Source organism: Streptomyces similanensis (assembly GCF_039543625.1).
Taxonomy (GTDB): Bacteria; Actinomycetota; Actinomycetes; order Streptomycetales; family Streptomycetaceae; genus Streptomyces; species Streptomyces similanensis.
Genome location: NZ_BAABKC010000018.1, coordinates 56,100 through 112,671, shown reverse-complemented (window position 1 = coordinate 112,671; position 56,572 = coordinate 56,100). Strand labels below are relative to the sequence as shown.

The 56,572-nt window shown below is 73.2% G+C and carries 49 protein-coding genes, 1 pseudogene and 1 riboswitch (1 of these 51 running past the window's edge); of the genes and pseudogenes, 9 read left to right on the top strand and 41 right to left on the bottom strand.

Annotation, left to right across the window (positions count from 1 at the left end; genetic code table 11):
- Window positions 1-67: 67 nt before the first annotated feature.
- Entirely contained in the window at window positions 68-1,522 is a 1,455-nt protein-coding gene (locus ABEB07_RS06820; protein WP_203634836.1) for an amino acid permease, read from the bottom strand.
- A gap of 268 nt (window positions 1,523-1,790) precedes the next feature.
- Complete coding sequence (locus ABEB07_RS06815; RefSeq protein ID WP_345667439.1) at window positions 1,791-2,741, bottom strand: hypothetical protein; 951 nt, start codon at window positions 2,739-2,741, stop codon at window positions 1,791-1,793.
- 275 nt (window positions 2,742-3,016) lie between these two features.
- Here ABEB07_RS06815 and ABEB07_RS06810 point away from each other — a divergent pair.
- Both ABEB07_RS06810 and ABEB07_RS06805 read left to right on the top strand, forming a co-directional pair.
- A pseudogene (locus ABEB07_RS06810) lies at window positions 3,017-3,626 on the top strand (uridine kinase family protein).
- Window positions 3,627-4,057: 431 nt separating this feature from the next.
- Complete coding sequence (locus tag ABEB07_RS06805) at window positions 4,058-5,932, top strand: AAA family ATPase (RefSeq protein WP_345667438.1); 1,875 nt, start codon at window positions 4,058-4,060, stop codon at window positions 5,930-5,932.
- Window positions 5,933-5,968: 36 nt separating this feature from the next.
- Here ABEB07_RS06805 and ABEB07_RS06800 read toward each other — a convergent pair whose 3' ends face one another.
- The 9 genes from ABEB07_RS06800 to ABEB07_RS06760 form a co-directional block, all read right to left on the bottom strand.
- Window positions 5,969-7,054: a hemolysin family protein gene (locus tag ABEB07_RS06800; RefSeq protein WP_345667437.1), complete on the bottom strand. Its 1,086-nt coding sequence runs from the start codon at window positions 7,052-7,054 to the stop codon at window positions 5,969-5,971.
- Complete coding sequence (locus ABEB07_RS06795) at window positions 7,051-8,397, bottom strand: hemolysin family protein (RefSeq protein WP_176148207.1); 1,347 nt, start codon at window positions 8,395-8,397, stop codon at window positions 7,051-7,053. Before ABEB07_RS06795 ends, ABEB07_RS06800 begins: the two co-directional genes overlap by 4 nt.
- A gap of 231 nt (window positions 8,398-8,628) precedes the next feature.
- Window positions 8,629-9,096, bottom strand: coding sequence for a PH domain-containing protein (locus tag ABEB07_RS06790; protein ID WP_345667436.1), 468 nt, complete (start codon window positions 9,094-9,096; stop codon window positions 8,629-8,631).
- A 13-nt stretch (window positions 9,097-9,109) separates the two neighbouring features.
- The gene (gene hisG, locus ABEB07_RS06785) at window positions 9,110-9,958 is read right to left on the bottom strand and encodes an ATP phosphoribosyltransferase (protein ID WP_345667435.1); all 849 of its coding nucleotides are present in this window, start codon (window positions 9,956-9,958) and stop codon (window positions 9,110-9,112) included.
- Window positions 9,959-10,020: 62 nt separating this feature from the next.
- On the bottom strand, window positions 10,021-10,293 hold the full coding sequence (locus ABEB07_RS06780; protein ID WP_019983911.1) for a phosphoribosyl-ATP diphosphatase: 273 nt from the start codon (window positions 10,291-10,293) through the stop codon (window positions 10,021-10,023).
- Between the two features lie 34 nt (window positions 10,294-10,327).
- On the bottom strand, window positions 10,328-10,813 hold the full coding sequence (gene ribH / locus ABEB07_RS06775; protein ID WP_164586166.1) for a 6,7-dimethyl-8-ribityllumazine synthase: 486 nt from the start codon (window positions 10,811-10,813) through the stop codon (window positions 10,328-10,330).
- 40 nt (window positions 10,814-10,853) lie between these two features.
- Window positions 10,854-12,194 carry a bifunctional 3,4-dihydroxy-2-butanone-4-phosphate synthase/GTP cyclohydrolase II gene (locus tag ABEB07_RS06770; protein ID WP_345667434.1) on the bottom strand — a complete coding sequence of 447 codons (1,341 nt, stop codon included), beginning with the start codon at window positions 12,192-12,194 and terminating at the stop codon, window positions 10,854-10,856.
- Window positions 12,191-12,835, bottom strand: a complete 645-nt coding sequence (locus tag ABEB07_RS06765; protein WP_345667433.1) for a nicotinamide mononucleotide transporter family protein — start codon at window positions 12,833-12,835, stop codon at window positions 12,191-12,193. Before ABEB07_RS06765 ends, ABEB07_RS06770 begins: the two co-directional genes overlap by 4 nt.
- Window positions 12,832-13,461 carry a riboflavin synthase gene (locus tag ABEB07_RS06760; protein ID WP_345667432.1) on the bottom strand — a complete coding sequence of 210 codons (630 nt, stop codon included), beginning with the start codon at window positions 13,459-13,461 and terminating at the stop codon, window positions 12,832-12,834. Before ABEB07_RS06760 ends, ABEB07_RS06765 begins: the two co-directional genes overlap by 4 nt.
- Window positions 13,462-13,615: 154 nt before the next feature.
- Window positions 13,616-13,746: riboswitch (FMN riboswitch) on the bottom strand.
- A gap of 364 nt (window positions 13,747-14,110) precedes the next feature.
- Between ABEB07_RS06760 and ABEB07_RS06755 the strand changes: the two genes are divergently transcribed.
- Complete coding sequence (locus tag ABEB07_RS06755; protein WP_345667431.1) at window positions 14,111-14,866, top strand: SDR family oxidoreductase; 756 nt, start codon at window positions 14,111-14,113, stop codon at window positions 14,864-14,866.
- A 161-nt stretch (window positions 14,867-15,027) separates the two neighbouring features.
- On the opposite strand, the gene ABEB07_RS06750 is transcribed toward ABEB07_RS06755, so the two are convergent.
- A complete protein-coding gene (locus ABEB07_RS06750; protein WP_176148212.1) occupies window positions 15,028-16,221 on the bottom strand; it encodes an ROK family transcriptional regulator in 1,194 nt (397 codons plus the stop codon).
- Window positions 16,222-16,367: 146 nt separating this feature from the next.
- Between ABEB07_RS06750 and ABEB07_RS06745 the strand changes: the two genes are divergently transcribed.
- Window positions 16,368-17,579: an MFS transporter gene (locus ABEB07_RS06745; protein ID WP_345667429.1), complete on the top strand. Its 1,212-nt coding sequence runs from the start codon at window positions 16,368-16,370 to the stop codon at window positions 17,577-17,579.
- Here the strand turns inward: ABEB07_RS06745 and ABEB07_RS06740 are convergent.
- Window positions 17,539-17,997: an acyl-CoA thioesterase gene (locus ABEB07_RS06740; RefSeq protein WP_345667428.1), complete on the bottom strand. Its 459-nt coding sequence runs from the start codon at window positions 17,995-17,997 to the stop codon at window positions 17,539-17,541. The genes ABEB07_RS06745 and ABEB07_RS06740 overlap by 41 nt on opposite strands.
- Window positions 17,998-18,150: 153 nt before the next feature.
- Here ABEB07_RS06740 and ABEB07_RS06735 point away from each other — a divergent pair, with 153 nt between their 5' ends.
- The 3 genes from ABEB07_RS06735 (at window position 18,151) to ABEB07_RS06725 (ending at window position 21,379) form a co-directional block, all read left to right on the top strand.
- The gene (locus ABEB07_RS06735) at window positions 18,151-19,536 is read left to right on the top strand and encodes a uracil-xanthine permease family protein (protein WP_345667426.1); all 1,386 of its coding nucleotides are present in this window, start codon (window positions 18,151-18,153) and stop codon (window positions 19,534-19,536) included.
- A gap of 99 nt (window positions 19,537-19,635) precedes the next feature.
- On the top strand, window positions 19,636-20,331 hold the full coding sequence (locus tag ABEB07_RS06730; RefSeq protein ID WP_176148216.1) for a DUF5995 family protein: 696 nt from the start codon (window positions 19,636-19,638) through the stop codon (window positions 20,329-20,331).
- A 121-nt stretch (window positions 20,332-20,452) separates the two neighbouring features.
- Entirely contained in the window at window positions 20,453-21,379 is a 927-nt protein-coding gene (locus tag ABEB07_RS06725; protein ID WP_345667425.1) for an LLM class F420-dependent oxidoreductase, read from the top strand.
- 16 nt (window positions 21,380-21,395) lie between these two features.
- Here ABEB07_RS06725 and ABEB07_RS06720 read toward each other — a convergent pair whose 3' ends face one another.
- The 9 genes from ABEB07_RS06720 to fmt all read right to left on the bottom strand — a co-directional run bounded on the left by ABEB07_RS06720 (window position 21,396) and on the right by fmt (window position 32,933).
- Window positions 21,396-23,093 carry a flavin monoamine oxidase family protein gene (locus tag ABEB07_RS06720; RefSeq protein WP_345667424.1) on the bottom strand — a complete coding sequence of 566 codons (1,698 nt, stop codon included), beginning with the start codon at window positions 23,091-23,093 and terminating at the stop codon, window positions 21,396-21,398.
- A 59-nt stretch (window positions 23,094-23,152) separates the two neighbouring features.
- Window positions 23,153-23,941, bottom strand: a complete 789-nt coding sequence (locus ABEB07_RS06715; protein WP_345667423.1) for a carbon-nitrogen hydrolase family protein — start codon at window positions 23,939-23,941, stop codon at window positions 23,153-23,155.
- Window positions 23,942-24,296: 355 nt separating this feature from the next.
- On the bottom strand, window positions 24,297-24,749 hold the full coding sequence (locus ABEB07_RS06710) for an Lrp/AsnC family transcriptional regulator (RefSeq protein ID WP_019983898.1): 453 nt from the start codon (window positions 24,747-24,749) through the stop codon (window positions 24,297-24,299).
- A gap of 10 nt (window positions 24,750-24,759) precedes the next feature.
- Window positions 24,760-26,232 carry an amino acid permease gene (locus ABEB07_RS06705; protein WP_345667422.1) on the bottom strand — a complete coding sequence of 491 codons (1,473 nt, stop codon included), beginning with the start codon at window positions 26,230-26,232 and terminating at the stop codon, window positions 24,760-24,762.
- Window positions 26,233-26,617: 385 nt separating this feature from the next.
- The gene (locus ABEB07_RS06700; protein ID WP_345667421.1) at window positions 26,618-28,069 is read right to left on the bottom strand and encodes a GuaB1 family IMP dehydrogenase-related protein; all 1,452 of its coding nucleotides are present in this window, start codon (window positions 28,067-28,069) and stop codon (window positions 26,618-26,620) included.
- Between the two features lie 284 nt (window positions 28,070-28,353).
- Window positions 28,354-29,397: a sugar-binding transcriptional regulator gene (locus ABEB07_RS06695; RefSeq protein WP_164585561.1), complete on the bottom strand. Its 1,044-nt coding sequence runs from the start codon at window positions 29,395-29,397 to the stop codon at window positions 28,354-28,356.
- Between the two features lie 78 nt (window positions 29,398-29,475).
- Complete coding sequence (gene rpe / locus ABEB07_RS06690; protein ID WP_176148222.1) at window positions 29,476-30,162, bottom strand: ribulose-phosphate 3-epimerase; 687 nt, start codon at window positions 30,160-30,162, stop codon at window positions 29,476-29,478.
- Between the two features lie 228 nt (window positions 30,163-30,390).
- The gene (locus tag ABEB07_RS06685; protein ID WP_345667420.1) at window positions 30,391-31,809 is read right to left on the bottom strand and encodes an RsmB/NOP family class I SAM-dependent RNA methyltransferase; all 1,419 of its coding nucleotides are present in this window, start codon (window positions 31,807-31,809) and stop codon (window positions 30,391-30,393) included.
- A gap of 191 nt (window positions 31,810-32,000) precedes the next feature.
- Window positions 32,001-32,933, bottom strand: a complete 933-nt coding sequence (fmt, locus tag ABEB07_RS06680) for a methionyl-tRNA formyltransferase (RefSeq protein ID WP_176148224.1) — start codon at window positions 32,931-32,933, stop codon at window positions 32,001-32,003.
- 317 nt (window positions 32,934-33,250) lie between these two features.
- Between fmt and ABEB07_RS06675 the strand changes: the two genes are divergently transcribed.
- The gene (locus ABEB07_RS06675; RefSeq protein ID WP_176148225.1) at window positions 33,251-33,817 is read left to right on the top strand and encodes a hypothetical protein; all 567 of its coding nucleotides are present in this window, start codon (window positions 33,251-33,253) and stop codon (window positions 33,815-33,817) included.
- A 155-nt stretch (window positions 33,818-33,972) separates the two neighbouring features.
- Here the strand turns inward: ABEB07_RS06675 and ABEB07_RS06670 are convergent, their stop codons facing one another.
- The 14 genes from ABEB07_RS06670 to pyrR all read right to left on the bottom strand — a co-directional run bounded on the left by ABEB07_RS06670 (window position 33,973) and on the right by pyrR (window position 50,815).
- Window positions 33,973-36,111, bottom strand: coding sequence for a primosomal protein N' (locus ABEB07_RS06670; protein ID WP_345667417.1), 2,139 nt, complete (start codon window positions 36,109-36,111; stop codon window positions 33,973-33,975).
- A 181-nt stretch (window positions 36,112-36,292) separates the two neighbouring features.
- Complete coding sequence (gene metK, locus ABEB07_RS06665; protein ID WP_345667416.1) at window positions 36,293-37,501, bottom strand: methionine adenosyltransferase; 1,209 nt, start codon at window positions 37,499-37,501, stop codon at window positions 36,293-36,295.
- Between the two features lie 237 nt (window positions 37,502-37,738).
- Window positions 37,739-38,941, bottom strand: a complete 1,203-nt coding sequence (gene coaBC / locus ABEB07_RS06660) for a bifunctional phosphopantothenoylcysteine decarboxylase/phosphopantothenate--cysteine ligase CoaBC (protein ID WP_345667414.1) — start codon at window positions 38,939-38,941, stop codon at window positions 37,739-37,741.
- Between the two features lie 126 nt (window positions 38,942-39,067).
- Window positions 39,068-39,340: a DNA-directed RNA polymerase subunit omega gene (rpoZ, locus tag ABEB07_RS06655; RefSeq protein WP_009187588.1), complete on the bottom strand. Its 273-nt coding sequence runs from the start codon at window positions 39,338-39,340 to the stop codon at window positions 39,068-39,070.
- Between the two features lie 51 nt (window positions 39,341-39,391).
- Window positions 39,392-39,985, bottom strand: a complete 594-nt coding sequence (gene gmk / locus ABEB07_RS06650) for a guanylate kinase (protein WP_176148229.1) — start codon at window positions 39,983-39,985, stop codon at window positions 39,392-39,394.
- 83 nt (window positions 39,986-40,068) lie between these two features.
- Window positions 40,069-40,392 (bottom strand): integration host factor, encoded by a 324-nt coding sequence (locus ABEB07_RS06645; RefSeq protein WP_003977346.1) that lies wholly within the window; start codon window positions 40,390-40,392, stop codon window positions 40,069-40,071.
- A 255-nt stretch (window positions 40,393-40,647) separates the two neighbouring features.
- Complete coding sequence (gene pyrF / locus ABEB07_RS06640; protein WP_176148230.1) at window positions 40,648-41,493, bottom strand: orotidine-5'-phosphate decarboxylase; 846 nt, start codon at window positions 41,491-41,493, stop codon at window positions 40,648-40,650.
- The gene (locus ABEB07_RS06635) at window positions 41,490-42,605 is read right to left on the bottom strand and encodes a quinone-dependent dihydroorotate dehydrogenase (protein WP_345667413.1); all 1,116 of its coding nucleotides are present in this window, start codon (window positions 42,603-42,605) and stop codon (window positions 41,490-41,492) included. The genes pyrF and ABEB07_RS06635 overlap by 4 nt, the downstream gene beginning before the upstream one ends.
- Window positions 42,606-42,689: 84 nt before the next feature.
- The gene (carB, locus tag ABEB07_RS06630; RefSeq protein ID WP_345667412.1) at window positions 42,690-45,998 is read right to left on the bottom strand and encodes a carbamoyl-phosphate synthase large subunit; all 3,309 of its coding nucleotides are present in this window, start codon (window positions 45,996-45,998) and stop codon (window positions 42,690-42,692) included.
- Window positions 45,991-47,133 (bottom strand): glutamine-hydrolyzing carbamoyl-phosphate synthase small subunit, encoded by a 1,143-nt coding sequence (gene carA, locus ABEB07_RS06625; RefSeq protein ID WP_176148233.1) that lies wholly within the window; start codon window positions 47,131-47,133, stop codon window positions 45,991-45,993. The genes carB and carA overlap by 8 nt, the downstream gene beginning before the upstream one ends.
- Window positions 47,130-47,723 (bottom strand): PH-like domain-containing protein, encoded by a 594-nt coding sequence (locus ABEB07_RS06620; RefSeq protein ID WP_176148234.1) that lies wholly within the window; start codon window positions 47,721-47,723, stop codon window positions 47,130-47,132. Before ABEB07_RS06620 ends, carA begins: the two co-directional genes overlap by 4 nt.
- Complete coding sequence (locus ABEB07_RS06615) at window positions 47,720-49,033, bottom strand: dihydroorotase (RefSeq protein ID WP_176148235.1); 1,314 nt, start codon at window positions 49,031-49,033, stop codon at window positions 47,720-47,722. Before ABEB07_RS06615 ends, ABEB07_RS06620 begins: the two co-directional genes overlap by 4 nt.
- A 5-nt stretch (window positions 49,034-49,038) precedes the next feature.
- Window positions 49,039-50,016, bottom strand: coding sequence for an aspartate carbamoyltransferase catalytic subunit (locus ABEB07_RS06610; RefSeq protein ID WP_164582997.1), 978 nt, complete (start codon window positions 50,014-50,016; stop codon window positions 49,039-49,041).
- Between the two features lie 148 nt (window positions 50,017-50,164).
- Window positions 50,165-50,815: a bifunctional pyr operon transcriptional regulator/uracil phosphoribosyltransferase PyrR gene (pyrR, locus tag ABEB07_RS06605; protein WP_345667411.1), complete on the bottom strand. Its 651-nt coding sequence runs from the start codon at window positions 50,813-50,815 to the stop codon at window positions 50,165-50,167.
- Between the two features lie 299 nt (window positions 50,816-51,114).
- Between pyrR and bldD the strand changes: the two genes are divergently transcribed.
- Window positions 51,115-51,618, top strand: a complete 504-nt coding sequence (gene bldD / locus ABEB07_RS06600) for a transcriptional regulator BldD (protein ID WP_164589126.1) — start codon at window positions 51,115-51,117, stop codon at window positions 51,616-51,618.
- Window positions 51,619-51,855: 237 nt separating this feature from the next.
- On the opposite strand, the gene nusB is transcribed toward bldD, so the two are convergent.
- From nusB to aroB, 5 genes are all read right to left on the bottom strand, one after another.
- On the bottom strand, window positions 51,856-52,299 hold the full coding sequence (gene nusB / locus ABEB07_RS06595) for a transcription antitermination factor NusB (RefSeq protein ID WP_345667410.1): 444 nt from the start codon (window positions 52,297-52,299) through the stop codon (window positions 51,856-51,858).
- 2 nt (window positions 52,300-52,301) lie between these two features.
- On the bottom strand, window positions 52,302-52,868 hold the full coding sequence (efp, locus tag ABEB07_RS06590) for an elongation factor P (RefSeq protein ID WP_037742222.1): 567 nt from the start codon (window positions 52,866-52,868) through the stop codon (window positions 52,302-52,304).
- 52 nt (window positions 52,869-52,920) lie between these two features.
- Window positions 52,921-54,027 (bottom strand): aminopeptidase P family protein, encoded by a 1,107-nt coding sequence (locus ABEB07_RS06585; protein WP_164589124.1) that lies wholly within the window; start codon window positions 54,025-54,027, stop codon window positions 52,921-52,923.
- Between the two features lie 146 nt (window positions 54,028-54,173).
- Entirely contained in the window at window positions 54,174-55,184 is a 1,011-nt protein-coding gene (locus tag ABEB07_RS06580) for an AAA family ATPase (protein WP_345667409.1), read from the bottom strand.
- 387 nt (window positions 55,185-55,571) lie between these two features.
- On the bottom strand, window positions 55,572-56,572 hold the 3' portion of the coding sequence (gene aroB, locus ABEB07_RS06575; RefSeq protein ID WP_176148238.1) for a 3-dehydroquinate synthase. Its footprint extends 91 nt past the window's final position; the window shows 1,001 of its 1,092 coding nt (coding positions 92-1,092); its start codon lies off the right edge, out of view; its stop codon occupies window positions 55,572-55,574.

Below are 56,572 nucleotides of genomic sequence, written 5' to 3'. Positions count from 1 at the left end.
CGGGTTCGGGGGCCGGGCCGGGACGGCTCCGTCCGGCCCCCGGGGTCGGACGGAGCCGTCCGGTGTGTCAGATGAGGTCCATCGCGGCGACCTCGTCCGGGCGGCCGTAGCTCACCGGCCCCTGGAAGCGGCGGCGGGCGGTGGCGAACCACCAGACGGTGGCCACCAGCAGGACGGCGGCGAGGGCGATGGGGGCGTAGTTGAACGAGTCGGCGGTGAGCGGGGCGGCCTGCGGCAGCATGAACAGCACGCTGCTGAGCGCGATCCAGGTCACCGCGACCACGCCGACCGGACGGCCCCAGCGGCCCAGGTTCCACGGCCCTGGCCGGAACTCGTCGCCGAGCCGCAGCCGCAGCAGGATCGGGACGGCGTAGGCGAGGAAGAGTCCGACGACGTTGACGCTGACGATGGCGGTGAACGCCGTGTGCGACCACCAGCCGGGCAGGACCAGGGCGAGCGAGCAGGCCACCGCGAGCCAGACCGCCTTGACCGGGGTGCGGGTGTGCGGGGAGACCGAGTGCCACCAGCGCGAGCCCGGCATGGCGCCGTCCCGGGAGAAGGCGAAGATCTGCCGGGTGTTGCTGGTCAGGTTGGCCAGGCCGCAGAAGAGCATCGCCCCGATGACGATCAGCAGCAGCGCCTTCGCGGTGGCCTGGCCGAGGGCGTCGATGAGGATCTGGACGGGGGGCGCGGCCGAACCCGCCTGGCTGTCGTAGTCGCCGATGCCGGTGACGAGGGCGAGCATCAGGACCAGTCCGGTGAGCGCGGACCAGCCGATGGCGCGGATGATGCCCCTGGGGGCGTTGACGGTGGCGTGGACCGTTTCCTCGGACATGTGGAAGCTGCCGTCGAAGCCGGTGAACGTCCAGCTGGTGACCAGCAGGCCGAGCATGCCGCCGTAAAGGCCGCTCGTGAAGCCGGTGTTGTTCGCGAAATGGGTGACGAAGGAGACCGGCCGGTGCTGGTCGGGCACGGCGACCAGGGCGGTCACGATCACCACAAGACCGATGAGCAGCCACCACACGGAGATCCGGTTCAGGACGGCGACCAGCTGGACGGCGCGGGTGTTGGCCAGGCCCTGGAGCACGATGATCAGCGCGGTGATCAGGACCGTCTGGTGGGCGGTGGGCACGTAGGAGGGCCACTGGAGGGCGAGGAAGGCCTGGATGAAGGTGGCGGCCGCGTAGCCGGTGGCGGCGGTGCCGCCGATCTGGCCGACGAAGTTCAGCCAGCCGGTGAACCAGGACCAGGCGCCCTTGTGCCGCTTGGCGAGTTTCCCGGCCGAGAAATACAGCGCGCCGCTCGTCGGATAGGCGGAGGCGACTTCCGCCATGGCCGCGCCGACGAACAGCACCATCACGGAGACGCCTATCCAGCCGAAGACGAGAACGCGCGGGCCGCCCGCGTTCATGCCGAATCCGAAGGACGAGAAAATACCCGATAAGACATTGATGATGGTGAAGGAGATCGCGAAATTGTCGAACGCCTTGAAACGCCGGGTGAGTTTTCTCGGGTAGCCCATGGCGTGCAGGGTCGCGTCGTCGTCGAGCGCGTTCGTCTCCGCCCGGCCGCGGGCCCGGTGGGCTCCGGTGGTCCTGACGCGCTGGGCCGGTGTGCGTGGCGACACGGTGGGGCCTTTCTCTTGGGGCGGTGGGGGGGCGGGGTCGGGGCGGTGGGGTCGGGGCTCACGGCGGGCGTCGGACCGGGCCCCACGGCGGGCGGTTCCCGGCGGGCGGTCCGGTGAACGGCCCGGTGGGCGGTCCGGTGGGCCGCCCGGTGGGCCGCCCGGTTCAGGGCGGCACCGGAAGTCCGCAGGCGCGCCGGGCCCGGGAGAGCTGTCCGGCGGGGTCGCCGAAGACGCACCAGGGCATCCGTGAGGCGTAGGGGCCCATGGCGGTGAGGGCGGCGCGGGCCTCGGCCTCGCGGCGGGCCAGGATCAGGGCGTGGGCGAGATAGGCCAGGTCGAGCACCGGGGTGAAGCGGTAACCGGCCACGGTCGGCAGCCAGTCGCGGTGGACGGCGAGGGCGGTGGAGCGCCACTGCGGCTGTTCCCAGACCCGGTCGGCGAGCAGCCGCGCGGGGTCGTAGCTCTCCACCAGGGCGACCAGCGGCAGCAGCCGCAGCGCGGAGTGGGCGGGGGCCCGCTGCGCCAGGAAGGCGGCGACGTCCCAGGCGGCGTTGACCGAGCCGCCGTGGCGGGTGAAGAAGAAGGCCAGGAAGCGGTGGTGGGCCTCGCGGTGCCAGGGGTCGAGGGAGAGGACGTGCGCGAACAGCCGCCAGGGGCCGGGCGGCGAGGTGAGCAGGCCGTGCGGCGCCGGGTCGCGCAGCCGGTGCAGCCGGGCCATGGCCAGTTTGGCGACCCAGGGCGTGGGGTCGGCGGGGTCGGCCGCCGAGGCCCGGTCGCAGGCGGACAGTGCTATCCGCTCCAGGGTCTCGGCGCGGGCGTCACGGGCGTCGGCGGCGCGCAGCGCCCGCAGCACGGCCACCCGCGCCCACAGCAGCGCGGCCTCGGGCGCCGGTTCCTCGGCCAGCCAGCGTTCGGCGAGGTCGGAGTCGGCGGCCTCCGAGGCCAGCACCAGCGAGCGGTGGGCCCGCAGGGCGTGGTCGCCGCGGCTCTCGGCGAGGACCGTCCTGGCGCGCGCCCAGCGGCCGGCCCGGACGTCGACGCAGACGCTCGCCAGCATCCGGTCGTCCGCCGCCGGATGCCAGACGTACTGCCCCTCGAACAACCCGGCGGCCATCTTCCCCCGTCCGATCCCTTACGGCACCTCGTGGTCGCACCACCGGCACCTTACTCAGCACGGGGCGCAGCCGGAACGCGAATTCCGACAAGTTCACCGGCGAGATCCGCCGCACCGGCGGATCGGCCCGGACTTCGGGCGGCCTTTGCGGAGCACGCGCCCGATAGTTCAATACGACACTGATTCGGGCAGCGCACGCCGTGCCGGGCGCGGGCGGCCACTAGAATGTTCCCGCGCTATATGCCAGCCGCAGCACTCGCACTCCGGGACCCGCCATCCACGCCCTCGCCGCCCAGCTCCGCCGCCTTCCGCCGTCCTGCGGTCCGGTCCGTCTCATCGGCGTCGACGGGCACGCCGGCTCCGGGAAGTCCACGTTCGCCGGACGCCTGGCCGCGGCGCTGGACGACGCGCCGGTGCTGCACCTGGACGACGTCGCCAGCCATCAGGAGCTGTTCGCCTGGGACGGGCGGCTGCTGGCCGAGGTGATCGAGCCGCTCGCGCGCGGCGCCGTGGCGCACTACTCCCCCTACGACTGGCACGCCCGGCGCTTCGGCACGCCCCGCGCGCTGGCGCCCGCGCCCGTGATCCTGGTCGAGGGCGTCGGCGCCGGCCGGCGGGCGCTGCGCCCGCATCTGGCCCGTCTGCTGTGGATGGAGCTGCCCCGTGCGCGGTCCTGGGCGCGGGGGCGGGCCCGGGACGGGGCGGAGCAGCGGGAGTTCTGGACCGGGTGGACGGCGGCGGAGCGGCGGCACTTCGCGGCCGACCCGTCCCGGCCGTTCGCCGACCTCCTGGTGCGACAGCGGGAGTCGGGGTACGAGGTGCTGCCGGGCCCTTGGACCGGACCAGGAAATGACGCTCCGTGACGGCTCGGCGGCAATGTGCTGAACTCGTGAAGATCGCCTCCGGGGAACTCGGCGCGGTGCCCCAACTCCGCTTGACCCGGGGGCCGTACAGGTCTTACGTTCTCAATGTGCGGTCATCGAGGACCGCCCGCTGACACGAAGCCCCCGGTTGTTCCCCCGTGACCGGGGGCTTCGTTCTGCCCGAAAGCCGATTTCCGGACGCCGCGCGGCGCCGTTCGATCACCCTGGGTCACCGACCGGGGTGCGCCCCCCGCGCTCCCACCTCGCCGAACGCCCCCTGCGGCACCCTACGGCGGGCGGTGGCCCCGCGGGTACGATGCCCTCGGTGCGACCTTCGAACGGCTGCTTCGCGCACCTGCAACTCCGGTCCGCGGCACAGCGGTTCGACCAGAGGCAGCCGCCGGGCGCCGGTCCGGCGGCGAACCTACGGGGGCACGGTCTGTGGGGGACGTGATGGACTTCGGCACGCAGGGCACGAAGGCCCCGGCCGACCTCGCCTGGCTGCGGGGCGTCGACGCCTACACCATGGGCGCCTATCCGCAGGCGGAGGAGGAGTTCCGGGCCGCGGTGCGGATGGACCCCGGGATGGCCGACGGCTGGCTCGGCCTGCACGCGCTGCGCGTCGACACGACGACCGCGCTGCTGAGGATGTTCCGGCACCGCGACCGCTTCGGCGAGCAGCGATCCCGGCACCGCCGCAACCTCAACTCCTGGTACTGGCTCGGCTGGTGGGTGCAGCCGGTGCTGGAGAGCCCGCGCGATCTGCTGCTCGCGCACGCCTCGCACTGGCTGGACGGGCGCCATGTGCCCGAGCTGGACCGGGCGCTGGCCGGGCTGCCGCCGGTGGACGCCGACGCCCAGGTGCGGTTCCTGCACGCCTGCCGCGCCTATCTGGTCAAGGACTGGGAGCAGCTCGTGCGGCACACCGATCCGCTGGTGGACGATGCGCTGCTGGGCATCGAGGCCGGCCTGTTCGGCGGGATGGCCCGGGTGCGGCTGGAGATGTTCGGGCAGGCCGAACCACTGCTGTCGGCCGCGCTGATGCGGTGCCGCAGCGAGCAGCCGCAGCGCAAGGAGCTGCGGTACTGGCTGGCCAGGGCGCACGAGGGCACCGGCCGCAGCGCCGCGGCGCTGCCGCTGTACCGGGCGGTGCACCGGGTGGACCCGGCCTTCATGGACACCTCGGCGCGGCTGGCGGCGATAGCCGAGGGCGACGGGTACGACGACGAGGCGGCCGGTCTCGCGGCGATCACGCTCGCCGGGGCCGGCGGCCAGGACACCGTGGACGGCCCGGACCTGCTGGACCCGGTCTTCGGCGGCGAGGGCCGCGAGCTGAAGCTCGGCGGCGAGCCCGAGCCGCCGCCCGCCGCCGCGTACCCGCCGGTGGCCGATCCGGCGGTGCGCGAGCGGGCCGCCTCCGCCGCCGAGCCGCCGCCCAGCGGTCCGACCGATCCGGCGCTGCTGGAGCAGGCACTCGCCGAACTGGAGCGGATGGTCGGCCTCGAACCGGTGAAGCGTCAGGTCAAGGCGCTGTCCGCCCAGCTCAACATGGCCCGGCTGCGGGCCGGTCAGGGACTGCCGGTGCAGCCGCCGAAGCGGCACTTCGTCTTCTCCGGCCCGTCGGGCACCGGCAAGACCACGGTCGCCCGCATCCTGGGCCGGGTCTTCTACGCGCTCGGGCTGCTCGGCGGCGACCACCTGGTGGAGGCCCAGCGCGCCGATCTGGTCGGCGAGTACCTGGGCCAGACGGCGGTGAAGGCCAACGAGCTGATCGACTCCGCGATCGGCGGGGTGCTCTTCGTGGACGAGGCCTACTCGCTGTCCAACTCCGGGTACGGCAAGGGCGACGCGTACGGCGACGAGGCGCTCCAGGTGCTGCTCAAGCGGGCCGAGGACAACCGCGACCACCTGGTGGTGATCCTGGCCGGCTATCCGGAGGGGATGGACCGGCTGCTGGCCGCGAACCCGGGGCTGTCGTCCCGCTTCACCACCCGGGTGGACTTCCCGTCCTACCGGCCCCTGGAACTGACCGAGATCGGGAAGGTGCTCGCCGCGGAGAACGGCGACGTGTGGGACGAGGAGGCGCTGGAGGAGCTGCGCTCGATCGCCGGGCACGTGGTCGGCCAGGACTGGATCGACGAGCTGGGCAACGGGCGGTTCCTGCGGACGCTGTACGAGAAGAGCTGCGCCTATCGCGACCTCAGGCTCTCGGCGTACCCGGGCGCCCTGTCCCGCGACGATCTGGCGACCCTGCGCCTGCCGGACCTGATGCAGGCGTACGGCGAGGTGCTGTCGGGGCGGGGGCCGCAGGACCCGTCGGCGCTGTGACGGGTCCCGCGCTCCCCCGCTGACGTCCCGCCGCGGTTACGTCGCGAGGACCTCCTCCGGTTCCCCGCTGCCCCTCGGCTCCGTCAGGCGGATCTCGGTGGCGATGCGGTGGGCGGGGTCGCGGACCTCGCCGACGAGGAGTTCCAGGACGTCCTCCAGGGCCACCACGCCCAGCACCCGGCCGGAGGCGTCCGCAACCTGAGCCAGATGGGTGGCCGCGCGGCGCATGACCGTCAGGGCGTCGTCCAACGGGAGCTCGGACCGCAGCGTCGGCATCGGGCGCCATATCCGCTGCGGCACGGCCCGGTCCGAGTCCTCCGCGTCAAGGACGTCCTTGACGTGCAGGAACCCCATGAAGGAACCGTTCTCCGCGGCGACCGGGAAGCGGGAGTACCCGGTGCGGGCGGTGAGCGCGACGATCTCGCCGGGGGTCACCGTCGGGGTGACGGTCACCAGCTTCTCGCGGGGCAGCAGCACGTCCAGGACCGGGCGGGAGCCCAGTTCCAGCGCGTCCTCCAGCCGCTCCTGCTCCTCGGGGTCCAGCAGACCGGCCTGGCCGGAGTCCTCCACCAGCCGGCCCAGCTGGACGCTGGTGAAGACGGCCTCCACCTCGTCCTTGGGCTCGACGCGGAAGAGGCGCAGGATGCCCTGGGCGCAGGCGCCGAGCGCCACGGTGACCGGCCGGCACACCCGGGCGAACGCGACCAGCCCGGGGGCGAGCCAGAGCGCGGCCTTCTCGGGGGCGGCCATCGCCAGGTTCTTCGGCACCATCTCGCCTATGACGAGGTGGAAGAAGACCACCGCGGCGAGCGCGATGGCGTAGCCGAGCGGGTGGATCACGCCGTGCGGCAGCCGCATCCAGCCGAACACCGGTTCCAGCAGATGCGCCACCGTGGGTTCGGCGACGGCGCCCAGCGTCAGCGAGCAGACGGTGATGCCGAACTGCGCGGCGGCCATCATCTGCGGCAGCCGCTCCAGACCGTGCAGCACCTGGCGGGCGCGGGCGGTGCCGAGCGGTTCGATCTGGCTGCGCCGGACCGAGACGAGCGCGAACTCGGCGCCGACGAAGAAGCCGTTGACGAGGACGAGCAGCGCGGCGAGGACCAGTTGCAGGACGCTCATCGGGCGGCCTCCGTCCCGGCCGCGACGGCGTCGGCGCCGCGGCCCGTGCGCACCAGGCGGACCCGCTCGGCGCGGTAGTGGCCGACCTCGCGCACGGACAGCCGCCAGCCGGGCAGCTCCGCGCGGTCGCCGGGGGCCGGGATCCGGCCGAGCAGATCGGCGACCAGGCCGGCCACCGTCTCGTAGGGGCCCTCGGGCGCCTGGAGGCCGACGCGGCCGAGCAGGTCGACGCGGCAGCCGCCGTCGACGTCCCAGGCGGGCCGGCCGTCCTCGGGCGGGGCGGGCGCCAGCTCGGGCACGTCCTTGGCGTCGTGCTCGTCGCGCACCTCGCCGACGAGTTCCTCGACGATGTCCTCCAGGGTCACCACACCGGCCGTGCCGCCGTACTCGTCGACGACGACGGCGATGGGCTGCTCGTTGCGCAGCTGCGCGAGCAGCGGCTGCACGGGTAGGGTCTCGGGGACCAGCAGCGCCGGGCGGGCGATCCGGCCGACCGGGGTACGCAGCCGCTCGGCCGCCGGAACGGCGAGGGCGTCCTTGAGGTGGACCATGCCGGCGATCTCGTCGATCTTGTCCTGGTAGACGGGGAAGCGCGACAGACCGGTGGCGCGGGTCAGGTTGACCACGTCCTCGGCGGTCGCCGAGATCTGCAGCGCGCTGACCTTCACGCGCGGCGTCATGACGTGCTGCGCGGTCAGGTCGCCCAGGGACAGGGTGCGCACGAACAGGTCGGCCGTGTCCTGTTCGAGGGCGCCGGCCCGGGCCGAGTGGCGGGCCAGGGAGACCAGCTCGCCGGGGGTGCGCGCGGAGGCCAGTTCCTCGGCGGGTTCGACGCCGAGGGCGCGCACCAGCCGGTTGGCCACCGTGTTCAGCACGGAGATCACCGGGCGGAACAGGCGGGAGAAGAGGTGCTGCGGGCCGGCGACGAAGCGCGCGACCTGGAGCGGCCGGGAGACCGCCCAGTTCTTCGGCACGAGTTCGCCGATCACCATCTGCACCGCGGAGGCGAGCAGCATGCCGACGAGCACTGCGGCGCCGGAGACGACGCCCTCGGGCGCGCCGACGGCGGTGAAGGGGCCGCGCAGCAGCTCGGCGAGCGCGGGCTCGGCGAGCATGCCGACGACCAGGGAGGTGATGGTGATGCCGAGCTGGGTGCCGGAGAGCTGGAAGGACAGCTCGCCGAGCGACTCGACGACCGTGCGGGCCCGTTTGTCGCCGTCGGCGGCGGCCTTCTCGGCCTCCGGGCGTTCGACGGTCACCAGTCCGAATTCGGCGGCGACGAAGAAGCCGTTGGCGAGGATGAGCAGGAAGGCCGCTGCGAGGAGCAGCAGGGAGATGGTCATGATGCCGCCGCCTCCGCGTGCGCGACGGCCGCGGTGTCGCGGCGCGCGCTATGTCGGCAGGGGGCGGCGCAGGTACTGCAGGACGATCCGTCCATCGCCGGAGGGAGTCACTCCTCGGGTAGCAGGAGCCCCTGGCACCGGTCGGGGCACAGGGGCGGAGACGCAGCGAAACGTCTCCGCCACCAGATTAGTCAAAACGCGGCGGCGTGCGTCAGGGCGGACATCCCCCAGTCAGCCCTGAGACGCACCCGGAGAGGGCTCGGGGTCGTGCAGGGAGCGGGCCTCGACGAGGGCGCGCAGGGCCCGGGCGTCGGCGATGGCGCGCTGCTTGGCGATGCCGGGCTGGATGCCGAGCGCGGGCAGGCTGGTGCCGTCGCTCAGGTTGAGGAACACCCACGGATCGCCCGGACGCAGGTTCACCTGGAGTATTTCCGGCCATTCCAGGCGGCGTCGGCCGGCGATGTTGACGACGGTGACGCCCGAGTCGTCGGCGACGACCTTGGGCCGGGACAGCATCAGCAGCACGCCGAACAGCAGCGCGCCGGTGAAGACGAAGCTGATCCGCTCGCCGGGGGTGAGCGGCTCCAGCAGGAGCGCCACGGCCGTGATCACCGCGAAGATCGCGACGCCGGCCGTGAGCAAGACCACACGGGTGATCGCGGGGCGGAAGGTGACGGGGAGCTGGGGGAGGTCGGACATCGCTGGGCGCCCCTTACAGACGGCAGGCGTGGATGGCCGTGGTCAGGATGGCGCGGGCGCCGATGGCGTACAGGTCGTCCATGATCCGCTGGGCCTCCTTGGCCGGGACCATGGCGCGCACGGCGACCCAGCCCTCGTTGTGCAGCGGGGAGACGGTCGGGGACTCCAGACCCGGGGTGAGCGCGACGGCCTTCTCCAGCTGCTCGACCCGGCAGTCGTAGTCCATCATGACGTAGGTGCGGGCCACCAGGACGCCCTGGAGGCGGCGCAGGAACTGCTGCACCTTGGGGTCCTCGGCGTCCGCGCCGGTGCGGCGGACGACGATCGCCTCGGACTTCATGATCGGCTCGCCGAAGACCTCCAGGCCCGCGTTGCGCAGGCTGGTGCCGGTCTCCACGACGTCGGCGATGACCTCGGCGACGCCCAGCTCGATCGCGGTCTCCACGGCGCCGTCCAGGTGGACGACGGAGGCGTCGACGCCGCTGTCGGCCAGGTGCTTGGCGACGATGCCCTCGTAGGAGGTGGCGACCGTGCGGCCCTTGAGGTCCTCGATGCCGTGGGCGGCGCCGGGCCTGGCGGCGAAGCGGAAGGTGGAGCGGGCGAAGCCGAGCGGGAGGATCTCCTCCGCGCCGGCCCCGGAGTCCACGAGCAGGTCGCGGCCGGTGATGCCGATGTCGAGGCGGCCGGAGGAGACGTAGATCGCGATGTCGCGGGGGCGCAGGTAGAAGAACTCGACCTCGTTGTTCGGGTCGACGATCCGCAGCTCCTTGGACTCGCGGCGCTGCTGGTAGCCGGCCTCATGCAGCATGTCCGCCGCAGGGCCGGAGAGTGAACCCTTGTTGGGGACGGCGATGCGCAGCATGAGGTCGGCTTCCTTCGTTCGTGCGTACGGTGTGGTGCGTACGGGGTCGGATCTGCTGGTGATCAGAGGTGGGCGTAGACGTCGTCCAGGGAGATGCCGCGGGCGACCATCATCACCTGGACGTGGTAGAGCAGCTGCGAGATCTCCTCGGCGGCCGCCTCCTTGCCCTCGTACTCGGCGGCCATCCAGACCTCGGCGGCCTCTTCGACGACCTTCTTGCCGATGGCATGGACTCCCTTGCCGACCAGCTCGGCGGTGCGGGAGGTGGCGGGGTCGCCCTGGGCGGCCTTGTGCTGGAGCTCGGTGAAGAGCTCCTCGAACGTCTTCTTGGACATGGTGTCCCCCACCCTAGCCGTTGTCGGGGGCGACTCACCGCCAGGGTTCGGATACCGAACGGAGCGTGGCCGCGGTCGCCACCGCCGCGGTGACCGCCTCGTGGCCCTTGTCCTCGGTGGAGCCCGCGAGGCCGGCCCGGTCCAGGGCCTGTTCCTCGGTGTCGCAGGTGAGCACGCCGAAGCCGATGGGGACGCCGGTCTCCACCGACACCTGGGTCAGGCCCTGGGTGACGCCCTGGCAGACGTAGTCGAAGTGCGGTGTGCCGCCGCGGACGACGACGCCGAGGGCGACGATCGCGTCGTAGCCGCGGCCGGCGAGGACCTTGGCCACCACCGGCAGTTCGAAGCTGCCGGGGACCCGCAGGAGGGTCGGCTCGTCGATGCCCAGTTCGTGCAGGGCGCGCAGCGCGCCGTCCACCAGTCCGTCCATCACCTTCTCGTGCCACTGCGCCGCGATGACGGCGACCCTGAGGTCGCCGACGTTGCGGACGGACAGTTCCGGTGCACCCTTGCCGCTCACGTGTCTCCTCGTTCCTGGTGGTTCTGGTGCTTACTGGTGCCTACTGGTTGCCGCAGGTGGACACGGCGGGCGTGTCCAGCCAGGGCAGGTCGTGCCCCATCCGGTCCCGCTTGGTGCGCAGGTAACGGAGGTTGTGCTCGCCGGCCTGGACGGGCATCGGCTCGCGGTCGGTGACCTTGATGCCGTGGCGCAGCAACGCGTCGCTCTTGTCGGGGTTGTTGGTCATCAGGCGGACGCCGCGCACCCCGAGGTCGGTGAGGATCTGCGCGCCGGCGCCGTAGTCGCGGGCGTCGGCGGGCAGGCCGAGTTCGAGGTTGGCGTCGAGGGTGTCGCGGCCGCGCTCCTGGAGTTCGTAGGCCCGCAGCTTGGACATCAGTCCGATGCCGCGTCCCTCGTGGCCGCGCAGGTAGACCACCACGCCGCGGCCCTCCCGCTGGATGCGGGCGAGGGAGGCGTCCAGCTGGGGGCCGCAGTCGCAGCGCAGCGAGCCGAAGACGTCGCCGGTCAGGCACTCGGAGTGGACGCGGACCAGGACGTCCTCGCCGTCGCCGATCTCGCCGTGGACGAGGGCGACGTGTTCGACGCCGTCGACGGTGGAGCGGTAGCCGTAGGCGGTGAACGTGCCGTGCGCGGTGGGCAGGCGGACCTCGGCCTCGCGGCGGACGGTGGGCTCGCTGCTCCGGCGGTAGGCGATCAGGTCCTCGATGGAGATGATCGTCAGGCCGTGCTTGCGGGCGAAGACGACCAGTTCGGGCAGGCGCAGCATCCGGCCGTCCTCGCCGGCGATCTCCACGATGGCGCCGGCCGGGCGCAGCCCGGCGAGCCGGGCGAGGTCGACGGCGGCCTCGGTGTGGCCGTCGCGGACCAGTACGCCGCCGCTCCTGGCGCGCAGCGGGAAGACGTGGCCGGGGCGGACCAGGTCGGCGGGCTCGGCGGCGCCGCTCGCCAGCATGCGCAGGGTGGTGGCGCGGTCGGCGGCGGAGATGCCGGTGGTGACGCCGTGCGCCGCCGAGGCGTCGACGGAGACGGTGAAGGCGGTCTTCATCGACTCGGTGTTCTGCGCGACCATCTGCGGCAGTTCGAGCCGGTCCAGTTCCTCGCCCTCCATGGGGGCGCAGATCAGGCCGCGGCACTCGCTCATCATGAAGGCGACGATCTCGGGGGTCGCCTTCTCGGCGGCGATGACGAGGTCGCCCTCGTTCTCCCGGTCCTCGTCGTCGACGACCACGACCGGGCGGCCGGCGGCGATGTCGGCGACGGCCTGCTCGACCGGGTCGAGCGCGAACTCCTCGACGGCGTCGGAGTAGAGGGCGGGCGGGATCGGGCGGGCGGCGCCGGGCGCCCGGGTCGGATGGGTGGCGGGAGACGGGCGGGCGGTCATGCGCACGCTCCTTCCGGGACGGGCCGCGCGGTCCGACGGGAGCGCAGCCACCAGTCGCGCAGGCCCCACAGGACGAGCGCGCCGTAGACGACGTAGACGAAGCCGGAGAAGGCGAAGCCGTTGGCGAAGTTGAGCGGGACGCCGACGGCGTCGACGAGCAGCCAGGCGAACCAGAACTCGACCATGCCGCGGGCCTGGGCGTACATGGCGACGATGGTGCCGACGAAGATGTAGGCGTCCGGCCAGGGGTCCCAGGACAGGGACGGGTAGGCCTTGAAGAGGGCGGCGACGGCGAGGGTGCCGACGGCGGCGGCGCCGAGCAGCGCGGCGCGTTCGCGCCAGGTGGCGAAGCGTACGGCGATGTGGCCGTCCTCGCCCCCGTCGCGGCCGCGGTTCCACTGCCACCAGCCGTAGACCGCGACGACCATGACGACGATCTGCTTTCCGGCGCTGCCGGAGAGGTGGGCGGTGGAGAAGGCGGCGAAGAGGATCAGGCCGGACAGGAACTGGGTGGGCCAGCTCCACAGGGAGCGCCGCCAGCCGAACGCCAGGCCGATCAGGCCGATGACGTTGCCGATCATGTCGGACCATTTGATCTGCTGGCCGAGGAGGGTGAAGGCCTCGGAGTTGAGCCAGTTCACGCGCCGGCCTCCCCGCTGCGGTCGGCGGTGCGGGACGCCCGGTCGCCGAGCAGGCGCTCGACGTACTTGGCGACGACGTCCACCTCCAGGTTGACCGGGTCGCCGGCCTTCTTCAGGCCGAGGGTGGTCAGCGCGAGGGTGGTGGGGATGAGGCTGACGGTGAAGTGGTCGGCGCCGGCGTCGACCACGGTGAGGCTGATGCCGTCGACCGTGATGGAGCCCTTCTCCACGACGTAGCGCGCGAGCTCCGCGGGCAGCGAGATCTTCACGATCTCCCAGTGCTCGGAGGGGGTGCGCTCCAGGACGGCGCCGGTGCCGTCGACGTGGCCCTGGACGATGTGGCCGCCGAGACGGGCGCCCACGGCGGTGGGGCGTTCGAGGTTGACCCGGGAGCCGACGGCGAGGACGCCGAGGCTGGAGCGTTTGAGGGTCTCCGCCATGACGTCGGCGGTGAACTCGTCGCCCTCGTGCTCGACGACGGTGAGACAGACCCCGTTCACGGCGATGGAGTCGCCGTGCCGCGCGCCCTCGGTCACGACGGGGCCGCGGAGCCGGAAGCGGGCGGCGTCGCCGAGGTTCTCGACGGCGGTGACCTCACCCAGCTCTTCGACGATTCCGGTGAACACTTCCCGGGTCCTCCTGCCTCTTGGGGCACGGACTCCGGGGCTGCCGACGACGACAGAGATCACGGGCGTGGAGCACTCGGGGCGACGCCGGACGGGGCCACGCCCGTGAGGGCGGACCCGAGGACGGCGGCGCGCACGTGTGCGTGTTCGCCCGCCGCGCACTGCCTCCCATCCGGACTTTAACCGTCGGTCCAGGAATTTCACCTGGTCAACCGGCCGCTGGAAGCGACCGGGTCGCGGACTGTAACCGCCGGTTCGGACTTTCACCGACCCCGGAGTGCGCTGCTTCTGGTACAGGGCCCAGTGTGCCACGCCCTCATGGCGTCCATCTGGACGATCGGTGTGGGTTCGCTCACAGAACGCGTCGGCGGCCGAGGGGCGGCCGGCACCGGCCGCACGGGGGATGAGAGGTCCGGCGGCGGGCAAGGGCCGTCGTCACCGCCGCCGGACCGGCCTGTGCAGGAGTCAGACATTAAGAGGACTAGACCACGCGGGTCAACAGGTCCGTACCAACCGTCGGTTCGGCGGCCGGGCCGCGGCCCGCAACCGGGGTGCGGGCGCCGGTGAACGCGGCGAAGCTGGTGCTTGGCACGCCGTGGACAGTCCCGGCTTCCAACGGGGACGCCGATGTCCGGAGGGACGGAGCAGCATGACCACGATCCTGGTGACCGGCGGCACCGGAACGCTCGGCCGGCTCGTCGCCGAACGGCTGCGCGCCGACGGGCACGAGGTGCGGGTGCTCAGCCGGCACAGCCGGTCCTGCGCCGTCGATCTGCGTGAGGGCGGGCCGGCGCTGGACGCGGCCGTGGCGGGCGTGGACGCGATCGTGCACTGCGCGAGCTCGCCCCGGGGCGGCGACGAGGAGGCGGCCGGCCACCTGATCGCGGCGGCGCGCACGGCGGGCGTCCCCCATCTCGTCTACGTCTCCGTCGTGGGCGTCGACCGGGTGCCGTTCGGCTACTACCAGACGAAGCACGCGGTGGAGCGGCTGGTCGTGGAGTCGGGACTGGGCTGGACGGTGCTGCGCGCCACCCAGTTCCACGACCTGCTGGTGGACGTCTTCGAACGGGTGGCCAAGGCGCCGGTCGTACTGCTGCCGGCCGGGGTGAGCGCCCAGCCGGTGGAGGCGGCCGAGGTCGCGGGCCGACTGGCCGAGCTGGCGGTGGGCGCGCCGGCGGGGCGGGCGCCCGACCTGGGCGGCCCCGAGGTGCGTCCGGTGGAGTCCCTGGCCCGCGCCTATCTCAGGGCCGTCGGCCGGCGCCGCCCGATCCTCAGCCTGCCGATGCCGGGCCGGGTCTACCGCGGCTTCCGCGCGGGCGGCCATCTCGCGCCGCGCCGGGCGGTGGGCAAGCGGACGTTCGAGGAGTACCTGCTGACGCGGTTCGGCTCGGCGCTGCACCGGTGAGGCGGCCGCGCGTGCGGCGCCCGGTGCGGCGGGCGCGCGTCCTGCGACGAGGGCGGCGTACGCACCTCCCGTGACGAGGGCGGCGTACGCACCTCCCTCGACGAGAGCCGGGTACGCGCGTCCTGTGACGCGGGGCGCGCACCGGTACGGCCCGTGTCCGGTCATCCGGCCCGGTGTTCCCCGCCGCTCCGGCCGGCCGGGGCGAACAGGTCGTCCTGGGCGCGGTCCCGCGCCGTGATCAGCGCTCCGCGCAGCACCGCGCCGCCGCCGAGCGCGCCCGGCCGCACCTCCAGGGGCAGCGGCGACATCCGCTGGACGCGGTCGGCCACCCGGGCCGCGAGCGCCTCGCCGCCGGCCTGGCCGACCTCGCCGCCCAGGACCAGGCAGCCGGGGTCCAGGACGGCCACGACCGAGGCGGCGCCGAGGGCGACGCGGTCGGCGAGGGCGTCCAGGAAGGCGTCGGACGCGGCGGCGTCCCCGGTCGCCGCCCGCCGCACCAGCTCGGCCGCCGGCGCCCCGGTCAGTCCGTGCGCGCGGGCGAGTTGGGCCACCGCCGCCGCGCCGGCCAGGGAGTGGAAGCCGCCCGTGCAGTCGGTGGCCGAGGGCAGGCCCCCGGTGCCCGGCACGGGCAGGAAGCCGATCTCGCCGGTGCCGCCGGACGCGCCGCGGCGCAGCGCGCCGTCCAGGACGACGGCCGCGCCGGTGCCGTGGCCGAGCCAGAGCAGGACGAAGGTGTCCCGTCCCCGGGCGGCTCCGTCGCGCTGCTCGGCCAGCGCGGCGAGGTTGGTCTCGTTCTCGACGATGACGGCCGCGCGCGGCAGCCGTTGCTGAAGGGCGGCCACCAGCCGGCGGTGCCACTCGGGCAGGCCCGTCGAGTCGCGCAGCTCACCGGTGACCGGGTCGATGAGCCCGGGGGCGCCGATGGCGACGGTGTGCAGCCGCTCCGCGCCGGCCTCCTTCGCCGCCCGCTCCACCAGCGTGACCGCCTGCTCGACCGCGTCCCCGGTGCCGGTGTCGCCGCCGATGGGCGCGCACGCCTCGGCGCGTTCCCGGCCCAGCAGGTCGGTGACGGTCACGGTGACGCTCTCGGTGCGCACGTCAAGGGCGGCCAGGTGGGCGCGGTCGGCGACGATGCCGTACAGCCGTGCGTTGGGGCCGCGCCGCTGCTCGCCGGACTCCCCCACCACGGTGATCAGGCCGGAGAGCGCCAGGCGCTCCACGAGGTCGGCGACGGTCGGCCTGGACAGGCCGGTGAGCTGCTTCAACTGTCCTGCCGTCAACGGTCCTTCCCGCTGCAGCAGGCGCAGGGCGAGCCGGTCGTTGATGGCCCGGGCGGTGCTCGGGGATGCGGGCATGCCGGGAATCCTCCCAGATCGACTGGGCCGCGCCGGGCGGCCGTCGCAAATCCCCTATCCATCAGGAAGGGTCCCTGATAGTTTACGTCGCGTTCAGCACGCCGGCCGTCCGCGGGGGCGGCCCAGCGTCCAGAAGGGGCCGGAGAATGAGAGCAGTGGTCTACGAACAGCGCGAGGTGCGGCGCGCCCGGTACGCCGTGGCGGCCGTGTTCGCCGCGCACGGCGCGGTCACCGGCTCGTTCGCGACCCGGGTCCCGTGGATCCAGGAGCACGCCTCGGTGAGCGCCGGGCAGCTGGGCCTCGCGCTGGCGTTCCCCGCGCTCGGCGCGTCCCTCGCGATGCCGCTGGCGGGCCGGATCAGCCACCGTTTCGGCGCCCGCGCCGCCCTGCGCGGCCTGCTCGCGCTGTGGACGCTGTCCCTGGTCCTGCCCGCCCTCTCCCCCAACCTGCCCGCCCTCTGCCTGGCGCTGTTCGTCTACGGCGCCTCGGCGGGGATGTCCGACGTCGCGATGAACGCGCTCGGCGTGGAGGTGGAGAACCGGCTCGGCCGCTCGATCATGTCCGGGCTGCACGGCATGTGGAGCGCGGGCGCCCTGATCGGCTCGGCGGCCGGCACGCTCGCCGCGCACCTGGGCGCGGACGCCCGGCTGCACCACGTCCTGGCGGCCGCTGTGCTGACCGTGCTCGGGCAGGTGGCCTGCTCCTGGGTCCTGGACCTCCAGCCCGCCGAGGACGAGGAGCCGCCGCCGCGGTTCGCGCTGCCGCCGAAGTCGGCGCTGCTGATCGGCGCGATCGGGTTCTGCGCGGTGTTCGCGGAGGGCGCGAGCCTGGACTGGTCGGCGGTGTACCTGCGCCAGCAGCTGGAGACCTCGGCGGGGCTCGCCGCGGCCTGCACCACGGGCTTCACCCTCACCATGGCCGTCGCCCGGATCGTCGGCGACCGGGTGGTGGACCGGTTCGGCTCGGTGCGCACGGTGCGGGCCGGCGGGGTGCTGGCCGTGCTGGGCGGGCTGCTGGTCGTCCTGGCGGGCCATCCGGCGGTGGCGATGGGCGGGTTCGCGCTGATGGGGCTCGGCATCGCGGTCGTCGTGCCGCTGTGCTTCGCGGCGGCCGGGCGCAGCGGGCCCAACCCCAGTCAGGCCATCGCCGGCGTGGCGACCATCACGTACACCTCCGGTCTGGTCGCGCCGAGCGCCATCGGCGGGCTCGCCCAGGCGACCAGCCTGGTGGTGTCGTTCGGCCTGGTGACCGTGCTGGCGTGCGGGCTGGCCGCCTTCGCCGGGGTGCTGCGGGCGGGCGACCGGGACCGGCCGAGGATCAGTGGGCCGGCCGCAGCAGTTCCCGGCCCGCGGCCCTGAACCGCTCGCTCCACGGGGCGGGGCGCAGCGTCTCGGAGTCCAGCCGGACCAGGACGCGGGCGCCGTGCGCGTAGGCCGTCGCGCCGTCGGCCGAGCAGAACCGGAAGCCGTACGTCAGGCCGGTGGTACCGAGTCGTTCCAGCCACAGGTGGACAGCGTACTCACCCGGCCGGGTCACCGGGGCGTCGTAGGTGATCCGCAGTTCCCTGACCGCGTTGCAGGCGTCGCCGGCGGCGGCCCAGTCGCCCTCGAAGCGGAAACCGTGGCCGCTCCACAGCTCGGACCAGGCGCGCTCCACCAGCAGCGGGTAGCGCGCGTTGTGCAGCAGGCCGAGCGCGTCCAGGTCGTCGAAGTGCACGTCGACGGGGATCAGCCGGCCGTACGACAGGGCGGGGACGGCGGGGGCCTGGACGGTCACGGGGTGCTCCTGGGGGGTGCGGTGGGGCGGTGCGGCGGTACTGCGCGGCCCATCCTAAGCGGTCGCTCAGCGCGACTTTCGAACGGAGCATCGCCGCGCACCCCCGACAATGGTTTTCGGACACCTCACGTACAGAGAAAGCGAAACCCCACCATGGACCTCGGCGTGCGCTGGAAACTGCACGGTGACGGGCGCACGCCCGCACCCGGAGCGGTGGTCCGGCCCGACGAACGGCTCTCCTGGCCCCGCACGGCCGGGCTCGGCGCCCAGCACGTCGTGGCCATGTTCGGCGCCTCCTTCGTGGCCCCCGTGCTCATGGGCCTCGACCCCAACCTCGCGATCATGATGTCCGGCGTCGCGACGGTGATCTTCCTGCTCGCCACCCGCGGCCGGGTCCCCAGCTACCTGGGCTGCTCGCTGTCGTTCGTGGGCGTCGCCGCGGTGATCCGGGCCCAGGGCGGCACGAGCGCGACGGTCACCGGCGCGGTGCTGGTCGTCGGCGCGGTGCTGTTCCTGATCGGGCTCGCCGTCCAGCGGTTCGGGGCGCGGATCATCCACGCCGCGATGCCGCCGGTCGTCACCGGCGCGGTGGTGATGCTGATCGGCTTCAACCTCGCCCCGGTCACCGCCTCCACCTACTGGCCGCAGGACCAGTGGACGGCGCTGCTGGTGATGCTGTTCACAGGACTGGCCGTGGTCTGCCTGCGCGGCTTCTGGTCCCGCATCGCGATCTTCCTCGGCCTGGTCTTCGGGTACGCCCTGTCCTGGGCGCTCGACCGGATCTTCGGCAGGATCCACTCCGCGGACGGGTCGGGCAAGGTCACCGACCACTGGCGCCTGGACCTCTCCGGCGTCGGCAAGGCCGACTGGGTCGGGCTGCCGACCTTCCACGGACCGGCCTTCCACTGGTCGGCGATCCTGGTGGCGCTGCCCGTCGTCATCGCGCTGGTCGCGGAGAACGCCGGACACGTCAAGGCGGTCGGCGAGATGACCGGCGACCCGCTGGACGACAAGCTCGGCACGGCCATCTCGGCCGACGGCGTCGCCTCGGTGCTGTCGACGGCGGTGGGCGGCCCGCCCAACACCACCTACTCCGAGAACATCGGCGTGATGGCCGCCACCCGCGTGTACTCCACCGCCGCCTACTGGGCCGCCGCCGGCTTCGCGCTGCTGTTCGGCCTGTGCCCGAAGTTCGGCGCGGTCGTCGCCGCGATCCCCGGCGGCGTCCTCGGCGGCATCACCGTCATCCTGTACGGCATGATCGGCCTGCTCGGCGCGCAGATCTGGCTCAACGCCAAGGTCGACCTGCGCAACCCGCTGAACCTGGTGCCGGCCGCGGCGGGCATCATCATCGGCGTCGGCAACGTCAGCATGAAGTTCACCGACACCTTCTCGCTCAGCGGCATCGCGCTCGGCACGATCGTCGTCATCACCGGCTACCACGCGCTGCGCGCCTTCGCGCCCGCCCATCTGAAGAAGCAGGAACCGCTCCTGGACGAGGGCACGTCGTCCTACGACGAGGGGCGCGCCGAGCGGTAGCCGCGATTCGCCCGTCGTGCGACGGCCGCGATTCGCCCGTTGTGGGGAACGGCGGGGCGGTCGGCGGTGCGGGCGGCGCGGGGCTGGGACGCTGCCCCCATGGGGCACTCGGTACGACTCACCCGCCGCCCGGACACCGTGGACGCGGTCCTCACGCGGATGCGCTCGCTGGCGGCCACCCTGCCGGAGCGGGACGGGATCGCGGTCTTCAACCGCGTCTACCTCACCGTCACCGAGGCCGTCGGCCACCGGCTGACCGCCGGACGCTTCACGGACCCGCACGCCGCGGCCACGCTGGACGTGCGGTTCGCCGGGCGCTACCTCGCCGCCGTGGACGCGGCGGACCGGGGGCGGCGCCCGCCCGCCTGCTGGCGCCCGCTGTTCCAGCTCCGCCGCCATCCCGGCGTACGCCCGCTCCAGTTCGCGCTGGCCGGCGTCAACGCGCACATCGGCCACGACCTGGCCCTCGCCGTCGTGGACGCCTCTCTCGCCCTCGGATGCGAACCGGAGGACCTGGAGAGCGACTTCGACCGCGTCGGCGACCTGCTGGCCGCGCTGGAGGAGCGGGTCCGCGAGGAGCTGATGCCGGGGCCCGACCTGCTCCAGATCGCCGATCCGCTCACCCATCTGCTGAGCGCGTGGAGCCTGGAGCGGGCCCGGGACGCCGCCTGGTCGAGCGCGCGGGCGCTGTGGGCGCTGCGCCGACTGCCGGACGTGGCCGAGGAGTTCGCCCAGCGGCTGGACGCGGCGGTCGGCTTCGCCGGGCGCATGATGCTCACCCCGCTACCGCACTGACCCGCTCCGCCCCGCTCCGGCGCGGCCACGGCCGCGGGCCCCGGCCGGGCGCCGGGGAACTCTCGGGTGATCACTGTACGTTGACCGGTGGACACCGACGATCACGAAGGAGCGCACCGGCATGGCGACACGGCTGGGACTGGGTCTCCCGCAGAACCGTCAGTACGACCTCGGCACGGACGTGCCCGACGTGGCCCGCGCCGCCGAACGCATCGGCTACGACAGCCTCTGGGTGTACGAACGGGCCCTGTTCCCGGAGCCCGCCACCCAGGGCCTGTACGGCATCGAGGGCCTGCCCTGGCCCGACGCCTACCGGCATGTGGCCGACCCGCTGGTCACGCTCACCCTGGCCGCGGCGGCCACCGAGCGGGTGAGCCTGGGCAGCAGCGTGCTCGTCGCGCCGCTGCACACGCCGTTCCAGCTCGCCAAGGCCCTCGCCTCGCTCGACGCGGCCAGCGGCGGCCGGGTGCTCGCCGGCTTCGGCACCGGCTGGTCCCTGGACGAGTACGCGGCCTCGGGCATCCGGCCGATCAAGGAGCGCGGGCGGGTGCTGGACGAGGTGATCGACGTCTGCCGCGCGGTGTGGGGCCCGGACCCGGTGCGCCACACCGGCCCGCTGACCTCGATCGACTCGGCCCTGGTCGGCCCCAAGCCCGCCCGGCCCATTCCCGTCCTGCTGGCCGCCGGCACCGGCCGGGCGCGGGAGCGGCTGGTCGAGCACGCCGACGGCTGGCTGCCGACCGCCACCGGCGTGGAGCAGGTCGCCGACCAGTGGCACGCGCTCCAGGACCTGGCCGCCGAGCGCGGCCGGCAGCAGCCGATCCGGACGGTGCTGCGGGTGAACGCCCGCTACCGGGCCAAGCGCGAAGGCGGCGACCGCAGGCCCTTCCACGGCGGCGCCGAGCAGATCGCGGCCGACCTGCTCCCCTACGCCGAACTCGGCCTGGAGGAGATCCTGGTCGACGTGCAGAGCACCCCGCGCGACGCCGAGGAGCTCAAGGACGTCGCCGCCGAGGTGTACGAGGCGGCGCGGGCGGCCGGACTGTGACCGCCCGCGGCCGGCGTCAGTCCTCGGGCAGCTCGACGGGCGCGATCTCGTCGTAGACGTCGCCCGGACCGGGGTTGGTGGCGTCGGTGCCGCCGCCGAAGTGGTGCATCACGCCCCACACCGCGTTCAGCGCGGTCTGCACGGCGCCCTCCGCCCAGCCGGCCGTCCAGGAGATGTCGTCGCCGGCCAGGAAGATGCCCCGCTTGTCCTCGGGCAGCCGGTCCTGCATGAAGTGCGTGAACAGGCGCCGCTGGTAGCGGTAGTGGCCGGGCAGGTTGGCCTTGAACGCGCCCATGAAGTACGGCTCGTTCTCCCAGGACACCGTCACCGGGTTACCGATCACGTGCGCCCGGATGTCGACGTTCGGGTAGATCTCGCCGAGCGACTTCAGCATGACCTCCATCCGCTCGTTCGCGGACAGCGGCAGCCACTTGAGGCTGTCGTCGCACCAGGTGTAGGAGAGGCAGATCACGGCGGGCTTGTCCGGCCCGTCGTCCAGCAGGTAGGTGCCGCGGGTCATCCGGTCGGTCAGCGTCATCGACATGACGTCCCGGCCCGTCTGCTCGTCCTTGTCCAGCCAGAACGGCCGGTCCACCGGCACGAACAGCTTGCTGGACTCCATGTAGTGGGTGCGCTCGATCGCCGTCCAGTGGTCGATCGGGAACAGCTCGTCGTCGCACTGGATCTTGGACAGCAGCATCCAGGACTGGGCGGTGAAGATCGCCGCCCGGTAGGTGCGGATGTCGCCGCTCGCGTCGGTCACCGTGATCCGGTTGCCCGCGGTGCGGTTCAGCCGGGTCACGGCCGGGCGCGGCTCGCCGGCCACGTGCAGCGACTTCAGCGAGGTGCCGTAGGGCCAGTGGACGATCTTCTCCGGCTCGCGCTCCCACAGGCGCAGCGGCAGCTGCTGGGAGCCGCCGACGATGCCGCGGTGGTGGTCGTCGGCCTCGGTGTAGACGACGCGCAGGATCTCCAGGATGGAGTTGGGGAAGTCGGTGTCCCAGCCGCCGGTGCCGAAGCCGACCTGGCCGAAGATCTCGCGCTGCCGGAAGGACTTGAACGCCTCGGAGTCGCAGAGGAAGCCGTAGAAGGTCTGGTTGTCCAGCTTCTCCACCAGCTTCGCCCAGATCTCGCGGATGCGCGGCACGTCCCGCTCGCGCAGGGCGCGGTTCATGTCGGAGAAGTCGGCGCCCTCCTCCAGGCACCGGCCCCAGGCGTCGGCGACGTCCCGGTAGACCTGCGGCAGGTCGGCGATCGTCTCGGCGTAGTGCGACTCGCCCTTGAGGTCGACGACGGTGGACGGGGTCGTCTCGGCGAGCGGGTTGGGGAAGGGGCGGGTGGTGAGGCCGACCAGGTCGATGTAGTGCTGGAGGGCGGTGGAGGACGGCGGGAAGCGCATGGCGCCCATCTCCGCGGTCAGCGACGCGTCGCAGCCCTCGAAGCCGACGGTGCGCAGCCGGCCGCCGATCCGGTCGGCCTCGTAGACGACGGGCTTGAGGCCCATCTTCATCAGCTCGTAGGCGGCGACGACGCCGGACAGGCCGCCGCCGATGACCGCGACCTCGGCGCCCAGCTCGGTCGCGGGGATCTGGCCGAGGCCGGCCGGGTGGGCGAGGAAGTCGTCGTAGGCGTAGGGGAAGTCCGGGCCGAACATGGTGATCGGCGGCTGCTGCTCGTCGGCGTGCTCGACGGCGTTGGGCACCGTGGACGTCATGGGGTACGGACTCCTTGCGCGGGAAGAACGGGGTGCGGGCGGGGTGCGGGCCGGGAGGCTCAGACGAGGGACCCGTACAGGCCGGGGCGGCGGTCGGCGAGGTACGGGTTGCTCTCGCGGGAGGCGGCGAGGAGGGCCGGGTCCGCGTCGGCGAGGACCAGCTCCTCGGCGCGGCCGGCCCGGGCGCGGGCGACGCCGTCGGGGCCGGCGAGGGCGGACAGTCCGGTGAACTCGAACTCGCCTTCGCGGCCGGTGCGGTTGGCGTACGCGACGTACATCTGGTTCTCGAAGGCGCGCACCGGTACGAGGGATTCGGCGACGAACTGGTACGGGTGCATGAGCGCCGTCGGGACGAGGAGGAGGTCGGTGCCGGCCAGGGCGTGGCCGCGCACGTTCTCCGGGAACTCCACGTCGTAGCAGATCAGCAGGCCCACGGTCAGGCCGTTCAGCTCGGCCTGGACGACCGGCTGGTCGCCCGGGGTGAAGTGGTCGCGCTCGAAGCCGCCGAAGAGGTGGGTCTTGCGGTGGTTGGCGAGGCGGGCGCCGTCGGCGGAGATCAGCTGGGCGGAGTTGAAGACGGACTCGCCTTCGCGCTCCGGGTAGCCGTAGGCGACCGCGAGGCCGTGCCGGGTCGCCAGCTCGGCGACCGCGTCGGCGCCCTCGCCGTCGGCGGGCTCGGCGAGGCGGGCGATGTCGTCGCCGATGGCGTAGCCGGTCAGGAACATCTCGGGGGCGAGGAGGAGTGCGGCGCCCGCGGCGGCGGCGCGGGCGGCCGCGGCGTCGAGGACCTTCAGGTTCTCGGCGACGGAGCCGGGGCGGCCGGAGCTCTGGAGCAGGGCGGTGCGCATGGATTCCTCGCGGTGCGGGGGTTCTTCGGGGGGCGGTTAGACGGTACGGGCGGGTGGATGGGGGGTACAAGCGGTCGCCGTTGCGCGGGAGTGGGGGGTTCGTTGCGTACGGAAGGGGGTGTACGGCGATTCGTTGTGCGGGGAGTTGTCTCTCCCCCACCTCGCCCACCCACCCACCCGACTCGGTGGAGTGAGAGGTCACCCTCCCCGGGGCTCCGCCCCGGACCCCGGCTGGGGCTGCGCCCCCTGACCCCGCTTGAGACCCGCGTGCGGCGCCCGGACACGCCTCCGCCCCCGGAGCCGGTGAGGCCGGGGGCGGTGTGGGGTGCGGGGCGGTTTCCACCAGCCCGCGGCGTCACGTCGGGGAGCCCGACGAGTAGCGGCGCAGGAGGGGGGAGAGGACCAGGACCGACTTGGTGCGTTCCACGAACGGCTCGCCCGCGATGCGTTCGAGGACGCGTTCGAAGTGGCGCATGTCCGCGGCGAACACCTGGGCGATCGCGTCCGCGTCGCCGGTGACGGTGGAGGCGGACACCACCTCCTGGTAGCGCTCCAGGCCCCGCTGGATGGTCTCCGGGGAGGTGTTGCGCCGGCAGTGGATCTCGACGTACCCCTCGGTCTCCCAGCCGAGCGCCGCCGGGTCGACCCGGACGGTGAAGCCGGTGATGGCTCCGGTGGCGCGCAGCCTGTCCACGCGCCGCTTGACGGCGGGCGCGGACAGGCCGACGAGCTGCCCGATGTCCGCGTAGGAGCGGCGGGCGTCCTCGGCGAGGGCGTGCACGATGCGTTCGTCGAGATCGTTCAGCACAGTGGGTGGATCACTTTTCGGAAGGCGCGGCGAGACGGGAGCGGCGGTAGCCGTACCCGAAGTAGAACACGAGCCCGACCGCCATCCAGATTCCGAAGACCACCCAGGTGACGGCCGAGAGGCTGCCCATCATCCAGACGCACAGGACGAAGCCGATCGCGGGCAGCAGCGGGGACAGCGGCACGCGGAAGGTGCGGCGCATACCGGGACGGGTCCGGCGCAGCACCACGACCGCCACGTTGACGAGCGCGAAGGCGAAGAGCGTGCCGATGCTGGTGGCGTCGGCGAGCTGGCCCAGCGGGACGGCGGCGGCCAGCACGCCGCAGAACAGCGACACGATCACCGTGTTGGCGCGCGGCGCGCCGGTCTTCGGGTGGACGCGGGAGAACACCTTGGGCACCAGGCCGTCGCGGGACATCGCGAACAGGATGCGGGTCTGGCCGTACAGGACGGTCAGGACGACGCTGGCGATGGCGACGACCGCGCACGCGGCCAGCAGGGTGCCCCAGAAGGACTGGCCGGTGACCTCGCGCATGATCTGGGCGAGGGCCGCCTCCGAGTCGGTGAACTGCCGCCAGGGCTTGGCGCCCACGGCGACGGCGGCGACCAGGACGTAGAGCGCGGTCACGATGACCAGCGACAGCATGATCGCGCGGGGCAGGTCGCGCTGGGCGTCCTTGGCCTCCTCGCCCGCGGTGGAGGCGGCGTCGAAGCCGATGTAGGAGAAGAACAGCGTCGCGCCCGCCGCACTGACGCCGCCCATGCCCAGCGGCATGAAGTGGGCGTAGTTGCCGCTGCGGAAGCCCTGGACGCCGATGGCGCAGAACAGCACCAGCGAGGCGATCTTCACGCAGACCATGACGGTGTTGGCGCGCGCGGACTCCTTGGCGCCGCCCATCAGGAAGACCATGGCGAGCAGGACGACGATCAGCGCCGGCAGGTTGAAGACGCCGCCGTCGCCGGGCGGCTCGGACAGCGCGGCCGGGAGGGTGACGCCGATGGTCCCCTTGAGCAGTTCGTTGAGGTACTCGCCCCAGCCGACGGCCACGGCGGCCACCGACACGCCGTACTCCAGCAGCAGGCACCAGCCGCACACCCAGGCGATCAGCTCGCCCATCGTTGCGTACGCGTACGAGTAGGAGGAGCCGGAGACGGGGATCGTGCCGGCCAGTTCGGCGTACGACAGGGCGGAGAACAGCGCGGTGAGGCCGGCGATCACGAAGGACAGCGTGACGGCGGGACCGGCCTTGGGCACGGCCTGCCCGAGGACCACGAAGATGCCGGTGCCGAGGGTGGCGCCGATGCTGATCATGGTGAGCTGCCACAGCCCGAGGGACCGCCTGAGGGTCCCTCCTTCGCCCTGGCCGCCCTCGGCGACCAGGCGTTCCACGGGCTTGCGCCGCATCAGGCGGGCGCCGGCGGACGGGGGGACGGGGGTGGTGCGGTCGTGCGGTGGTGCACTGGGGGCGCCTCGGTCGAGCACGCGCGGCTCCTTGTCGCTGCGGGTCTTCAGCGGCGGGGACCGGTGGCGCCCCGTCCCGGGGGGACCCACCGAGCGGGGTCCCTGCCGCGCCACGTACAGCGCAGACCCTATGAGGCGGGGCGTCGCGGTCGTAATGCAGCAACCTTGCGTGTCTCCGCATGATCGTTGCGTTGCTCGGCGCTGAGCGGACGTTCGTTGCGCGGGTGCTTTCGACCGTTGCGCGCCCGACGTACGGGTGCGTCCCTTATCGCCCCGGTGGCCCGGAACGCCGTACGGCCCCCGTCCGGCCCTGTGACGGGGCGGGACGGGGGCCGTGGGGGCCGTGGGGGCCGTGGGGGCCGCTGGGCGCGGGAAGGATACGGCTCGGCTCCGGCGGCCGGGCGGGTCAGCTCCAGCTGGCGTGCAGGGGCTTGCCCTCGGCGTAGCCGGCCGCGCTCTGGACGCCGACGATGGCCTTGTCGGCGAACTCCTCCAGGGAGGCGGCGCCGGCGTAGGTGCAGGAGGAGCGGACGCCCGCGATGATCGAGTCGATCAGGTCCTCGACGCCCGGGCGGGTGGGGTCGAGGAACATCCGCGAGGTGGAGATGCCCTCCTCGAACAGCGCCTTGCGGGCGCGGTCGTAGGCGGACTCCTCCGAGGTGCGGTTGGCGACGGCACGCGCCGAGGCCATGCCGAAGGACTCCTTGTAGAGGCGGCCGCTGGCGTCCTGCTGGAGGTCGCCCGGCGACTCGTAGGTGCCGGCGAACCAGGAGCCGACCATCACGTTGGACGCGCCGGCGGCGAGCGCCATGGCCACGTCGCGCGGGTGGCGGACGCCGCCGTCGGCCCACACGTGCTTGCCGTACTTGCGCGCCTCGGCGGCGCACTCCAGGACGGCGGAGAACTGCGGCCGGCCCACGCCGGTCATCATCCGCGTGGTGCACATGGCGCCGGGGCCGACACCGACCTTGATGATGTCCGCGCCGGCGTCGATCAGGTCCTTGACGCCCTCGGCGGAGACGATGTTGCCGGCGACGATCGGGACCCGCGGGTCGAGGTCGCGCACCAGCTTGACCGCGCTGATCATCGACTCCTGGTGGCCGTGCGCGGTGTCGATGACGAGGGTGTCCACGCCCGCGTCGAGGAGCTGCTTGGCCTTGCCCGCGACGTCGCCGTTGATGCCGACGGCGGCGGCGATGCGCAGTCCGCCCCGGTCGTCGGTGGCGGGGGTGTACAGCGTGGCGCGCAGGGCGCCCTTGCGGGTGAGGATGCCGGCCAGGCGGCCGTCCTTGTCGACGGCGGGGGCGTAGCGCCGGTTGTGCTGGTCGAGGGTGTTGAAGGCCTCGCCCGGGTCGATGTCCGCGTCCAGGAGCAGCAGGTCCTTGCTCATCACCAGTTCGAGCTGGGTGAAGCGGTCGACGCCGGTGAGGTCCCGGTCGGTGACGACGCCCACGGGCCGCTGGTTCTCGTCGACGACCACGCCGGCGTTGTGCGCCCGCTTGGGCAGCAGGGCGAGGGCGTCGGCGACCGTCTGGTGCGGGGCCAGCACGATGGGGGTGTCGAGGACGTGGTGGCGGCTCTTGACCCAGGAGACCACGTCGGTGACGACGTCGATCGGGATGTCCTGCGGGATGACCACCAGTCCGCCGCGGCGGGCCACGGTCTCGGCCATGCGGCGGCCGGCGATCGCGGTCATGTTGGCGACGACCAGCGGGATGGTGGTGCCCGTGCCGTCCGGGGCGCTGAGGTCCACGCCCTGCCGTGAGCCGACCGCGCTGCGGCTCGGCACCATGAAGACGTCGTCGTACGTCAGGTCGTACGCGGGCTGGATGTCGTTGAGGAAACGCACGTGCTGCACATCCCAGTCGTTCAGAGGTGACCCCCTGGCAGGACCGCCAGGGGGAAAGAGCACGTACTTCATTGTCCCACGCCCCGGGCGGCACCGGCCCCCGGCAGAACATCCAGGCCGGTCAGGGGCCGGGTGGGAGGAACCTCCAACGGCGGGGGCGGGCCGCTGGACCGGGCGGGGGCGCGGGTGCCGGGTGCGCGAACGCGGGACGGCTGTGGCGATGTGTCGACACATCGCCACAGCCGTCCCGCGCCGACCCGCGCGTCCTCGGACCCGCGTCCAGATCCGTATTCTCAGACCCCGTCCGGGTCCGCCCGGTTCAGGGCGGGCTTCGGAGCGGTACCGGCCGTCATCAGGTAGTCGGCGGCCGAGGTGTCCGTGACCAGGCTGGTGACCAGCCCGGAGCGCAGCACCGCGTCGATCGCGGGCGCCTTGCGCTGCCCGCCCGCTATCGCGACGACCTCGGGGATGCGGCGCAGCTGGTCCGCCTTGACCGTGATGCACCGCTCCCCCAGGTCACGGCCGATCCGCCGCCCCTCGGCGTCGAACAGGTGCGCGGACATCTCGGCGGCGACGCCGAGCGAGGCGTAGTGGGCGCGCTCCTCGTCGCTGAGCATGTCGTGCACCGTGGAGATGCCCGGCTCCCAGGAACCGATGGAGACGCAGGCGACGGTGACCTTGTCGAAGTACTCGAAGGCCCGTGCGATCCCGGTCTGGTTGCGCAGCGCCACCGCGGTGGCCGCGTCCGGGAGCAGCATCGGGGCGTAGATGGGGTGGGCGTCGCCGCCGGACACCTGCGCTGCGCGGCGCACGGCCTCCACCGAGCCGCGCTCGGCGGTCCCGGCGTCGTAGACGCCGGTCAGCTGCACCACCGTGCACGGGGGCAGCCGGTCGAGGGCCGCCGCCATGTGGATGGTGGAGCGGCCCCAGGCCAGCCCCAGGACGTCCCCCTCGTTGACGAGTTCCCCGAGCAGGTCGGCCGCGACCTCGCCGAGGTTCTCCGGGTCGGGGGTCTCCTCGGCGTCGGCCGGGGACTCCACGACGACGGCGTGCCTGAGGCCGTAGCGGGCGCGGAGCGCGTCGGAGCGCTCGGCGTCCAGTTCGGCCGGCACGCGGATCTCGATGCGCACGAGATCCCGTTCGAGAGCGGTCTCCAGGACCCTGGCCACCTTGAAGCGGCTGACGCCGAACTCCTCGGCGATCTGGATCTTCGACTTCCCCTCTAGGTAGAAACGGCGGGCCATGGCCGCCGCCTGCACCAGCTCAGCGGGTCCCATCCGCACTGCTGACCGGCCCGCCGACATACCCGACACGGCGATCTCCTCACTGCTGTTCACACTCTGGATTCGCCGTTCATCCTTGCAGATCCGGCGCGCAGGATCAGCCCTGATGAGAGCCGTTCACGTAGCTGACGCTCAGTGGTCGCACGCCCACGATGCGGTGGCGGTGGCCGCCTCCGCCCGCGTGCGCAGTGCACGTACCGCTTCGGCGGGGTCGTCGGCGCCGTAGACCGCCGAGCCGGCGACGAAGACGTCGGCGCCGGCCTCGGCGCAGCGCTCGATGGTGGAGGCGGAGACTCCGCCGTCCACCTGGAGCCAGAGCTGGAGGCCGTGCTTGCCGATCAGCTCCCTGGTCCGGCGGATCTTGGGCAGCATGATGTCGAGGAACGCCTGGCCGCCGAAGCCGGGCTCCACGGTCATGACCAGCAGCATGTCGAGTTCCGGGAGCAGGTCCTCGTAGGGCTCGATGGGGGTGGCGGGCTTGAGCGCCATGGAGGCGCGCGCGCCCTTGGCGCGGATCTCCCGGGCGAGGCGCACCGGCGCGGCGGCGGCCTCGACGTGGAAGGTGACCGAGGAGGCGCCGGCCTCGACGTACTGCGGGGCCCACCGGTCGGGGTCCTCGATCATCAGGTGGCAGTCCAGCGGCGTGTCCGTCGCCCGGGCCAGGGACTCCACGATCGGTACGCCGAGGGTGAGGTTCGGGACGAAGTGGTTGTCCATGACGTCGACGTGGAGCCAGTCGGCGCCTTCGACCGCCTTCGCCTCGTCGGCGAGGCGGGCGAAGTCTGCGGACAGGATGCTCGGGTTGATCTGCGCGGCCATGCCCCAAGACTGCCATGCCGGAGCACGGTTGTTCGCCCCGGTCCCGCCGGGCCGCGTCCACCGGCCGCCGCCGGGCCACCGCCACCGTCGGCCTCGGCCGCGGACGTACCGCGATCGGGCGCGGGCGCGGACGTACCGGTCGGCGCCGTCGGGAGGCGCCGTCGGGAGGCGCCGCCGGAGGTACGGCCACGGTCTCGGGGCCGCCGGAGACCCGGCGGCCCCGTGGGGTCAGGCCGTGCGGCGGATGAGGGCCAGGTACATGGCGTCGGTGCCGTGCAGGTGCGGCCAGAGCTGTACGTCAGGGCCGTCGCCGAGGGCCCCGACGCCCGGGAGCAGCGGCCGGGCGTCGATCAGCTCGGTGTCGGGGAACTGCTTGAGCAGGTCGTCGACGACCGCTCGGGTCTCGGCGAGGTGCGGCGAGCAGGTGGCGTAGCCGACGACGCCGCCGATCCGCACCGACTCCAGCGCCGTGCGCAGCAGCCCGCGCTGGAGCGGGGCGAAGCCGTCCAGGTCCTCCGGGCGGCGCCGCCACCGTGCCTCGGGGCGGCGGCGCAGGGCGCCCAGGCCGGTGCACGGCACGTCCACGAGGACCCGGTCGAAGCTGCCGGGCCGCCACGGCGGGCGGGTCCCGTCGGCGGCGATCACCTGGTACGGGCCGGGGTTGCCGTCGAGGGCGCGGGCCACGAGCCCGGCGCGGTGCGGCTGCTTCTCCGAGGCGAGCAGGAACGCGCCGCGCTCCGCGGCGAGCGCCGCGAGCAGGGCCGCCTTGCCGCCGGGTCCGGCGCAGGCGTCGAGCCACTTCTCGTCGGGGCCGTCCAGCGGCGCGTCGGCCAGGGCGAGGGCGACGAGCTGGCTGCCCTCGTCCTGGACGCCCGCCCGGCCTTCCCGTACGGCGGTCACGGCGCCCGGTTCGCCGCCCTCGGTCAGCCGTACCGCGTACGGCGACCAGCGGCCCGGCAGCGCGGCCTCCTCGCCGAGGAGTTCCTCGGTGGTGGCGCGGCCGGGCCGGGCGACGAGGGTCACCTCGGGCCGCTCGTTGTCGGCCTCCAGCAGGTCCTCGATGCCGGCGCGGCCGCCGCCGAGGGAGTCCCACAGGGCGGAGACGACCCAGCGCGGGTGCGAGTGGACGACGGCGAGGTGGTCCTCGGGGTCGTCGTCGTAGGGCGGCGCCACCTTCTCCAGCCAGCCGTCGAGGTCGCTCTGCGCGACCTTGCGCAGCACGGCGTTGACGAACTTGGCCCGCCCGTCGCCGAGCACGACCCGCGCGAGCTCCACGGTGGCGGAGACGGCGGCGTGGCTCGGGATGCGGGTGCCGAGCAGCTGGTGGGCGCCGAGGCCGAGCACGTCCAGGACGGGCGGGTCGACCTCCCTGAGCGGCCGGTCGACGCAGGCGGCGATGATCGCGTCGTAGGTCCCCTGGCGGCGCAGCGTGCCGTAGACCAGCTCGGTGGCGAGCGCGGCGTCCCGTGCGTCGAAGTCGCCCTTCTCCCGCGCCTTGCGCAGCAGCGGCGGCAGGACGAGGTTGGCGTACGCGTCCCGTTCGTCCACCGCGCGCAGCGCGTCGAAGGCGAGGATGCGGACGGGGTCCTTCTGCGGCCGGCGGTAGGGCTTGGCGGGCCTGCGGGCCCGACGGGAGGTGTCGCTCACGAAAAAGGTGCTCCGGATGTGTGGGGTGCGGGGCGCCGCGGGGCGCCGCGCGGCGCGCGAATGCGCCGTACGCCCAGCCTACGTCCCGTACGGGACCGCACGCCCGCGCCCCACGGCCGCCTCGCCGCCGCCCGGTGGGCCGCCCGGTGACCCCGCCGACGCCCGCTCGCCTCGGCCCCCGGCGCCGCCTCTCAGCCCCCCAGCGCCTCGCCCTCCGCGATCCGCGCCCCGCGCGCCCAGTCCGCCGCCCGCATCGGCTTCTTGCCCTGGGCCTGCACCCACAGCAGCTCGACGGCGTACGAGCCGGTGCCGGCGTGGACGCTGTTCTTGCCGACGGCGAGCGCGCCCGGCGCGAGGTCGGTCCGCGCGGGCACGGGGACGGCCTGGATCAGCTTGAGCCGCTCGCCGCGGAACGTGGTCCACGCGCCGGGCGCCGGGGTGCACCCGCGCACCACCCGGTCCACGCGCAGGGCGGGGGCGGTCCAGTCGACCCGGGCGTCCGCCACGGTGATCTTCGGCGCGAGGGTGACGCCCTCGGCCGGCTGCGGCACCGCCTTCAGGGCGCCGTCCTCGATGCCGTCCATGGTCGCGGCGAGCAGGCCCGCACCGGCCAGGGCGAGCCGGGTGAGCAGGTCGCCGCTGGTGTCGGTGTGCCGGACCTCCTCGGTGATCGTGCCGTAGACCGGTCCGGAGTCGAGGCCCTCCTCGATGAGGAAGGTGGACGCGCCGGTGATCTCGTCGCCCGCCATGAGGCTGTGCTGCACGGGCGCGGCGCCGCGCCAGGCGGGCAGCAGGGAGAAGTGCAGGTTGACCCAGCCGTGGCGGGGGATGTCGAGGGCGGTCCGGGGCAGCAGGGCGCCGTAGGCGACGACCGGGCAGCAGTCCGGGGCGATCTGCCGCAGCCGCTCCTGGAACTCCGGGTCGCGCGGCTTGGCCGGCTTGAGCACCTCGATCCCGGCCTCCTCCGCCCGTTCGGCGACCGGGCTCGCGATCAGCCGGCGCCCGCGGCCGGCCGGTGCGTCGGGGCGGGTGACGACGGCGGCGACCTCGTGCCGGCCGGAGGCGATCAGGGCGTCCAGGGCGGGAACGGCGACCTCGGGGGTACCGGCGAAGACGAGCTTCATGGGCGGGTGCGGGCCTCTCGGTCGGGGCGGGAACGCGGGCAGCGCACCAGTCTATGACCAGGAACGCCGGGCCGCCGAGGGCGAGTCATGAGGGCGTACGCCCCCTCGGCCGGGCGTGCGCCCCCGCTTGGGGTTGTGCGCCGTACGGGGCGGGCGTGCGCCATGTCGCCCGGCAACCTTCGGGGGCGTACGCATATGCCCTTACGCCCCCACACCGTGACCAGCGGACCGAAAAGGCGTTGGTCAAGACAGAGTTGACCACAGCGGGCCGCTCGCGCGGCCCGGTTCCTTTCAACGCCGGTTCGAGAGGCTTGTTCATGGCCGACCACGCAACCCACGACGCCCAGGCCCGGGCCAGCCTGCACTTGCTGGTGCGGGACATCGAGCGGGTCCGCCGGCAGGTGGACGCACTGCGCACCCTCACCGCCCAGTTGGGCAACGTCTACCGCCCGCGCCGCTCCGGCCCCTCCACGGGCTTCGTCGTCTACGGACGCGCCCCCGCCCCGACCGTCCGCCTCGCGCAGGAACTGCGGGACAGCGTCGAGACCCTGGTCACGGCGGCCGTGGACTTCGACCGCTCGCTCGGCTTCTCGTGGGACGCCGTGGGCTCGGCCCTCGGCGTCACCAAGCAGGCCGTGCACCGCCGTTACGGCGCGCGCCGTGCCGCCGCGCAGACGGCGGAGGCCGAGCGGGCCGCGGAGCCCGGGACCACCCGCACCGTCGAGGTCGGCGCCGCCCTGCCCGGCGTACCCGCCGTGCCCGCCGGGCCCGCTGTTCCGACGGTTCCCGCCGCCCGTTCCCTGCCGACCCAGCCGACGGCCGGCAGCCCGTCCCTGCGCGAGGACGTCCGGCCGACCGCCTTCCCGGGTCCCCGCAACGGCTGACGCCCGCCGCTCACCACACCACGCCGCCCTCCCCGCCGTATCCGGGAGGGCGCGGGTGTGTCCGGGGCCGGTGCCTCGACGGCGACGGCGTCCGCGATCACGCCGACCACAGCGACTACAGCGACTACAGCGACCACGAAGGCCGCCACGTCCCGTCAGCCGATGTCCGGCGGGTCGATCCGCACCCACACCCCCTCCACGCCCCCCCGCGCCGTACGGGCCGCCTGCGCGGCCTTCAGGGCGGCGGCCAGCGCGGCGCCGCTGCCGGGCGGCACCCGGACCAGTGCCCGGTCCCACTGCTCACCGGGCGGCGGCGCGCCCGTCCTGCGCGGCCGGCCGGCCGGGGTGACCGGCAGCGGCACCGGGCCCAGCACCTCGGCCGGGCCCGGCAGTTCGACGGTGCGCAGGAAGTCCGCGACCGCCGCCGGCGGGCCGGTGACGGCCGCCATCCGGGACACCGGCGGGAAGCCCAGTTCGGCGCGCTCGGCCAGTTCCCGCACCGCGTGTCCCACGGGGTCCCAGCGCACCAGGGCCTGCACGGGCCGCAGCGTCGGCTCGGCCACCACGACCACCGTGCCGCCCGCCTCCTGCGGGCGGACCAGCGCGGCGGCGGCGATCCAGCGGCGCAGCGCGTCCTCGGCCGCCCGGAGGTCGGGCCGGCCCAGCATCGCCCAGCCGTCCAGGAGCAGCGCCGCCGCGTAGCCGCCCTCGGCGACCGGTTCGGCGCCCGGGGTGCTCACCACCAGCGCGGGGGCGTCCGGCACGGTGTCCAGCACGTGCTCGCGTCCCGAGGTGCGCACCGGCACGGCGGGGAAGGCCCGCCCCAGTTCCTCGGCCGTCCGCCGGGCCCCGACGACCTGGGCGCGCAGCCGGAACGCCCCGCAGTGCGGGCAGTGCCAGCCGTTCTCCTCGCGCCCGCACCACTCGCAGCGCAGCACTCCCCCGTCCTGCCCCTGCAAGGGTCCGGCGCAGTGCCGGCAGCGGGCGGGCTGCCGGCACTGCGCGCAGGCCAGCCGCGGCACGTAGCCCCGCCGGGGCACCTGCACCAGCACGGGGCCGTGCCGCAGTCCGTCCCGGGCCGCCTGCCAGGCGAGCGAGGGGAGCCGGGCGGCGCGGGCGGCCTCGTCGCGGGCGAGATCGCGGTCGCCGACGGTGCGGACCAGCGGCGCCGCCCGCCGCACCTGGTCGCGCGCCGCCACCAGAGGGCGCGCCCAGCCGGTGTCGACGAGCTGGGCCGCCTCCACGGTGCAGGCGCGACTGCCCAGCAGGAAGGCGCACTTGTCCTGGGCGGCGCGCAGCAGCAGTACCTCGCGGGCGTGCGGCTGCGGTGCGTGCGGCTCGCTGTGGTTGTCGTCGCCGTCGTCCCACAGGGCGACCAGTCCGAGGTCGCGCACGGGCGCGAACATGGCGGCGCGGGTCCCGACGACGGCGCGGACGGAGCCCCGGCGCACCGCGAGCCACTGGCGGTAGCGCTTCTCGGGGCCGGCGTCGGCGGTGAGCAGCGCGTGCCGTCCCTCGCCGAGGAGGGCGGTCAGCGCGGTGTCGACGCGGGCGGCGGTGCGGCCGTCGGGGACGACGACGAGGGCGCCGCGCCCGGAGGCGAGGGCGGCGGCGACGGCGCGGGCGAGTTCCTCGCTCCAGTCGGGTCCGGGCAGCGCGTTCCACACGGCGCGGGGCGAGCCGCCCGCGGCCAGCGCCTCGACGAACGCCGCGCCCCGCTCGTAGCGCGTCCAGGAGCCCGCGGCGGGCGCCGGGGGCGGCGGGAGCGGGTCGGGCGAGGGGCGCTGCTCGGCGCGGGCGTTGCGCGGCGGCACGGCCAGTTGCAGGACGTCGGCGAGGCTGCCCGCGTACCGGTCGGCGACGGAGCGGGCCAGGCCCAGCAGTTCGGGGCCGAGCACGGGCTCGGGCGAGACGACCTGGGCGAGTGCGGCGAGCGGCCCCGCGTAGTCGGACTCGGCCCGGCGCTCGATCAGGAAACCGTCGATCAGTCCGCCGCCCTCGCGGCGGCCCTCCCGGACCCGGTGCCGGCCGGCCCCGAACCGCACCCGCACCCGCACGCCGGGCTGGGCGTCCGCGTCCAGTTCGGCGGGGACGGCGTAGTCGAAGTACCGGTCGAGGTGGAGCACGCCCTTGTCGACCAGCACCCGGGCCACCGGCCGTTCCCCGGCCAGCTCGGCCCCGCGCCAGGTCCGCGGCTTGGCGCGCGGCGCCTTGGCCTGGCGCACGCTCTCCCGGATGAGCGCGAGCTGCTCCGGCGGCGCCCCGCCGTCCCCCTGCCCGTTCTCGCTGCTCACGCTTGCATTCTTACCAAACCCCACTGACAACCGGCGCCCCGCCGGGACCGCCGGCCGCGCAGCCCGCCCGAGGGTCCGCGCGGTGCGCGCCGCTTGCCGGCGCCCCGGCCTGCTCCGGGAACGGGCGAGGCCCGGCTCCCCCAGAGGGGAGCCGGGCCTCGGAACGATCCGGGCGCAAGGCTCAGAGCCCCGCCGCCTCCTTCAGCGCGGCCACGCGGTCCGTGCGCTCCCAGGTGAAGTCCGGCAGCTCGCGGCCGAAGTGGCCGTAGGCGGCGGTCTGGGCGTAGATCGGGCGGAGCAGGTCGAGGTCGCGGATGATCGCGGCCGGGCGCAGGTCGAAGACCTCGTCGATGGCCTTCTCGATCCTCTCCGGGTCCACCTTGTGGGTGCCGAAGGTCTCCACGAACAGGCCCACCGGCTCGGCCTTGCCGATCGCGTAGGCGACCTGGACCTCGCAGCGGGCGGCCAGGCCGGCGGCCACGACGTTCTTCGCGACCCAGCGCATGGCGTACGCGGCCGAGCGGTCCACCTTGGACGGGTCCTTGCCGGAGAAGGCGCCGCCGCCGTGGCGGGCCATGCCACCGTAGGTGTCGATGATGATCTTGCGGCCGGTCAGGCCCGCGTCGCCCATCGGGCCGCCGACCTCGAAGCGGCCGGTCGGGTTGACCAGCAGGCGGTAGCCCTCGGTGTCCAGCTTGATGCCGTCCTCCAGGAGCGCCTTCAGCTCCGGCTCGACGACGAACTCGCGGATGTCGGGGGCGAGCAGCGACTCCAGGTCGATGTCGGAGGCGTGCTGCGAGGAGACGACGACGGTGTCCAGGCGGACCGCCTTGTCGCCGTCGTACTCGATGGTGACCTGGGTCTTCCCGTCCGGGCGCAGGTAGGGGATCGTGCCGTTCTTGCGCACGTCCGACAGGCGCTTGGACAGCCGGTGCGCCAGGAAGATCGGCAGCGGCATGAGGGTCGGCGTCTCGTCGGTGGCGTAGCCGAACATCAGGCCCTGGTCGCCTGCGCCCTGCCGGTCCAGCTCGTCCTCATCGCCTTCCACCCGGGACTCGTACGCCGTGTCGACGCCCTGCGCGATGTCCGGGGACTGCGCGCCGATCGAGACGGAGACGCCGCAGGAAGCGCCGTCGAAGCCCTTCTTGGACGAGTCGTAGCCGATGTCGAGGATCTTGTTGCGGACCAGGGTGGCGATGTCCGCGTACGTCTTGGTCGTGACCTCGCCGGCCACGTGCACCAGGCCGGTGGTGATCAACGTCTCCACGGCGACCCGGGAGGTCGGGTCCTCACGCAGAAGCGCGTCGAGAATGGTGTCGCTGATCTGGTCAGCGATCTTGTCGGGGTGACCCTCGGTCACGGACTCCGAGGTGAACAGGCGACGGGACACAACGCTCCCTGGGGTTGCAGCGGCTGCTGGCTGATCATGGGCGGGCGGCACAGGGCTGCGCCTGGCCGTCCGTGGAACAGTTTATCGGTCGCGCTCGGCCACCGGCCCACCTGTCTCGCCTCTCGGGAACCCTGTGACCTGCGGCACGGGCATTCTGCCCAATGCACGGCGGCCTTGACCAGAGCCGCCGCGCGCCGGGCACGAGCGTTGAGTGGATCGTGGGGCGAAGGGAACCACTCAGTGCAGCCTGGCGGCCACCAGGTCCCACACGATTTCGGCCAGGGCCTCCTTGGGCCCGTGCGGCACCGGGGTCTCGCCGCCGTCGGCGGCCAGCACCACGGCTTCGTTCTCCTCCGCGCCGAACGTCCGGTGCTCCCCCACCTCGTTCACCACCAGCAGGTCGCAGCCCTTGCGGACGAGCTTCGCGCGGCCGTGGGCAAGGACGTCGTCGGTCTCGGCGGCGAAGCCCACGATCACCTGTCCGGGCCGCGCCCGGTCGGCCGATATCTCCGCGAGGATGTCCGGATTACGCACCAGAACGATGGGTTCCGGTTCCTGGTCGTCCTTCTTCTTGATCTTGCCGGTGGCGTAGGCGGCGGGACGGAAGTCGGCCACGGCGGCGGCCATGACGACCGCGTCGGCGTCGGCGGCGGCCTTCAGGACCGCCTCGCGCAGCTGCACGGCCGTGCCGGCCGGGACCACGTCCACGCCCGCCGGGTCGGGCAGCGCGGTGTTCGCGGCGATCAGCGTGACCCGGGCGCCGCGGGCCGCGGCGGTGCGCGCCAGCGCGTAGCCCTGCTTGCCGGAGGAGCGGTTGCCGAGGAAGCGGACCGGGTCGAGCGGCTCGCGGGTGCCGCCGGCGCTGACGACGACGTGCCGGCCGGCGAGGTCGGGCTCGGCCGCGCCCCGGGCGAGGACCCGTCGGCAGACCTCGAAGATCTCCGCCGGGTCGGGCAGCCGGCCCTTGCCGGTGTCGACGCCGGTCAGCCGGCCGACCGCCGGCTCGACGACCACGGCGCCGTGGCGGCGCAGCGTCGCCACGTTCTCCTGGGTGGCCGGGTGCTCCCACATCTCGGTGTGCATGGCCGGGGCGAAGACCACCGGGCAGCGGGCGGTGAGCAGGGTGTTGGTCAGCAGGTCGTCGGCGAGGCCGTGGGCCGCCCTGGCGAGCGTGTCGGCGGTGGCCGGGGCCACCACCACCAGGTCGGCGCCCTGGCCGATGCGGACGTGCGGCACCTCGTGGACATCGTCCCAGACCTCGGTGGCGACCGGGTTGCCGGAGAGCGCGGACCAGGTGGCGGCGCCCACGAAGTGCAGCGCGGAGGCGGTCGGCACCACCCGGACGTCGTGCCCGGACTCGGTCAGTCTGCGCAGCAGCTCGCACGCCTTGTAGGCGGCGATGCCGCCGCTGACGCCCAGAACGACCTTCGGCTTGTCCACCGTCTCTCCCGGATTCGGCCCCGGTGCGCCGGCCGGCGCACGCCTCTATGACACACCACAGGCCCGACAGTCGCGCTGCCGGGCCTGTGGAAAAAGCTACTGCGGTACGCAGATAAGACTTGCCGCTTACTGCACCGGGCCTTCGATGGCCTCGGAGGTCAGCAGACCCGCGTTGATCTCGCGCAGGGCGATGGAGAGCGGCTTCTCGTGGACGTGGGTGTCCACGAGCGGACCGACGTACTCGAGGAGGCCCTCGCCGAGCTGCGAGTAGTACGCGTTGATCTGGCGGGCGCGCTTGGCCGCGTAGATCACGAGGCTGTACTTCGAGTCGGTGGCCTCGAGGAGCTCGTCGATCGGCGGGTTGATGATGCCCTCGGGCGCGGAGATGGAAGAGGACACGCTCTACCTTCCGATGGATGGGAAAGAATCAGTCAGCATGACCATGGACGATCACACGACGTCCATCAAGGCTAGCAGCTCGCGCGCCACGTCCTCGACGGAGGTGTTGACCAGGGTCTCGTCGAACTCCGGCTCGGCCGCCAGCTCGACCTTCGCGGCCCGCAGCCGGCGCTCGATCACCTCGGGCGGCTCGGTGCCCCGGCCGGTGAGCCTGCGCACCAGTTCCTCCCAGGAGGGCGGGGCGAGGAAGACCAGACGGCCCTCCGGCATGGTCTCGCGGACCTGCCGGGCGCCCTGGAGGTCGATCTCCAGCAGGACCGGCACGCCGGTCTCCAGGTGCTCCAGCACCGCGGCGCGCGGGGTGCCGTAGCGGTTGCCCGCGAACTCGGCCCACTCCAGCAGCTCGCCGTTGGCGATCAGCTTGTCCATCTCCTCGTCGGTGACGAAGAAGTAGTGCACACCGTGCTGCTCGCCGGGGCGGGGCTTGCGGGTCGTCGCCGACACCGAGAGCCAGACCTCGGGGTGCGCCTTGCGCATATGGGCGACGACCGTGCTCTTGCCGACCCCGGAGGGGCCGGAGAGCACGGTCAGCCGCGGACGTGCGTCCGGGGGTACGGGGGTCGTCCCCCGGGGTGTTACTGCCATGCAGCGATTATTCCAGCAATCGCGGGGTGCCCGGGACCCGCGTCCCGAGGACCCGGGACGCGGGGAACCGGTGCTGCCCGGACTCAGGAACCGGTGCTGCCGAACTCACGCTCCAGGGAAGCGATCTGGTTGGAGCCGAGGCCGCGCACACGACGGCTCTCGGAGATGCCGAGTCGCTCCATGATCTGCTTGGCGCGGACCTTGCCCACGCCCGGGAGGGACTCAAGGAGGGCCGACACCTTCATCTTGCCGATGACGTCGTTCTCCTGGCCCTGCTTGATGACCTCGTGCAGGGAGGCGCCGGAGTGCTTGAGTCGATTCTTGACCTCGGCCCGCTCCCGGCGAGCCGCGGCGGCCTTTTCGAGCGCGGCTGCGCGCTGTTCAGGGGTAAGGGGCGGAAGAGCCACGCCTACGTCACCTCGGATGTCGAACTGTCGGATACGGACCGGTGAGGAGGCGTTTCGCCCCACACCAGGCGAGCTACGGGCGACACACTTGCCCGTGCGCTCTCGACGGAGACTAGCGGTCAAGGGCCCAAGAGTCAGCGAGAACAGCGGAAAAGTCCTGGTCAGCCTCGCTCAGGCCGGACATTTAGGACATAATCCCCCTGATTTGAGGAGGAAACCAGACTCCGGCGGGCCCCGAACCGTCCGGCCGGCGGCTCAGCCGGCCGCCACCGCCGCCCGGATCTCCTCCGCGAAGCGCTCCGCGGCGCCGCGCAGCGCGGCGACGTCGGGACCGTGACGCAGAACACCCCGGCTGACGTTCGGGACGACGTTGCGCACCGCGGCGCCGAAGACGGCCGGCAGATCGGCCGGGGTCGCCCCCTGGGCGCCGATCCCGGGCGCGAGCAGCGGTCCGTTCACGTCCAGGTCGTACGACGACAGGTCGCCGAGGGTGGCGCCCACCACCGCGCCGAAGGAGCCCAGCGGCCGCTCCCCCGCGTTCTCCGCGGCCAGGTGCGCGAGCATGGTCGCGCCCACGTCCAGCCCGTCCGGGCGCCGGGCGTGCTGCACCTCGCCGCCCTCCGGGTTGGAGGTCAGCGCCAGCACGAACAGGCCGGCGCCGCTCTCCCGGGCCAGCTCGACGGCCGGCCGCAGCGAGCCGTAGCCGAGGTAGGGCGAGACGGTCAGCGCGTCGGAGAACAGCGGGGCGTCCTCGTGCAGGAAGGACTCGGCGTAGGCGGCCATGGTCGAGCCGATGTCGCCGCGCTTGGCGTCCATGACGACCAGCGCGCCGGCCGCCCGCGCCTCGGCCACCGACTTCTCCAGCACGGCCGTGCCGCGCGAGCCGAAGCGCTCGAAGAAGGCGCTCTGCGGCTTGAGCACGGCGACCCGGTCGGCCATCGCCTCCACGACGGTGCGGCTGAACCGCTCCAGGCCGGCCACGTCGTCGTTCAGGCCCCACTCGGCGAGCAGGGAGGCGTGCGGGTCGATGCCGACGCACAGCGGGCCCCGCTCGTCCATGGCACGGCGCAGCCGCGCGCCGAAGGGTTCCCTGGCGCTCATACGGACTCTCCCGCCTTCTTGACATCGGCGCCGACCGCGTCGGCGAGGGTGGCGTAGGGGCTGTTGCGCAGGCGCGCCGCCAGGCCCTTGTGGATCGCGCGGCCCCAGAAGGGGCCCTCGTAGATGAAGGCGCTGTAGCCCTGGACCAGCGTGGCGCCGGCCAGGATGCGCTGCCAGGCGTCCTCGGCGCTCTCGACGCCGCCGACGCCCACCAGGGTGATCCGGTCGCCCACGCGCGCGTACAGGCGGCGCAGCACCGCGAGGGAGCGCGCCTTGAGCGGCGCCCCGGACAGTCCGCCGGTCTCCTGGACGAGGGCCGCGTCCGACCTCAGGCCGAGGCCGTCGCGGGCGATGGTGGTGTTGGTGGCGATGATGCCGTCCAGGCCCAGTTCCACGGCGAGGTCGGCGACCGCGTCCACGTCCTCGTCGGCGAGGTCCGGGGCGATCTTGACCAGCAGCGGCACGCGGCGTGCGGGCACGGAGCGGTCGGCGGCCTCGCGCACCGCGGTCAGCAGCGGGCGCAGCGCCTCGGTGGCCTGGAGGTCGCGCAGGCCGGGGGTGTTGGGCGAGGAGACGTTGACGACGAGGTAGTCGGCGTACGGCGCCAGGCGCTCGGCCGACTTCACGTAGTCGCCGACGGCCTCCGCCTCGGGGACGGCCTTGGTCTTGCCGATGTTGACGCCGACCACGGCCCTGAAGACCGGCGTGCGCGCGGCAAGGCGGGCGGCGACGGCCAGGGAGCCGTCGTTGTTGAAGCCCATCCGGTTGATCAGCGCCCGGTCGGGCACGAGCCGGAACAGGCGCTTTGGGGGGTTGCCGGGCTGCGGCTCGCCGGTGACGGTGCCGATCTCGACGTGGTCGAAGCCCAGCATCGTCATGCCGTCGATGGCGACGGCGTTCTTGTCGAAGCCGGCGGCGAGCCCGAACGGGCCGTGCATGCGCAGCCCGAAGGCCTCGGTGCGCAGCTCCTTGTGGCGCGGGGCGAGGGCCGCCGCGAGGAAGGTGCGCAGCACGGGGACGCGGGCGGCCAGGCGGATCCAGCGGAAGGCGAGGTGGTGGGCGGCTTCCGGGTCCATCCGCCGGAAGATGAGGCGGAAGAAGAGCTCGTACATCTCGGAGAAGTCCTCGGGGTCCTCATGAGGGGGTCCTCATGAAGAGGGGGACACCGTTTCCGGTGTCCCCCTCGGGGCTGGCTGCTAGTCGCGGGCCGCGGTCAGGAACTCGGCGTGTTCCTGGAGCGAGCGCACGCCCACGTCGCCGTGGTTGAGGGCGTCGATGCCCTGGACCGCGGCGGCGAGCGCCTGGACGGTCGTCAGGCAGGGCACGGAGCGCGACACCGCCGCCGTACGGATCTCCCAGCCGTCGAGGCGGCCGCCGGTGCCGTAGGGGGTGTTGACGATGAGGTCGACCTCGCCGTCGTGGATGAGCTGGACGATGGTCTTCTCGCCGTTCGGGCCGACGCCCTCGGACTGCTTGCGCACCAGCGTGGCGTTGATGCCGTTGCGCTTGAGGACCTCGGCGGTGCCGGAGGTGGCGAGCAGTTCGAAGCCGTGCGCGACCAGCTCGCGGGCGGGGAAGATCATCGAGCGCTTGTCCCGGTTGGCGACCGAGATGAAGGCGCGGCCCTTGGTGGGCAGCGGGCCGTAGGCGCCGGCCTGCGACTTGGCGTACGCCGTGCCGAAGACGGAGTCGATGCCCATGACCTCGCCGGTGGAGCGCATCTCCGGGCCGAGGACGGTGTCGACGCCGCGGCCGTGGATGTCGCGGAAGCGCGACCACGGCATGACGGCCTCCTTGACGGAGATCGGCGCGTCCAGCGGGATGGTGCCGCCGTCGCCGTTCTTCGGCAGCAGGCCCTCCTCGCGCAGCTCGGCGACGGTCGCGCCCAGCGAGATGCGGGCGGCGGCCTTGGCCAGCGGCACCGCGGTCGCCTTCGAGGTGAAGGGGACGGTGCGGGAGGCGCGCGGGTTGGCCTCCAGGACGTAGAGGATGTCGCCGGCCAGCGCGAACTGGATGTTGATCAGTCCGCGCACCCCGACGCCGCGCGCGATGGCCTCGGTAGAGGCGCGCAGCCGCTTGATGTCGAAGCCGCCCAGGGTGATCGGCGGCAGGGCGCAGGCCGAGTCGCCGGAGTGGATGCCGGCCTCCTCGATGTGCTCCATGACGCCGCCGAGGTACAGCTCCTCGCCGTCGTAGAGGGCGTCGACATCGATCTCTATGGCGTCGTCCAGGAACCGGTCGACCAGGACCGGGCGGGACGGGCTGATCTCGGTGGACTCGGCGATGTAGGACTGAAGGCGCGCCTCGTCGTAGACGATCTCCATGCCCCGGCCGCCCAGGACGTAGGAGGGGCGCACCAGGACCGGGTAGCCGATCTCGTCGGCGATGGTCTTGGCCTGGGCGAAGGTGGTGGCGGTGCCGTGCTTGGGGGCGGGCAGGCCCGCCTCGGCGAGCACCCGGCCGAAGGCGCCGCGGTCCTCGGCGGCGTGGATGGCCTCGGGCGAGGTGCCGACGATCGGCACGCCGTTGTCCTTGAGCGCCTGGGACAGGCCCAGCGGGGTCTGGCCGCCGAGCTGGACGACGACGCCGGCGACGGGGCCGGCCTGCCGCTCGGCGTGGACGATCTCCAGGACGTCCTCCAGGGTGAGCGGCTCGAAGTAGAGCCGGTCGGAGGTGTCGTAGTCGGTGGAGACGGTCTCCGGGTTGCAGTTGACCATCACGGTCTCGTACCCGGCGTCGGACAGCGCGAAGGAGGCGTGGACGCAGGAGTAGTCGAACTCGATGCCCTGGCCGATGCGGTTGGGGCCGGAGCCCAGGATGATCACGGCGGGCTTCTCGCGGGGCGCGACCTCGCTCTCCTCGTCGTAGGAGGAGTAGAAGTACGGCGTCCGCGCGGCGAACTCGGCGGCGCAGGTGTCGACGGTCTTGTAGACCGGGCGGATGCCGAGGGTGTGGCGCACCTCGCGCACGACGTCCTCGCGCAGGCCGCGGATCTCGGCGATCTGCTGGTCGGAGAAGCCGTGCCGCTTGGCCTCGGCGAGCAGGTCGCGGGTCAGCTCGGGGGCCTCGGCCAGCTCGTCGGCGATTTCCTTGATCAGGAAGAGCTGGTCGACGAACCAGGGGTCGATCTTCGTGTACGCGAAGACCTCCTCGGCGGTGGCGCCCGCGCGGATGGCCTGCATGACGGTGTTGATCCGGCCGTCGGTGGGGCGTACAGCCTCTTCGAGCAGCGCCGCCTTGTCGCCCGGCTCGCCGGTGAAGGCGAACTGGCTGCCCTTCTTCTCCAGCGAGCGCAGCGCCTTCTGGAAGGCCTCGGTGAAGTTGCGGCCGATGGCCATGGCCTCGCCGACCGACTTCATGGTGGTGGTGAGGGTGGAGTCGGCGCTCGGGAACTTCTCGAAGGCGAACCGCGGCGCCTTGACGACCACGTAGTCGAGCGTGGGCTCGAAGGAGGCCGGGGTCTCCCGCGTGATGTCGTTGGGGATCTCGTCGAGGGTGTAGCCGACGGCGAGCTTGGCGGCGATCTTCGCGATCGGGAAGCCGGTCGCCTTGGAGGCCAGCGCCGAGGAACGCGAGACGCGCGGGTTCATCTCGATGACGATCACGCGGCCGTCCTCGGGGTTCACCGCGAACTGGATGTTGCAGCCGCCGGTGTCGACGCCTACCTCGCGGATGATCGCGATGCCGACGTCGCGCAGGGTCTGGTACTCCCGGTCGGTCAGCGTCATCGCGGGCGCCACGGTGATCGAGTCGCCGGTGTGCACGCCCATGGGGTCGAAGTTCTCGATGGAGCAGACGACCACGACGTTGTCGTTCTTGTCGCGCATCAGCTCCAGCTCGTACTCCTTCCAGCCGAGGATGGACTCCTCCAGGAGCACCTCGGTGGTCGGCGAGAGGGTGAGGCCCTGACCGGCGATGCGGCGCAGCTCCTCCTCGTCGTGGGCGAAGCCGGAGCCGGCGCCGCCCATCGTGAAGGAGGGGCGGACGACGACGGGGTAGCCGCCGAGCGTGTCGACGCCCTGGAGGACGTCGTCCATGGTGTGGCAGATGACCGAGCGGGCGGACTCGCCGTGCCCGGTCTTCTTGCGGACCTCCTCGACGACGCCCTTGAACAGGTCGCGGTCCTCGCCCTTGTGGATCGCCTCGACGTTGGCGCCGATCAGCTCGACGCCGTACTTCTCCAGGACGCCGTTCTCGTGCAGCGAGATCGCGGTGTTCAGGGCCGTCTGGCCGCCCAGGGTGGGCAGGAGCGCGTCGGGGCGCTCCTTGGCGATGATCTTCTCGACGAACTCGGGGGTGATCGGCTCGACGTAGGTGGCGTCGGCGATCTCCGGGTCGGTCATGATCGTCGCCGGGTTGGAGTTCACCAGGACGACGCGCAGGCCCTCGGACCTGAGGACGCGGCACGCCTGGGTGCCGGAGTAGTCGAACTCGGCGGCCTGGCCGATGACGATCGGGCCGGAGCCGATGACCAGGACGGACTGGATATCGGTGCGCTTAGGCACGCTGGCCCTCCATCAGGGAAACGAAGCGGTCGAACAGGTAGGCGGCGTCGTGCGGGCCGGCCGCCGCTTCGGGGTGGTACTGGACGCTGAAGGCCGGCTTGTCGAGCAGCTGGAGGCCCTCCACCACGTTGTCGTTCAGGCAGACGTGGGAGACCTCGGCGCGCCCGAAGGGGGTGTCGGAGACCTGGTCGGTGGGGGCGTCCACGGCGAAGCCGTGGTTGTGCGCGGTGACCTCGACCTTGCCGGTCGTGCGGTCCTGCACGGGCTGGTTGATGCCGCGGTGGCCGTACTTCAGCTTGTAGGTGCCGAAGCCGAGCGCGCGGCCGAGGATCTGGTTGCCGAAGCAGATGCCGAACAGCGGGGTGCCGCGCTCCAGGACGCCGCGCATGACGGAGACCGGGTGGTCGGCGGTGGCCGGGTCGCCGGGGCCGTTGGAGAAGAACACGCCGTCGGGCCGGACCGCGTAGACGTCCTCGACGGTGGCGGTGGCGGGCAGCACGTGCACCTCGATGCCGCGCTCGGCCATGCGGTGCGGGGTCATGCCCTTGATGCCGAGGTCGACGGCGGCGACGGTGAACTTCTTGTCGCCGATCGCCGGGACGACGTACGCCTCCTTGGTGGCGACCTCCGCCGCGAGGTCGGCGCCGACCATCTCGGGGGCCTCCTTGACGCGGGCCAGCAGCGCGGCCTCGTCGCGGACGGCGTCGCCGCTGAAGATGCCGACCCGCATCGCGCCGCGCTCGCGCAGGTGGCGGGTGAGGGCCCGGGTGTCGATGCCGCTGATGCCGACGACGCCCTGCGCGGCCAGCTCCTCGTCCAGGGAGCGCCGGGAGCGCCAGTTGGACGGGACGCGCGCGGGGTCGCGCACGACGTAGCCGGCGACCCAGATGCGCCGCGACTCGGGGTCCTCGTCGTTGACGCCGGTGTTGCCGACGTGCGGGGCCGTCATGACGACGACCTGGCGGTGGTAGGACGGGTCGGTGAGGGTCTCCTGGTAGCCGGTCATGCCGGTGGAGAACACGGCTTCGCCGAACGTCTCCCCCACGGCCCCGTAGGCGCGGCCGCGGAAGATCCGGCCGTCCTCCAGGACGAGTACGGCGGGAACCCTCGTGGTTCCCCTGCTGGAGGTGGTCATCGTTCGACGCCTTCCGTGGTGTTCGTTTCGATCATGGAGTTGAGGGCCTGGACCCACTCGGTGTGCTCGGCCGCCCGGTCGGAGCGGAAGCCGGAGTCGATCAGCCGCTCGCCGTGCGCCCAGGTGACGATCAGCAGGCCGCCCTCGGTGAGGACCTTGCCCGCGATGCCCTTGTCCAGCCGGGCCCCGCGCAGCCGCGCGGCCGGGACGAAGAAGTCCGGTGCGCCGGGGCGTACGACGTCCAGGCCCGCGTCGGTGAGCGTCAGCTCGACGCGGCTGCGGGTGCCCAGGCCGTGCGCCACGATGCGGTCCAGCCACTGACCGGCGGTGGTGGAGCCGTGGTAGCGGCCGGTCATCGTCAGTCTCGCCTCGCCGGGCTCCTGCGGCGCGCCGGGCAGCTCGGGCAGGTCGCTCTGGAGGGTGCCGCGCCACTTCCAACCCTCGCGCATCAGCCAGTAGACGAGCGCGACGAAGAGGGCGAGGCCGACCAGCCAGCCGACGCGCGCGCCCCAGTCGGTGACCGTGGCCGACTTCTCCCCGGCGGCGATCCGGGTGGCGTACCCGGCTGCGAGCAGTGTTGCAGGTGTCACGTGAGCTTCCCGTCGACGAGCGTGGCCTTGCCCCGGAGCCACGTGTGGGTGACACGGCCCGGCAGCTCACGTCCCGCGTAGGGGGTGTTGCGGCTGCGCGAGGCGAAGCCCGCGGGGTCCACCTGCCCACGGTATGCCGTGTCGAGGAGGGTGAGGTTGGCGGGCTCACCTGCCGAGACGGGGCGTCCGTGCCCGGTGGCGCGGCCGATCCGGGCCGGGGCGAGGGACATGCGGTCGGCGACGCCGGCCCAGTCCAGCAGCCCGGTGTCGACCATGGTCGCCTGGACCACGGACAGGGCGGTCTCCAGGCCGACCATGCCCATGGCGGCGGCGGCCCACTCGCAGTCCTTGTCCTCGTGCGGGTGCGGGGCGTGGTCGGTGGCCACGATGTCGATGGTGCCGTCGGCGAGCGCCTCGCGCAGGGCGCGCACGTCGCGCTCGGTGCGCAGCGGCGGGTTGACCTTGTAGACGGGGTCGTAGGTGCGCACCATCTCGTCGGTGAGCAGGAGGTGGTGCGGGGTGACCTCGGCGGTGACGTCGATGCCGCGGGACTTGGCCCAGCGGACGATCTCGACGCTGCCGGCGGTCGACAGGTGGCAGATGTGCACGCGGGAGCCGACGTGCTCGGCGAGCAGCACGTCCCGGGCGATGATCGACTCCTCGGCGACGGCCGGCCAGCCGCCCAGGCCCAGCTCGGCGGAGACGACGCCCTCGTTCATCTGGGCGCCCTCGGTGAGCCGGGGCTCCTGCGCGTGCTGGGCGACGACGCCGCCGAATGCCTTCACGTACTCCAGCGCCCGGCGCATGATCACCGCGTCGTCCACGCACTTGCCGTCGTCGGAGAAGACGGTGACGCCGGCGGCGGACTCGTGCATGGCGCCGAGTTCGGCGAGCTTCCTGCCCTCCAGGCCGACGGTGACGGCGCCGATGGGCCGCACGTCGCAGTAGCCGTGCTCGCGGCCGAGCCGCCAGACCTGCTCGACCACGCCGGCGGTGTCGGCGACGGGGAAGGTGTTGGCCATGGCGAAGACGGCGGTGTAGCCGCCCGAGGCGGCGGCGCGGGTGCCGGTGAGGACGGTCTCGGAGTCCTCGCGGCCGGGCTCGCGCAGATGGGTGTGCAGGTCGACCAGGCCCGGCAGCAGCACCTTGCCGCCGGCCTCCACGACCTCGGCGCCCTCGGCGCCGAGACCGGTTCCACTCCAGTCGATTTCGCCCTGCCGGGCGGTGGCGGCGACGGTCTCGCCGTCGATCAGGACGTCCTGCGGCTCGCCGCCGAGCACCCGCGCACCGCGGATCAGGGTCTTGCTCATCGTGTTCACTTCTCCTCGGTGCGGGTGTGGGTGACGGCGGGCTCGTTGCCGCCGAGCAGCAGGTAGAGGACGGCCATCCGGATGGAGACGCCGTTGGCGACCTGCTCGACGACGGTGCAGCGCGGCGAGTCGGCGACCTCGGCGGTGATCTCCATGCCGCGGACCATCGGGCCGGGGTGCATCACGATGGCGTGCTCCGGCATCCGCGCCATGCGGTCGCCGTCCAGGCCGTAGCGGCGCGAGTACTCGCGCTCGGTGGGGAAGAACGCGGCGTTCATGCGCTCGCGCTGGACGCGGAGCATCATCACGGCGTCCGACTTGGGCAGGGCGGCGTCGAGGTCGTAGGAGACCTCGCAGGGCCAGGACTCGATGCCGACCGGCAGCAGGGTGGGCGGGGCGACCAGGGTGACCTCGGCGCCCAGGGTGTGCAGCAGGTCGACGTTGGAGCGGGCGACCCGGCTGTGCAGGACGTCGCCGACGACGGTGACCCGCCGGCCGGCCAGGTCCTGGCCGAGTCCGGCGTCCCGGCCGACCAGGCGGCGGCGCATGGTGAAGGCGTCGAGCAGCGCCTGGGTGGGGTGCTGGTGGGTGCCGTCGCCGGCGTTGATGACGACGGCGTCGATCCAGTCGGAGGTGGCCAGGCGGTACGGGGCTCCGGAGGCGCCGTGCCGGATGACGACCGCGTCGACGCCCATCGCCTCCAGGGTCTGCGCGGTGTCCTTCAGGGACTCGCCCTTGGAGACGCTGGAGCCCTTGGCGGAGAAGTTGATGACGTCCGCGGACAGCCGCTTCTCGGCGGCCTCGAAGGAGATCCGGGTCCGGGTGGAGTCCTCGAAGAAGAGGTTGACGACGGTACGGCCGCGCAGGGTCGGCAGTTTCTTGATCGGCCGGTCGGCGACCCGGGCCATCTCCTCGGCGGTGTCGAGGATCAGGACGGCGTCGTCGCGGGTGAGGTCGGCGGCCGAGATGAGATGACGCTGCATCTGTCAGGCTCCGTAGGGAAGTTCATTCGGGAGGCGGAGGGCCTCACCGGGGTGGCGGCTCGTGGCGCCGCCCCGGGGGCGGGACCGGGCGCGGGCGCGCGTGCGGGCACCGGCGCGGGGCGCGCGTCGGCGGGTACGCGCGCGGAGGCTAGTGCTGGGACTCGCCCGCGGTGGCCGGCTTGGCGCCGAGCAGCACGGTGTCGCGACCGTCCTCCTCGGCGAGCTGGACCTTGACCGTCTCCCGCAGCGACGTGGGGAGGTTCTTGCCGACGTAGTCGGCGCGGATGGGCAGTTCCCGGTGGCCGCGGTCGACGAGGACGGCGAGCTGCACCGCGCGGGGGCGCCCGATGTCGTTCAGCGCGTCGAGGGCGGCGCGGATGGTGCGGCCGGAGAAGAGCACGTCGTCGACGAGGACGACCAGGCGGCCGTCGATGCCGTCACCGGGGATCTCGGTGCGGGCCAGCGCACGCGGCGGGTGCATGCGCAGGTCGTCGCGGTACATGGTGATGTCGAGCGAGCCGACCGGGATCCCGCGCTCGGTGATCTGCTCCAGCTTGACGGCGAGCCGCTGGGCGAGGAAGACGCCGCGGGTCGGGATGCCGAGGAGGACCACGTCGTCCGCGCCCTTGGCGCGCTCGACGATCTCGTGGGCGATGCGGGTCAGCACCCGGGCGATGTCGGGGCCCTCCAGAACGGGCCGCGCCTCGGCCGCCCGCGAGGCCGCGAGCGGGTCCTGCTGGTCGATCCGGTCGATCCCGTCGACCGTGTCCAGCTTGTCGAGCTTGTCGAACTTGTCCATACGAAACGGACCTCCTTCTCCGCCTCACGGGACGGACCTTAAAGGACGTCGGATTTGCGCCAACCACGGTAGCAGGTGCCGCGGGCCGCTTCGCACACTCCCTCGTCGCCCGCCCGCCGGCCGTTCGTCACCCCTTCATCACCCCCTTGGCGCAACCGGGGATCGTTAGCACGGAAGCGGCGGGCCGCACCATTCGGCTTGACGCGGCAGAGTAACGCTGCGTAACCTCACAGTGAGTTACCAGCCGCGCGGTCTGGAATCCCATCCAGCCGCGTCGACACAGTGTTCCGGGGAGCCATATGTCCAGCGAATACGCCAAACAGCTCGGGGCCAAGCTCCGGGCCATCCGCACCCAGCAGGGCCTTTCCCTCCACGGTGTCGAGGAGAAGAGCCAGGGACGCTGGAAGGCGGTCGTGGTCGGCTCGTACGAGCGCGGCGACCGTGCCGTGACCGTGCAGCGCCTCGCCGAGCTGGCGGACTTCTACGGGGTCCCGGTGCAGGAACTGCTGCCGGGCACCACCCCGGGCGGCGCCGCCGAGCCCCCGCCGAAGCTGGTCCTCGACCTTGAGCGGCTGGCCACGGTGCCCGCCGAGAAGGCCGGCCCGCTCCAGCGGTACGCGGCGACGATCCAGTCGCAGCGCGGCGACTACAACGGCAAGGTGCTCTCGATCCGCCAGGACGACCTGCGCACCCTCGCCGTCATCTACGACCAGTCGCCCTCGGTCCTCACCGAGCAGCTGATCAGCTGGGGCGTGCTGGACGCGGACGCGCGACGCGCGGTGGCGGCCCACGACGAGAGCTGAGTCCCGCCCGTCGCGGCAGGTCTCACAGGACAACAGAAGAAACGTGCCGCCGGGGTGGCTGGAATCACATGGTTCCGGCTGCCCCGGTGGCCTTCTGCGGCTCTGTGGGGGCATCCGGGTCCCCTGGGAGCGCGCGAGATGCCGAAGGGCCCGCAGCGGTGACGCTGCGGGCCCTTCGGCATGTGCGTGCCTCGGACGTCTGTCCGGCTCGGGTGCCGTGTCAGGCCCCGGCGCGGCTCAGGACTCGGTGCTCGGGTCGCGGCGCAGCGAGGGCTTGAGGTCCTTCAGCCGGCCGAGCAGGCCGTTGACGAACGAGGGCGACTCGTCCGTGGAGAACTCCTTCGCCAGCTGCACCATCTCGTCCAGTACGACGGCGTCCGGGGTCTCGTCGACCCAGATCAGCTCGTACGCGCCGAGCCGCAGGATGTTGCGGTCGACGACCGGCATGCGGTCCAGCGTCCAACCGACCGCGTACTGGGCGATCAGCTCGTCGATCCGGGTCGTGTGCTCGGCGTACCCCTCGACCAGCTGCATCGTGTACTCGCTGACCGGCGGCTGCCGGGTGTCGGAGCGGGAGAGCCGGACCCAGTCCGCCAGGACCGTGAGGACGCCGACACCGCGCTGGTCGCCCTCGAAGAGGATCTGGAAGGCGCGCTTGCGGGCCGTGTTGCGGGCAGCCACGGTTAGCTGTTCACCCGGCCGAGGTAGTCGCTCGTACGGGTGTCGACCTTGATCTTCTCACCGGTGGTGATGAAGAGCGGGACCTGGATCTGGTGGCCGGTCTCCAGCGTGGCGGGCTTGGTGCCGCCGGTGGAGCGGTCGCCCTGGACGCCCGGCTCGGTCTCCTGCACGACCAGCTCGACGGCGGCCGGCAGCTCCACGAAGAGCACCTCGCCCTCGTGCTGGGCGACCGTGGCGGTGAAGCCCTCGATCAGGAAGTTGGCGGCGTCGCCGACGGCCTTGCGGTCGACCATCAGCTGGTCGTAGGTCTCCATGTCCATGAAGACGAAGTACTCGCCGTCCATGTACGAGAACTGCATGTCGCGCTTGTCGACGGTGGCCGTCTCGACCTTGACACCGGCGTTGAAGGTCTTGTCGACCACCTTGCCGGAGAGCACGTTCTTGAGCTTGGTGCGCACGAAGGCCGGGCCCTTGCCGGGCTTGACGTGCTGGAACTCGACGACGGACCAGAGCTGGCCGCCTTCGAGCTTGAGCACCAGGCCGTTCTTGAGGTCGTTCGTGGAAGCCACGGTTGCGGAATCTCCTGGACTGACGTGGACGACCCCGGGAGCACGCGCCTGGCTACAGGGCGAGCAGCTCCTTGGTCGTGATGGTGAGTAGCTCGGGTCCGCCGTCCGCCTCGGGGCGCACGACGAGCGTGTCATCGATCCGGACACCGCCCCGGCCCGGGAGGTGGACCCCCGGTTCGACGGTGACCGGCACGCAAGCGTCCAGTTTACCCATGGCCGCGGGCGCCAGCTGCGGGTCCTCGTCGATTTCGAGTCCGACCCCGTGCCCGGTGAGCGGTTGCAGGCCCTCGGAGTAGCCGGCGCAGTCCAGTACCTGGCGTGCGGCGCGGTCCACGTCGCGGTACGCCGCGCCCGGCGTCAGCGCCTCACGGCCGGCCCGCTGGGCTGCGAAGACCAGCTCGTAGAGCTGGATCTGCCAGTCGGCGGGAGAGGTGCCGATCACGAAGGTGCGGCCGATCTCGCAGCGGTAGCCGCGGTAGGCCGCGCCCAGGCACACCGAGAGGAAGTCGCCCTCCTCGACCCGGCGGTCGGTGGGGCGGTGGCCGCGGCGGCCGGAGTTCGGGCCGGTGGCGACCGAGGTCGGGAAGGCGGGGCCGTCGGCGCCGTGGTCGACGAGCCGGCGCTCCAGCTCCAGGGCCAGGTGCCGTTCGGTGCGGCCGACGAGGATCGACTCCAGGAGTTCACCGAGGGCCTGGTCGGCGATCTCGGCGCCGATCCGCAGACAGGAGATCTCCTCCTCGTCCTTGACGACCCTCAGCTGTTCGACCGCGCTGCCGAGGTCGGTCAGGCGCAGCCGGGGGGTCACCGAGGTGAGGGCGCGGTGCCGGGCCACGGTGAGGTGGTGCTCCTCCACGGCCAGGGAGTCGGCCTCCTGGGCCTGGGCGAGGCCCGCCGCCGCGACGGCCGGGTCGCCGCCGGGCTGGGGCAGGATCCGCACCCGCAGGTTGTCGTCGGGGCGCCCTTCGCAGGGCCGGTCGTCCGGTGGGCTCTGGCACACCAGGAGGTCCTCGCGCTTTCCGAGGAGCAGGACGGCACCGTGCGGGGCCGCGCCCGCGAGGTACCGCACGTTGGCGGGACGAGTCACCAGCGCCGCCGCGCTGCCGCCCGCGTTGCAGCGCTCCCGGAGCCGGGTTCGGCGGGCCGCGTACACCTCTGACATGAACCGAGCGTAAGAGGGGTGGCGGGAAATCGCCGTTCGGGAGGGCCGAGTGGGTTCGCGCTGGGCGGTGGGACGGGTCCTGCGGGCCGGGGGCGCCGCCGGCCCGCCCGTGCCGTTCCGGGCGCCCGCGCCCCGCGGCCGTGCGGTCACCAGGTCGGGGGGCTGGTCAGGGCTCTGGTGAGGACTTCGTCCAGGACGTGGGCGGTGGTGGGTATGTCGAGCTGGGAGTTGTCGATGATGGGCAGGCCCGAGCCGTACCAGCCGGCCATGCGGCCGTGGATGCGGGCGACCTCCTCGTCGGTGAGCCGGCGGGTGCCGCTGCGCTCGGCGTTGCGCTCCAGCACGACGTCCAGGCCGGGCAGCAGCACCACCGGCAGCAGGCCGGGGCCGACGTGCCGTTTCCAGCCACCCAGGCCGACGACCGGGCGGTCCGGGAAGACCGCGTCGTCGAGGATGCACGAGATGCCGTTGGCGAGGAAGTTGCGCGCGGCGAAGCCGCAGGTGCGGCGGGCCAGGCGGTACTGGGCCTCGGAGTTGTCGTTCCAGCCCGACTGCGGGTTGGCGAAACCGGAGCGGACCCACTCGCGGACGTCGTCCAGGCTGATGTGCGCGGTGGGCACCCGGCGGCGCTCGGCCCAGTGCTTGGCGACGCTCGTCTTGCCGGCGCCGGCCGGTCCGATCAGCAGCACCGCGAGGGTGGTGGTCGTCGGGTCGGGGACCGTGTGGGCCGGGGGCGCGCTGGGCATCGCGACCGGGCCGCCCGGCGGCAGCCTGACGTGTCCGGTGGCGTCCGACGCGGGCGGGGCGGCCGCCGTGCCGGGCCGCGCCGGGGGAACCGGCGGCTGCGAGGAGGGCGGCCGCGCGCCGGGGTGGCCCGGGGCGGGCGGCGGCTGGTGCGGTGGGCCCGGCTGCGCGCCGGTGTGGCTCAAGGGAGGCTGGGGGGAGGGCGCCGGGCGGACGCCGGACGGGCCGGGCGGCGGCTGGTGCGGCGGGGCTGGGCGGGGGCCCGGGGCGGGCGGTGGGGGCACGGGGGGCGGGCCCTGGTGTGCGTCCGGGTGGTAGGAACCCGGGTGATGTGCGGCCTGCGGCCGGCCGGCGGCCGGTCCGTGCCCCGGCTGGTGGGGCGGCGGCAGCGGAGAACCCACTGCGTGCTGCATCCGGTGCCACTCCGTCTCGTACAAGGCAATGGGCGCTGGCGGCGGGCCAGAACCCCCGCTCCGTGTCGAACGGTACCGTCCCCGGCCGCCATCCGGTGAACGGCCGGGGCGGGCCCGAAGTGCCCGGCGCCGCACGGCGAAGGGAAACGGATACCGCAGCACGGGAGCTACCGCCCTCCGGCGCCGCTCGCGGGAGCCACCGCCTCGCTTCGCCGCCGGCCCGTGAGAGTCACGTCCGCGCTCCGCCGCCGGCTCGCGGGAGCTACGTCCGTGCTCCGCCGCTGGCTCGCGGGAGCCAGTCCGTACGCCGCCGCCGGCCCGCGGGCTGCGTCCGTGCTCCGCCGCCGCGCGGGCCCCGCGTCCCCATGCCTCGCCGCCGCGCGGGCTCTACTCCCCCACCTCGCCGTACGCGGCCAGCAGGACGGCCGGGTCCGGGCCTTCCAGGACCGTGGGCTTGGCGAGGCCGTCGAGGACGATGAAGCGCAGCAGGTTGCCGCGCGACTTCTTGTCGACCTTCATGTTCTCCAGCAGCTTGGGCCACTGGTCGTAGCGGTAGTGCAGGGGCAGGCCCACCGACTCCAGGACGGTACGGTGGCGGTCGGCGGTCGCGTCGTCCAACCGGCCCGCCAGGCGGCCCAGTTCGGCGGCGAAGTGCATGCCGACGGCGACGGCGGCGCCGTGCCGCCACTTGTAGCGCTCGTTCTTCTCGATGGCGTGGCCCAGCGTGTGGCCGTAGTTGAGGATCTCCCTCAGGCCCGCCTCCCTGAGGTCGGCGGAGACGACCCCGGCCTTGACCCGGATGGACCGCTCGATCAGTTCGGCGGTGTGCGGTCCGGCCGGGGTGCGGGCGGCCTCGGGGTCGGACTCGATGAGGTCCAGGATCACCGGGTCGGCGATGAAGCCGGCCTTGATGACCTCGGCGAGCCCGGAGACATAGTCGTTGACCGGCAGGGAGTCCAGCGCGGCCAGGTCGCACAGCACGCCGGCGGGCGGGTGGAAGGCGCCCACCAGGTTCTTGCCCTCGGCGGTGTTGATGCCGGTCTTGCCGCCGACGGCGGCGTCCACCATGGCCAGCACCGTGGTCGGGACGGCCACCCAGCGCACCCCGCGCAGCCAGGTTGCGGCCACGAAACCGGCCAGGTCGGTGGTGGCGCCGCCGCCCACGCCGACGATGGCGTCCGTGCGGGTGAACCCGCTCTGGCCGAGCGCCTTCCAGCAGTAGGCGGCGACCTCGGCGGTCTTGGCCTCCTCCGCGTTGGGCACCTGGATGGCCACGGCCTCGTAGCCCTGCCCGGCCAGGTCGGCGCGGAGCGCGTCGCCGGTCTCGGCCAGCGCCTCCGGGTGGATCACGGCGACCCGCTGGGCCTTCTCGCCGATCAGCGAGCCCA

What these genes read in the sequence shown, in the direction of transcription:
- ABEB07_RS06820 (WP_203634836.1), bottom strand. Translation starts at nt 1,522, where the DNA reads ATGGGCTACCCGAGAAAACTCACCCGGCGTTTCAAGGCGTTCGACAAT.
- ABEB07_RS06815 (WP_345667439.1), bottom strand. Translation starts at nt 2,741, where the DNA reads ATGGCCGCCGGGTTGTTCGAGGGGCAGTACGTCTGGCATCCGGCGGCG.
- ABEB07_RS06805 (WP_345667438.1), top strand. Translation starts at nt 4,058, where the DNA reads ATGGACTTCGGCACGCAGGGCACGAAGGCCCCGGCCGACCTCGCCTGG.
- ABEB07_RS06800 (WP_345667437.1), bottom strand. Translation starts at nt 7,054, where the DNA reads ATGAGCGTCCTGCAACTGGTCCTCGCCGCGCTGCTCGTCCTCGTCAAC.
- ABEB07_RS06795 (WP_176148207.1), bottom strand. Translation starts at nt 8,397, where the DNA reads ATGACCATCTCCCTGCTGCTCCTCGCAGCGGCCTTCCTGCTCATCCTC.
- ABEB07_RS06790 (WP_345667436.1), bottom strand. Translation starts at nt 9,096, where the DNA reads ATGTCCGACCTCCCCCAGCTCCCCGTCACCTTCCGCCCCGCGATCACC.
- hisG (WP_345667435.1), bottom strand. Translation starts at nt 9,958, where the DNA reads ATGCTGCGCATCGCCGTCCCCAACAAGGGTTCACTCTCCGGCCCTGCG.
- ABEB07_RS06780 (WP_019983911.1), bottom strand. Translation starts at nt 10,293, where the DNA reads ATGTCCAAGAAGACGTTCGAGGAGCTCTTCACCGAGCTCCAGCACAAG.
- ABEB07_RS06770 (WP_345667434.1), bottom strand. Translation starts at nt 12,194, where the DNA reads ATGACCGCCCGCCCGTCTCCCGCCACCCATCCGACCCGGGCGCCCGGC.
- ABEB07_RS06755 (WP_345667431.1), top strand. Translation starts at nt 14,111, where the DNA reads ATGACCACGATCCTGGTGACCGGCGGCACCGGAACGCTCGGCCGGCTC.
- ABEB07_RS06750 (WP_176148212.1), bottom strand. Translation starts at nt 16,221, where the DNA reads ATGCCCGCATCCCCGAGCACCGCCCGGGCCATCAACGACCGGCTCGCC.
- ABEB07_RS06745 (WP_345667429.1), top strand. Translation starts at nt 16,368, where the DNA reads ATGAGAGCAGTGGTCTACGAACAGCGCGAGGTGCGGCGCGCCCGGTAC.
- ABEB07_RS06735 (WP_345667426.1), top strand. Translation starts at nt 18,151, where the DNA reads ATGGACCTCGGCGTGCGCTGGAAACTGCACGGTGACGGGCGCACGCCC.
- ABEB07_RS06730 (WP_176148216.1), top strand. Translation starts at nt 19,636, where the DNA reads ATGGGGCACTCGGTACGACTCACCCGCCGCCCGGACACCGTGGACGCG.
- ABEB07_RS06725 (WP_345667425.1), top strand. Translation starts at nt 20,453, where the DNA reads ATGGCGACACGGCTGGGACTGGGTCTCCCGCAGAACCGTCAGTACGAC.
- ABEB07_RS06720 (WP_345667424.1), bottom strand. Translation starts at nt 23,093, where the DNA reads ATGACGTCCACGGTGCCCAACGCCGTCGAGCACGCCGACGAGCAGCAG.
- ABEB07_RS06715 (WP_345667423.1), bottom strand. Translation starts at nt 23,941, where the DNA reads ATGCGCACCGCCCTGCTCCAGAGCTCCGGCCGCCCCGGCTCCGTCGCC.
- rpe (WP_176148222.1), bottom strand. Translation starts at nt 30,162, where the DNA reads ATGGCCGCGCAGATCAACCCGAGCATCCTGTCCGCAGACTTCGCCCGC.
- fmt (WP_176148224.1), bottom strand. Translation starts at nt 32,933, where the DNA reads ATGAAGCTCGTCTTCGCCGGTACCCCCGAGGTCGCCGTTCCCGCCCTG.
- ABEB07_RS06675 (WP_176148225.1), top strand. Translation starts at nt 33,251, where the DNA reads ATGGCCGACCACGCAACCCACGACGCCCAGGCCCGGGCCAGCCTGCAC.
- gmk (WP_176148229.1), bottom strand. Translation starts at nt 39,985, where the DNA reads ATGGCAGTAACACCCCGGGGGACGACCCCCGTACCCCCGGACGCACGT.
- pyrF (WP_176148230.1), bottom strand. Translation starts at nt 41,493, where the DNA reads ATGAGCGCCAGGGAACCCTTCGGCGCGCGGCTGCGCCGTGCCATGGAC.
- ABEB07_RS06635 (WP_345667413.1), bottom strand. Translation starts at nt 42,605, where the DNA reads ATGTACGAGCTCTTCTTCCGCCTCATCTTCCGGCGGATGGACCCGGAA.
- carA (WP_176148233.1), bottom strand. Translation starts at nt 47,133, where the DNA reads ATGACCACCTCCAGCAGGGGAACCACGAGGGTTCCCGCCGTACTCGTC.
- ABEB07_RS06615 (WP_176148235.1), bottom strand. Translation starts at nt 49,033, where the DNA reads ATGAGCAAGACCCTGATCCGCGGTGCGCGGGTGCTCGGCGGCGAGCCG.
- ABEB07_RS06610 (WP_164582997.1), bottom strand. Translation starts at nt 50,016, where the DNA reads ATGCAGCGTCATCTCATCTCGGCCGCCGACCTCACCCGCGACGACGCC.
- pyrR (WP_345667411.1), bottom strand. Translation starts at nt 50,815, where the DNA reads ATGGACAAGTTCGACAAGCTCGACAAGCTGGACACGGTCGACGGGATC.
- bldD (WP_164589126.1), top strand. Translation starts at nt 51,115, where the DNA reads ATGTCCAGCGAATACGCCAAACAGCTCGGGGCCAAGCTCCGGGCCATC.
- ABEB07_RS06585 (WP_164589124.1), bottom strand. Translation starts at nt 54,027, where the DNA reads ATGTCAGAGGTGTACGCGGCCCGCCGAACCCGGCTCCGGGAGCGCTGC.
- ABEB07_RS06580 (WP_345667409.1), bottom strand. Translation starts at nt 55,184, where the DNA reads ATGCAGCACGCAGTGGGTTCTCCGCTGCCGCCGCCCCACCAGCCGGGG.